The organism is Pontixanthobacter rizhaonensis (assembly GCF_012972675.1).
In the GTDB taxonomy this organism is placed as follows: Bacteria; Pseudomonadota; Alphaproteobacteria; order Sphingomonadales; family Sphingomonadaceae; genus Pontixanthobacter; species Pontixanthobacter rizhaonensis.
Map to the genome: position 1 here is coordinate 1 of NZ_JABCRE010000002.1, position 57,671 is coordinate 57,671.

General features: G+C 54.9%; 40 protein-coding genes (1 of these 40 running past the window's edge). 13 read left to right on the forward strand and 27 right to left on the reverse strand.

Going from position 1 to position 57,671, the window contains the following annotated elements; translation table 11 throughout:
- Nucleotides 1-337: 337 nt before the first annotated feature.
- From HKD42_RS00045 to HKD42_RS13230, 4 genes are all read right to left on the reverse strand, one after another.
- Complete coding sequence (locus HKD42_RS00045; protein WP_170009158.1) at nucleotides 338-466, reverse strand: DUF2474 domain-containing protein; 129 nt, start codon at nucleotides 464-466, stop codon at nucleotides 338-340.
- Nucleotides 466-1,461, reverse strand: a complete 996-nt coding sequence (cydB, locus tag HKD42_RS00050; RefSeq protein ID WP_170009160.1) for a cytochrome d ubiquinol oxidase subunit II — start codon at nucleotides 1,459-1,461, stop codon at nucleotides 466-468. The genes HKD42_RS00045 and cydB overlap by 1 nt, the downstream gene beginning before the upstream one ends.
- The gene (locus tag HKD42_RS00055; RefSeq protein ID WP_170009162.1) at nucleotides 1,461-2,903 is read right to left on the reverse strand and encodes a cytochrome ubiquinol oxidase subunit I; all 1,443 of its coding nucleotides are present in this window, start codon (nucleotides 2,901-2,903) and stop codon (nucleotides 1,461-1,463) included. The genes cydB and HKD42_RS00055 overlap by 1 nt, the downstream gene beginning before the upstream one ends.
- A gap of 107 nt (nucleotides 2,904-3,010) precedes the next feature.
- Nucleotides 3,011-3,166 (reverse strand): thioredoxin domain-containing protein, encoded by a 156-nt coding sequence (locus HKD42_RS13230; RefSeq protein ID WP_425500355.1) that lies wholly within the window; start codon nucleotides 3,164-3,166, stop codon nucleotides 3,011-3,013.
- A gap of 353 nt (nucleotides 3,167-3,519) precedes the next feature.
- On the opposite strand from HKD42_RS13230, the gene HKD42_RS00065 reads away from it, so the two are divergent.
- From HKD42_RS00065 to HKD42_RS00075, 3 genes are read left to right on the forward strand one after another with little or no spacing between them, the layout of a single operon-like run.
- Nucleotides 3,520-4,920: a sugar porter family MFS transporter gene (locus HKD42_RS00065; protein WP_170009164.1), complete on the forward strand. Its 1,401-nt coding sequence runs from the start codon at nucleotides 3,520-3,522 to the stop codon at nucleotides 4,918-4,920.
- Between the two features lie 57 nt (nucleotides 4,921-4,977).
- Nucleotides 4,978-6,501: a tryptophan halogenase family protein gene (locus HKD42_RS00070; RefSeq protein ID WP_170009166.1), complete on the forward strand. Its 1,524-nt coding sequence runs from the start codon at nucleotides 4,978-4,980 to the stop codon at nucleotides 6,499-6,501.
- On the forward strand, nucleotides 6,498-7,994 hold the full coding sequence (locus tag HKD42_RS00075) for a tryptophan 7-halogenase (RefSeq protein WP_170009168.1): 1,497 nt from the start codon (nucleotides 6,498-6,500) through the stop codon (nucleotides 7,992-7,994). Before HKD42_RS00070 ends, HKD42_RS00075 begins: the two co-directional genes overlap by 4 nt.
- Before the next feature lie 31 nt (nucleotides 7,995-8,025).
- Here HKD42_RS00075 and HKD42_RS00080 read toward each other — a convergent pair whose 3' ends face one another.
- From HKD42_RS00080 to HKD42_RS00090, 3 genes are read right to left on the reverse strand one after another with little or no spacing between them, the layout of a single operon-like run.
- Nucleotides 8,026-9,036 (reverse strand): cupin-like domain-containing protein, encoded by a 1,011-nt coding sequence (locus tag HKD42_RS00080; protein WP_170009170.1) that lies wholly within the window; start codon nucleotides 9,034-9,036, stop codon nucleotides 8,026-8,028.
- Nucleotides 9,037-10,557 (reverse strand): tryptophan halogenase family protein, encoded by a 1,521-nt coding sequence (locus HKD42_RS00085; protein ID WP_170009172.1) that lies wholly within the window; start codon nucleotides 10,555-10,557, stop codon nucleotides 9,037-9,039. It lies immediately after the preceding gene.
- Nucleotides 10,558-10,565: 8 nt separating this feature from the next.
- Nucleotides 10,566-12,128, reverse strand: a complete 1,563-nt coding sequence (locus HKD42_RS00090) for a tryptophan halogenase family protein (protein ID WP_170009174.1) — start codon at nucleotides 12,126-12,128, stop codon at nucleotides 10,566-10,568.
- Nucleotides 12,129-12,291: 163 nt separating this feature from the next.
- On the opposite strand from HKD42_RS00090, the gene HKD42_RS00095 reads away from it, so the two are divergent.
- Nucleotides 12,292-15,633 carry a TonB-dependent receptor gene (locus HKD42_RS00095; RefSeq protein WP_343042089.1) on the forward strand — a complete coding sequence of 1,114 codons (3,342 nt, stop codon included), beginning with the start codon at nucleotides 12,292-12,294 and terminating at the stop codon, nucleotides 15,631-15,633.
- 115 nt (nucleotides 15,634-15,748) lie between these two features.
- Here HKD42_RS00095 and HKD42_RS00100 read toward each other — a convergent pair whose 3' ends face one another.
- Nucleotides 15,749-16,930, reverse strand: a complete 1,182-nt coding sequence (locus HKD42_RS00100) for an endo-1,4-beta-xylanase (protein WP_343042090.1) — start codon at nucleotides 16,928-16,930, stop codon at nucleotides 15,749-15,751.
- Nucleotides 16,931-16,940: 10 nt separating this feature from the next.
- A complete protein-coding gene (locus HKD42_RS00105; protein ID WP_246236568.1) occupies nucleotides 16,941-19,355 on the reverse strand; it encodes a glycoside hydrolase family 3 N-terminal domain-containing protein in 2,415 nt (804 codons plus the stop codon).
- A gap of 187 nt (nucleotides 19,356-19,542) precedes the next feature.
- Between HKD42_RS00105 and HKD42_RS00110 the strand changes: the two genes are divergently transcribed.
- Both HKD42_RS00110 and HKD42_RS00115 read left to right on the forward strand, forming a co-directional pair.
- Complete coding sequence (locus HKD42_RS00110) at nucleotides 19,543-20,649, forward strand: LacI family DNA-binding transcriptional regulator (protein WP_170011949.1); 1,107 nt, start codon at nucleotides 19,543-19,545, stop codon at nucleotides 20,647-20,649.
- Nucleotides 20,646-22,427, forward strand: coding sequence for an IlvD/Edd family dehydratase (locus HKD42_RS00115; RefSeq protein ID WP_170009176.1), 1,782 nt, complete (start codon nucleotides 20,646-20,648; stop codon nucleotides 22,425-22,427). The genes HKD42_RS00110 and HKD42_RS00115 overlap by 4 nt, the downstream gene beginning before the upstream one ends.
- 42 nt (nucleotides 22,428-22,469) lie before the next feature.
- Here HKD42_RS00115 and HKD42_RS00120 read toward each other — a convergent pair whose 3' ends face one another.
- The 7 genes from HKD42_RS00120 to HKD42_RS00150 all read right to left on the reverse strand — a co-directional run bounded on the left by HKD42_RS00120 (nucleotide 22,470) and on the right by HKD42_RS00150 (nucleotide 31,966).
- Complete coding sequence (locus HKD42_RS00120; protein WP_170009177.1) at nucleotides 22,470-23,342, reverse strand: SMP-30/gluconolactonase/LRE family protein; 873 nt, start codon at nucleotides 23,340-23,342, stop codon at nucleotides 22,470-22,472.
- Entirely contained in the window at nucleotides 23,342-24,127 is a 786-nt protein-coding gene (gene xylB / locus HKD42_RS00125) for a D-xylose 1-dehydrogenase (protein ID WP_170009179.1), read from the reverse strand. Before xylB ends, HKD42_RS00120 begins: the two co-directional genes overlap by 1 nt.
- Before the next feature lie 4 nt (nucleotides 24,128-24,131).
- Nucleotides 24,132-25,571, reverse strand: coding sequence for an aldehyde dehydrogenase family protein (locus tag HKD42_RS00130; protein ID WP_170009181.1), 1,440 nt, complete (start codon nucleotides 25,569-25,571; stop codon nucleotides 24,132-24,134).
- Nucleotides 25,572-25,576: 5 nt separating this feature from the next.
- Nucleotides 25,577-26,704 (reverse strand): fumarylacetoacetate hydrolase family protein, encoded by a 1,128-nt coding sequence (locus HKD42_RS00135; RefSeq protein WP_170009183.1) that lies wholly within the window; start codon nucleotides 26,702-26,704, stop codon nucleotides 25,577-25,579.
- Between the two features lie 91 nt (nucleotides 26,705-26,795).
- Complete coding sequence (locus HKD42_RS00140; protein ID WP_246236570.1) at nucleotides 26,796-28,394, reverse strand: glycoside hydrolase family 5 protein; 1,599 nt, start codon at nucleotides 28,392-28,394, stop codon at nucleotides 26,796-26,798.
- A 16-nt stretch (nucleotides 28,395-28,410) separates the two neighbouring features.
- The gene (locus HKD42_RS00145) at nucleotides 28,411-29,421 is read right to left on the reverse strand and encodes a cupin-like domain-containing protein (RefSeq protein ID WP_170009185.1); all 1,011 of its coding nucleotides are present in this window, start codon (nucleotides 29,419-29,421) and stop codon (nucleotides 28,411-28,413) included.
- A 16-nt stretch (nucleotides 29,422-29,437) separates the two neighbouring features.
- Complete coding sequence (locus HKD42_RS00150) at nucleotides 29,438-31,966, reverse strand: glycoside hydrolase family 3 protein (RefSeq protein ID WP_246236571.1); 2,529 nt, start codon at nucleotides 31,964-31,966, stop codon at nucleotides 29,438-29,440.
- Nucleotides 31,967-32,228: 262 nt separating this feature from the next.
- Here HKD42_RS00150 and HKD42_RS00155 point away from each other — a divergent pair, with 262 nt between their 5' ends.
- Nucleotides 32,229-34,037, forward strand: a complete 1,809-nt coding sequence (locus HKD42_RS00155) for a DUF5060 domain-containing protein (RefSeq protein ID WP_170009187.1) — start codon at nucleotides 32,229-32,231, stop codon at nucleotides 34,035-34,037.
- A gap of 110 nt (nucleotides 34,038-34,147) precedes the next feature.
- Here the strand turns inward: HKD42_RS00155 and HKD42_RS00160 are convergent, their stop codons facing one another.
- Together HKD42_RS00160 and HKD42_RS13370 are read right to left on the reverse strand one after the other, a co-directional pair.
- On the reverse strand, nucleotides 34,148-34,573 hold the full coding sequence (locus HKD42_RS00160; protein ID WP_170009189.1) for a MarR family winged helix-turn-helix transcriptional regulator: 426 nt from the start codon (nucleotides 34,571-34,573) through the stop codon (nucleotides 34,148-34,150).
- Between the two features lie 9 nt (nucleotides 34,574-34,582).
- On the reverse strand, nucleotides 34,583-34,708 hold the full coding sequence (locus tag HKD42_RS13370) for a hypothetical protein (RefSeq protein ID WP_281356467.1): 126 nt from the start codon (nucleotides 34,706-34,708) through the stop codon (nucleotides 34,583-34,585).
- A 100-nt stretch (nucleotides 34,709-34,808) separates the two neighbouring features.
- On the opposite strand from HKD42_RS13370, the gene HKD42_RS00165 reads away from it, so the two are divergent.
- The gene (locus HKD42_RS00165; protein ID WP_170009191.1) at nucleotides 34,809-36,071 is read left to right on the forward strand and encodes an acyl-CoA dehydrogenase family protein; all 1,263 of its coding nucleotides are present in this window, start codon (nucleotides 34,809-34,811) and stop codon (nucleotides 36,069-36,071) included.
- 63 nt (nucleotides 36,072-36,134) lie between these two features.
- Here HKD42_RS00165 and HKD42_RS00170 read toward each other — a convergent pair whose 3' ends face one another.
- The 8 genes from HKD42_RS00170 to HKD42_RS00205 all read right to left on the reverse strand — a co-directional run bounded on the left by HKD42_RS00170 (nucleotide 36,135) and on the right by HKD42_RS00205 (nucleotide 51,716).
- Nucleotides 36,135-38,102: a tetratricopeptide repeat-containing sulfotransferase family protein gene (locus HKD42_RS00170; protein ID WP_170009193.1), complete on the reverse strand. Its 1,968-nt coding sequence runs from the start codon at nucleotides 38,100-38,102 to the stop codon at nucleotides 36,135-36,137.
- Between the two features lie 90 nt (nucleotides 38,103-38,192).
- Nucleotides 38,193-40,820, reverse strand: a complete 2,628-nt coding sequence (locus HKD42_RS00175; protein ID WP_170009195.1) for a TonB-dependent receptor — start codon at nucleotides 40,818-40,820, stop codon at nucleotides 38,193-38,195.
- Between the two features lie 414 nt (nucleotides 40,821-41,234).
- Complete coding sequence (locus tag HKD42_RS00180) at nucleotides 41,235-42,938, reverse strand: BCCT family transporter (RefSeq protein WP_170009197.1); 1,704 nt, start codon at nucleotides 42,936-42,938, stop codon at nucleotides 41,235-41,237.
- Between the two features lie 139 nt (nucleotides 42,939-43,077).
- On the reverse strand, nucleotides 43,078-44,355 hold the full coding sequence (locus HKD42_RS00185) for a sugar MFS transporter (RefSeq protein ID WP_170009199.1): 1,278 nt from the start codon (nucleotides 44,353-44,355) through the stop codon (nucleotides 43,078-43,080).
- 66 nt (nucleotides 44,356-44,421) lie between these two features.
- Nucleotides 44,422-46,806: a glycoside hydrolase family 3 protein gene (locus HKD42_RS00190; RefSeq protein WP_246236572.1), complete on the reverse strand. Its 2,385-nt coding sequence runs from the start codon at nucleotides 46,804-46,806 to the stop codon at nucleotides 44,422-44,424.
- 114 nt (nucleotides 46,807-46,920) lie between these two features.
- The gene (locus tag HKD42_RS00195) at nucleotides 46,921-47,973 is read right to left on the reverse strand and encodes a LacI family DNA-binding transcriptional regulator (protein ID WP_170009201.1); all 1,053 of its coding nucleotides are present in this window, start codon (nucleotides 47,971-47,973) and stop codon (nucleotides 46,921-46,923) included.
- Nucleotides 47,974-47,975: 2 nt separating this feature from the next.
- A complete protein-coding gene (locus tag HKD42_RS00200) occupies nucleotides 47,976-48,854 on the reverse strand; it encodes a glycoside hydrolase family 16 protein (protein ID WP_211483464.1) in 879 nt (292 codons plus the stop codon).
- Nucleotides 48,855-48,938: 84 nt separating this feature from the next.
- Nucleotides 48,939-51,716, reverse strand: a complete 2,778-nt coding sequence (locus HKD42_RS00205) for a TonB-dependent receptor (protein ID WP_211483465.1) — start codon at nucleotides 51,714-51,716, stop codon at nucleotides 48,939-48,941.
- Between the two features lie 636 nt (nucleotides 51,717-52,352).
- On the opposite strand from HKD42_RS00205, the gene HKD42_RS00210 reads away from it, so the two are divergent.
- Together HKD42_RS00210 and HKD42_RS00215 are read left to right on the forward strand one after the other, a co-directional pair.
- On the forward strand, nucleotides 52,353-53,432 hold the full coding sequence (locus HKD42_RS00210) for an MFS transporter (RefSeq protein ID WP_281356495.1): 1,080 nt from the start codon (nucleotides 52,353-52,355) through the stop codon (nucleotides 53,430-53,432).
- A 57-nt stretch (nucleotides 53,433-53,489) separates the two neighbouring features.
- Complete coding sequence (locus HKD42_RS00215; protein WP_170009207.1) at nucleotides 53,490-54,515, forward strand: LacI family DNA-binding transcriptional regulator; 1,026 nt, start codon at nucleotides 53,490-53,492, stop codon at nucleotides 54,513-54,515.
- A gap of 1 nt (nucleotide 54,516) precedes the next feature.
- Here HKD42_RS00215 and HKD42_RS00220 read toward each other — a convergent pair whose 3' ends face one another.
- Nucleotides 54,517-55,536: an aldo/keto reductase gene (locus HKD42_RS00220; RefSeq protein WP_170009209.1), complete on the reverse strand. Its 1,020-nt coding sequence runs from the start codon at nucleotides 55,534-55,536 to the stop codon at nucleotides 54,517-54,519.
- Nucleotides 55,537-55,646: 110 nt separating this feature from the next.
- On the opposite strand from HKD42_RS00220, the gene HKD42_RS00225 reads away from it, so the two are divergent.
- The 3 genes in view from HKD42_RS00225 to HKD42_RS00235 are tightly spaced (each overlapping or abutting the next) and all read left to right on the forward strand, a layout consistent with a single transcriptional unit that may run on beyond the window.
- A complete protein-coding gene (locus HKD42_RS00225) occupies nucleotides 55,647-56,645 on the forward strand; it encodes an ArsR/SmtB family transcription factor (RefSeq protein WP_343042093.1) in 999 nt (332 codons plus the stop codon).
- The gene (gene metF, locus HKD42_RS00230) at nucleotides 56,642-57,595 is read left to right on the forward strand and encodes a methylenetetrahydrofolate reductase [NAD(P)H] (RefSeq protein WP_170009213.1); all 954 of its coding nucleotides are present in this window, start codon (nucleotides 56,642-56,644) and stop codon (nucleotides 57,593-57,595) included. Before HKD42_RS00225 ends, metF begins: the two co-directional genes overlap by 4 nt.
- On the forward strand, nucleotides 57,592-57,671 hold the 5' portion of the coding sequence (locus HKD42_RS00235) for a homocysteine S-methyltransferase family protein (RefSeq protein WP_170009215.1). Its footprint extends 985 nt past the window's final position; the window shows 80 of its 1,065 coding nt (coding positions 1-80); its start codon is at nucleotides 57,592-57,594; its stop codon lies off the right edge, out of view. The genes metF and HKD42_RS00235 overlap by 4 nt, the downstream gene beginning before the upstream one ends.

Genomic DNA, 57,671 nt, shown 5'->3' on the forward strand with positions numbered 1-57,671 from the left:
GCTTCAATCAACGCTCCCCACAAGCGAAGCAAGCGTGCCTCAAAGCTCTGTCCCACGGTCACATCATCGAAAACCCAGCAGGGCTCACCACCTTTTCAATCACTTATCGAGACCGAGCCGCGAGTGTCGAACGCGCAGGTAGCAAATAGGTATCGTAGCCTTTTGATTCGGAAAGGTAGCACCTTTCTTGCGCCGGGATTATCTCGATATATCCCGGAATATCTGTAGACAGCCGGGATATTTTTGCGGTTTTTGGTCAAGCCTTGCGATGGCGTTCATTCCGCCGGTGCATTCAGCCTACGTAATTGCATGCTTTCGGTTCATCCGGACATTGCGATCACTCTGTAAGCCATGTTCGGATGACCCAAGCCACTGCGCCAAGCACCGTCACGCTCATCCCCCAAATTGCCGCCATCCATAAGAGGCGTTTCCAGAGCGGAGAGGTCGGTTCGTCAGGCACCGGCATCAATGGTACCCCTCATCACCTACCTTACCGCGAAACACCCAGTAGGCCCACGCCGTGTAAGCCAAGATAAGCGGCAGGGTGATGGCTACGCCTATTAGCATAAATATCTGGCTCTTCTCCGGCGCGGCAGCATCCCAGATGGTTACGCCGGGAGGGACAACATAAGGCCACATCGTTACGCCCAACCCAGCCATACCAAAGAAGAACAGCGCCAATGACAGCCAAAATGGCTTGCTGTGGCGCTCAGCCTTGAGCGAACGGATCAAAGCGACTGCAACGATTGCTGTCAGGATCGGGACGGGGGCTGCGAAGTATATCTCAGGTGCCGTCATCCATCTTTCGGCATATTCCGCGTTGAGCACCAGATTATACAGGCTGACGGCACCCATCAGCAGGATCGTCGCCAGAGCCGATATCTTGCCCAACTGCCTAGCTTTCGCCTGTCCCGTTCCGTCTAGCTTCCAGACCAACCACGTTGCCCCAAGAAGTGCGTAGCCAGCTACCGTGCCTAAGCCGGTGAGCAGAGTGTACGGCGTCAGCCAATCGAACCAGCTGCCCGCATAGGCGCGGTCAACCACTTCGATACCTTGGAGCAGCGCCCCCAAGGTCATGCCTTGTGCCATTGCGGCGACCAAAGAGCCGCCGGTAAATGCCGCATCCCAGAACCGGCGATGGTTTGGATCGCGCCATCTATATTCGAACGCAACGCCGCGAAATACCAGGCCAAGAAGCATGGCAATTATCAGAGGGTAGGTGGCAGGTAGAATTACCGCATATGCTAACGGGAAAGCCGCCATCAGCCCGCCGCCGCCAAGGACAAGCCAAGTTTCGTTTCCATCCCAAACAGGGGCAATGGAATTCATCGCTCGATCTCGTTCCGAACCAACCTGAAAAGCCGGAAACAATATTCCAATGCCAAGATCAAAACCGTCCATAACCACATAGGCAAAAACAGCGAAGGCGATAATAAAGGCCCAGATGACTGTGAGGTCCATTACACATCCTCCTTATCGGTCGGAAGCGCTTCCGCGCGCCCGAGATTTTGTGTCGGGCCGGGGGTGATACCTGCGGTCCTGATCGGACCGGTGTCACCGTGTTGTGCGCCCGGTTCGCCTGTTTGCGGCGACTTGCCCATAAGGCGCAAGATATACAGTATTCCGGCGCCAAAGACGGCGAAGTAGACAAGAACAAAGGCGAGCAGTGATGCTCCGACTGCGGGGGCATCAAGAGGGCTGGCAGCGTCCGCCGTTCGCAAGAGGCCATAAATCACATAGGGCTGTCTTCCGGCCTCTGTTGTGATCCAACCGGCGATCACGGCAACAAAGCCTGAGGGGGCCATGACGAGCGCAGCGCGGTGCAACCCCGGCCATTCATACAACCGCTTGCGGAACCGTGCGAGCAAGCTCCAAAGTCCGACGCCAAGCATTGCAAACCCGATCCCGACCATAATTCGGAAAGACCAGAACACGATGCCGACGGGCGGTTCTTCATCATCCGGAATTGTGTCCAACCCTGCCAGTGGCGCGTTCGGATCATGCTTCAAAATCAGCGACGATGCTTTGGGAATTTCGATAGCATAATCGACCCGCTTTTCCTCACTATTGGGAATGCCAAACAAGATTAGCGGAGCGCCATTCGGATGGCTGTCATAATGCCCTTCCATCGCCATCACTTTTTGTGGCTGATGTTCGAGAGTGTTGAGGCCGTGCATGTCTCCGGCAAAAATTTGCAGGGGAGCAACGATAACCGCCATCCACATCGCCATAGAGAACATCTTGCGTGCATGGGCGTTGCTGCGATCTTTCAGTAGGTGCCATGCGCCAACGCCGCCAACGACGAATGCGGTGGTGAGATAGGTCGCCATGAGAGTGTGTACGAGCCGGTATGGGAAGCTTGGATTGAAGACGATGTCGAACCAGCTATCGCCCGGCAGGAATTGGCCGTTCGCACCCATCACATGGCCCACCGGCGTTTGCATCCAGCTGTTTACCGACAAGATCCAGAAGGCAGAGATAAAAGTGCCCAAGGCCACCATGCAGGTTGCGGCAAAATGCAGCTTTTTGCCAACCTTGTTCATGCCGAACAGCATTACGCCTAGAAAGCCTGCTTCCAAGAAGAAGGCTGTTAGCACTTCATATGCCATCAGCGGCCCGATGACCGGACCAGCCTTGTCCGAAAAGACAGACCAATTCGTGCCGAACTGATAGCTCATCACAATGCCCGAAACGACGCCCATTGCGAATGCAACAGCGAATATCTTGATCCAATATTTGAACAGATCGAGATAGAGTTGTTTGCCCGTTTTCAGCCATAGGCCTTCAAGGACCATCAGATAGCTTGCGAGCCCGATCGAAAACGACGGGAAGATGAAATGGAAGCTGACCGTAAAGGCAAACTGGATACGAGCGAGCAGCAAGGCGTCGAACTGTTCAAACATAATTCTCTTTAACTCTGAAATTTCAGGCTTGCGATGGTGTTTATCGCAACAGTTGGCAGATCACATGCAACCTGCAAAATGATGCCGAGAACCGCCATCCATTTAATTCAATCAACCCGCGTTGTGCGCAGGTACGGGCGTAAGGTAGTCCAACCTTGCGGGAATAGCGGCTTGGCTTCCTCATCCGAAATTGACGGCGGGATGATGACGTCGGAACCGGAGCGCCAATCTGCCGGTGTCGCGATCTGCCTGGCATCGTGCAAACACGCAAAGATGCGAAACTTGTTTTCTATCGCATCGATAAAGAGAGCCTGTCTAGCGTAGCCGCGCTGATCGAGACCCTTGCTAGCAAACAGCCAATTTCTTCACCGGCCTCACGCCAGTCTGTTCGCGGTGTGGCCAACTTTGCGCGAATGTCTTAGCGCCGTAATTCTGGTATTACCAAATGGCCCGTCCGTGTACTTTTGCTCACCTGCTCTCCTGAAAAAGTAGAGTGGGATAATACGCCATTGCCGGATCATTCTCGATATCGCTTGCCAATGCATAAGACTTGCAGATAGGTAGCGCTACCATAAGGGTTGCGTACGACCATTCTCGGCGCATTAGGGAGGGCAAGATGGACCAACAACAAAGTGCAAACATGGCGCTGATCACCGCGATCGTCGCGGTAGCCACGCTGGGCGGGTTTCTGTTCGGATTTGATAGCGGGGTGATCAATGGCACCGTTGATGGTCTTCGCATCGCTTTCGATTCGGATGATGTCGGAACCGGCTTTAACGTGGCCTCAATGTTGCTTGGCTGTGCCGTCGGTGCGTTTGTAGCAGGGCGTTTGGCGGACATACTCGGCCGGAAGCGCACCCTATTATTGGCGGCTTTGTTCTTTATTGTCAGCGCCTATGGTTCTGGCATTGCCGGTTCATCCGCCGAATTTGTCGTTTACCGGATTATTGGCGGTTTGGCAGTCGGTGCGGCCAGTGTTTTGGCCCCTGTGTACATCAGCGAAGTAACGCCCGCCCATTTGCGCGGACGTTTGTCGAGCTTGCAACAGATCATGATTATTATCGGTCTGACCGCTGCGTTCCTTTCCAATTATCTTCTTGCAGAGTTTGCTGGCGCATCCACCAATGCACTGTGGATGGGGTTTGAAGCATGGCGCTGGATGTTCTGGATGGAACTCATCCCTGCTACGATTTTCCTGATCGCTTTGTTTTTTATTCCGGAAAGCCCGCGCTTCCTGGTCGCGAAAGAACGTAACGCGGATGCAGAGAATGTTCTGGGTCGTTTGTTTGGCAGCGGATTTGCCGAGCGCAAAGTTGCCGAAATCAAAACATCTATTGCGGCGGATCATGCGCCGCGCCTGTCGGATTTGCTTGACCGTCACAGTGGGAAAATCCGCCCAATTGTATGGACGGGCATCGGGCTGGCGGTGTTCCAGCAATTGGTCGGCATTAACGTGGTTTTCTATTACGGGGCTGTGCTTTGGCAGGCTGTCGGATTTAGTGAGAGCGACGCGCTTAAAATAAATATTCTGAGCGGTTCAATCTCCATCGCGGCATGTTTGGCGGCAATTGCTTTGATTGACCGGATCGGCCGCAAGCCGCTGTTGCTGGTGGGGTCGATCGGCATGGCCATCACTTTGGCGGCGATGGCATTTGCTTTCCAAAGCGGATCAATCGTTGATGGCTCGTTGGTTCTTTCGGACAGTGCCGGTGTGATCGCGTTGGTAGCCGCGAATGCTTATGTGGCATTCTTTAATTTCAGCTGGGGGCCGGTAATGTGGGTCATGCTGGGTGAAATGTTCCCCAACCAGATCCGCGGTTCGGGTCTTGCGGTCAGCGGGTTCGCGCAATGGACAGCGAATTTCGGGATCACCATGACCTTCCCGATTATGCTCGCATCGATTGGGCTGACCGGCGCATATGGTTTCTATGCAATCAGCGCTGCAATCTCTGTCTTGTTCGTTTGGAAGATCGTTCACGAGACCAAGGGGCTTGAGCTTGAGGATATGAAAGGATGATCCCAAAAGGCATTCTGCCATGGCACCTTTCGCTCAATTGCGGGTAGACTGCGGGCGATGAGTATCGGTCAGCCCAAGCCCTTGCGTGTGGTCGTCCTTGGCGGCGGCACGGCTGGCTGGATGACGGCGGCGGGTGTGGCGAAACTGCTACCGGGCTTGGCTGATGTCCATCTGATCGAGAGCAAAGATATCGGTATCGTCGGTGTGGGTGAGGCGACGCTTCCCCACATTCGCGGCTTTGTGGAGCGGCTGGGTATAGACGAAGCGGCTTTCATGAAGGCCACCCATGCGACGTATAAACTCGGCATTGATTTTCGCGATTTTGGCAGCATCGGAACCTCCTATATTCACCCGTTCGGCAGTTTTGGCGAAGAGGTAAACGGGGTTGGCTTCCATCACTATTGGTTGGAGCTGCAGCGGCAGGGAATGGCCGGTCCGATCGGAGATTATTCGCTGGCTGTGCAGGCCGCGCAGGCAAATCGCTTTGTCCCGCCGGTACAAGATACCAGCCTCGCATCCTCATACGGATATGCCTACCAATTCGATGCCACGTTGTTCGGGCCATTTATGCGCGAATTCGGGGTGACCAATGGTGTCCGCCGCACCGAAGGGCGCGTCACCGGGGTAGAACGGGATGCGGAGACGGGCGATGTGTCTGCACTGACACTGGAATCGGGGGAGCGGATTGAAGGCGATCTATTCGTCGATTGTTCCGGCTTCCGGTCACTATTGCTTGGCGATACGCTGGATGAAGAGTGGGAGGATTGGACTCACTGGCTGCCCTGCGACCGTGCCGCAGCGATGCCATGTGCGCACACATCTGATGAGATTGCGCCGTATACTACGGCGACTGCAATGCCCGCCGGCTGGCGCTGGCGCATTCCGTTGCAACACCGGATTGGCAATGGCTACGTCTTTGCCAGCAGTTTTATTTCGGAAGACGAGGCGTGTGACGCAATTGCGAAAGCGGCTGAGGGAACCCAGCTGGCTGATCCGCGCGTTCTGCGCTTCCGGCCGGGCAGACGCAAAAAAAGTTGGAGCCACAATGTTATCGGCGTTGGCTTAGCCAGCGGATTTCTGGAGCCGCTTGAATCGACCTCCATCTATCTTGCGCAAATGGCGATTACCTATCTGATCGAACTGTTCCCAGATGGACCGCAGATTGACCCGCGCGATCGCGATGAGTTCAACCGGCTGGTCGATATGGAATATGACCGCGTCCGCGATTTCCTGATCCTGCATTATAACGCGACAACGCGCGACGATTCTGAATTCTGGAACCATGTCAGGACGATGGAGCTGCCGGACAGCCTATCGGGCAAAATGGAATTGTGGCGTGATGCCGGACGGATAGAGAAATATTCCGATGGCCTGTTTTACGATGCCAGCTGGATCGCTGTGTATCTTGGGCAGGGCGTTTTACCGCAGCACCATGATCCCCGCGCCGCCTTACCTAAGCCGCAGCAAGTCGCGGGCGCGCTGTCACAGTTGCAAAAGACCATTGGTGACATTGTCACCGGGATGCCAAGCCATACCGAATATTTGCACCGGCAGACGGCCCGGATGGCTGACCCCTTATGAGCAATCCCCGCGCGCCTTTGAGACGGATCGTTGTGGCAGGCGACGGGCAGCTTGGCTCGCTGGCCGCATTGGCGATCAAACAGGCGCTGCCTTTTGCCGAAGTCATCATAATCGGCACGCCGGTTGATAATGGGGCGCTGGCTGATCGTTCGCCCACCGCGCTTCCATTTACCAATCGCTTTCATGACCGGCTGGGATTGCAGGAAGAGCTGCTATTGCTGCGCGCTGGCGGCTGCCATCGTTTGGTGCTGCGCTATATCGGATGGGGCGGCCACGATGGCTCCGGTGCTGTGCAGCATGGTGCGATGCCGTATGGCTTATCGAATGACGCCTCTTTGAAAACGCGCTTTGCGCAGGAATGGGGCGGGGGATCGCGAAGCGGGACCGAGGGGCAATCCGGCTCCCAATTCGCCGGATCAGTGGCCGAAATATTGGCAGGCCGCGGACAGTTCGCAATTCTGCCCAGCGAAACACCGACACCGCTGAGCGACGTTGATTATGCCTTGCGTTGGAACCCTGCTGCCTATCGCGATCTCATTATTGAAAGGGCCGCTGCGGCGGGTGTCCGGCACATCGCGGGAGAAATCTCCGACACAGTGCCAGACGGGCAGGGCGGGCTATCCGCGCTGACAATTGCAGGCGCAGGTACGATAGAGGCTGATTTCTTTGTCGATTGCACTGGCCCGTCCGCCGCGCTCCTGTCTCGCACTGCGCCCGTTAAGCGCGACGATTGGCAGGAATATCTACCCATTCGCCAATTGGCATTTGCGCAACCGGTGAAGCCTGTTCTGTCTTTGGAAGACCGTGTTTCCTTGCCCCAGCATGGCTGGCTGAACGAATTGGCTGGCAGAGACGCATTACAATTGATGCTGGCTTTGCCAGACGGCGTTTCAGATGGGCAGATTATGGACATGTTGGGCCAGCCGCCTGCCGAGAGCATATCGTTAAACCCCGGCGCGGTTTGCGAACCGTGGACCGGCAATGTTGCGGCGCTTGGCGATGCTGCTGCGCAATTTGAGCCGCTGGGCTTCCTCAATCTGGATTTGGCGCATAGGCAATTGGAATTGCTGCTAGAAATGCTGCCCGGCCAAGTGGTCGATCCGCGGGAACGCGACGAGTATAATCGCCGCGCTGGCCTGATGGCTGCCGGTGTGCGCGATGTGTTGGGGCTGCATTATGCGGCACCGGCGGCTGCGGAACGGTTCGGCCCGCTCAAACAATCAGCGCATTTAAAGCGCGTGTTGGATCAGTCATCCCGCCGCGGCCGTATTCCATTTTCGGAAGAATTGCCGCTCGCCAATCAGGAATTGTCAGCATTGCTGGCTGCGCTGGGAATGGGCAGCGGATTGACGCCTCTAGCATTGGCCGAAGGCAACGACGCGGCCGAAAAATCGCGTGCTGCCTTTGAGGCGAAAGCCCAAGCGGCTTTGTCTGCCGCGCCGCCCTATGGCGAATGGCTCGGTCGATTTTTGCAGAGTAATCAGCCGGGTTAGTGCCCCGTCAATAGGGCGCTTCGTGCCCCACCTATTTGACTATTCCGCGCAGCATCTGGCGCATTTGGGCCAACAGTTCCGGACTGGCCGGGGCGAGGATACCCTTGGCATGATCGGGCAAATGCGCCGACGGATCGCCATTATCCTCGAAAACATAGTGGTTCAGCATCATTTGCCAAACATTGCGCTGCTCCGGCGGTAAATGCCGGAAAGCGGCGAGGGCGTGTAGCAGGGCATCATACGGTCCGGCGAGCGCCGGGTGGGCGTCATTCCACCAATAGTTGATCAGGCAACTGACGGGTGAAAGCGATTCGACACCATGCCACCAACAATAAGGGATGTAGATCGCATCACCCGGTTCCAGAGTGACCTGCAAAGCGTGCGGCCATGCTTCCGAGTAGCGCGGATATTTCTCAAGATCGGGATTGTGCGGATCAACCATGCTGACAGGTGTGCCGGCAGGGGTTTTCTCAAACGGGCCCGGATAAAGATTGGGTGTTTGTTCAGGCGGGAATAGAGTGAAACGTCGCTGCCCCGCGACACAGACGGCGACGTTCTCTTTCACGTCATAATGCGGGGCCACACGAATTGCGTTGCCCAGCCAGATGCGCGGTTCCACATGGGTGAGCATGTCCAGCCTGTTGTGCTGGCTGAAGCCAGCAATGATACTGTCGACCGGTGTAGATTGGACAGCCATTGATGGCGGCCGCGGATCGCTGCGAAGGCGCATTAGATCGCCCACAAAGTCCGCCCATGTCCCGCGTCCGCTGACAAAATTAAATTTCGTCAGCGTTTCGTTGTAGAAAAAGCGGCCCTGCTCCTCATGACCGGCAACAATAGCGTTGATGGGCTCCCGGCTCGCACCGTTTGTAACATGGCGGGCAAACGCCTCATCGCCATCAATCGCTGCCTGTACGCTGGGCCAGTTGAGCGCTAGACCGCGGCTCACAACAGGTATGTTGCCCGCCCGTATATCGGCAAATTCGCTCTGCGAGGCGATCGCGTGTTCTACAACGGGCTGGGGCGGGCTGGATGCGTCCATCTATCGCGCTGCTATTGCGCTACCGTTCGCTGCCAGAAATTCTGCTTGAGATGGCATTTGCTGCACTGTGCTGGCAACAACGTGCCGAATATGCGCCAAGCGTTTCAGCGTTTCGGCATCGTCAATCACGCCGTTTGCTGTGTTCCATCCCCCAGGTTTGATCCCTTGGCCTGTCATCACAGCGAGCCAGCTCGCTTCGGTGAACAGCTCGTTATGCTCGCGAATGATGCGGCCGGATGAACGGAACATCTCCAGCTTGTCCGCCAGCCCCGCAGGCGGCTCAAGATTGCGGCAATAGTTCCAGAATTCCGAATCGTCGCGCTCTGTAGCGTTATAATGCAGCACGAGAAAATCGCGTATATCGACGTAGTCTTGCACGTTCTGCTTGTTGAAATGCGCGATTTCCGGTTCGCTGAAATCGGTTGTTGGAAAAAACGTCATGAGACGCGCGATTCCGGTCTGCACCAAATGAATGGTGGTCGATTCGAGCGGCTCGAGAAAGCCCGCCGAAAGACCCAAAGCGACAACGTTCTTATCCCAGGATTTGTGCCTGTAACCCGCTGTGAAACGCAGATGGTTGGGATCAGCCATTGGTTCACCATCCAAAGTGGACACAAGCAAGTCTGTCGCTTCATCTTGGTCCATATGGGCTGAAGAGTAGACGTGACCATTACCCAGCCTGTGCTGCAATGGAATGCGCCATTGCCAGCCCGCAGGCCGGGCGGTGGACCGCGTTAGTGCCTCGTTCTTGCCTGCAAGCGAGCATGGGATGGCAACCGCTCTGTCGCAGGGGAGCCACTTGCTCCAGTCCTCGAAGCCGACTTCCAGCGCTTGCCCGAGAAGTAGCGAGCGGAAACCGGTGCAATCAATGAACAGCTCGCCGCCGACCTCGCTCTCGTCGTCCAGCGTAACGTGCGTAACGAAGCCTGTTTCGCTATCTTGCGCGACTTGAACGACTTTGCCTTCAATACGCTCGACGCCGTTCGCTTCCGCCATCCGGCGCAAATATTTGGCGTATAGCCCGGCGTCGAATTGAAATGCATAACCGAGTTTAGACAAGGCAGATTTCGGATTGTCATGTTGCGGGTGGATGAACTTATCCAATTTCCCCGCCATGCCGGAAATCGAATAATCATTGAGTTCCGAACTATCCCCGGCAGCTAAACCGCGATGCCAATAATGGTGGAACTCAATCCCGTACATATCGAGGCCGAAGGATCCGAACGGGTGAACGTAAGAGTGGCCCAGGCGGGTCCAATCAACGAATTCAATTCCTAATTTGTATGTCGCGTGCGTTTCACGCACGAATTCGTGCTCATCAATACCCAGTAGAGCATTGAAGGAATTGATCTGGGGAATAGTTGCCTCCCCCACGCCGACCGTTCCGATCACTTCGCTTTCGATCAACTTGATGGAAAGCCCCGGCATTCCTGAAAGCAACCGCGACAGGGCTGCTGCTGCCATCCAGCCCGCCGTCCCGCCGCCGACAATTGTGACCGATTGAATGGGCTTGCCAGTCATGGTTCGCGTCATCCCGACATATCCTGCGCTGCTGCCCAAGAATTCGATTGCTTCAGGAAGTCGGTTTGAGACGGCATCTGCAATGCTGTATTATTATACGCTTCCCGCATCTGCTTCAGCGCACCGGCTACTTTCACATCATCAAGCGTGTCAGCCATTGGGTCATATTTTTCGGGCCAGATATTCTGTCCGAGCATCACAGCGATCCAGCTTGGCATCGTGAACAGCTCTGCATTTTCGCGGAACACGCGCCCATGCAGTCTCCATAATTCCATTTTCTTTGCCAGGGTGTCCGGCACATCCATGTCCCGCACATAGCGCCAGAACTCTGTGTCATCGCGCTGGGTTGCCTTATAATGCAGGATCACGAAATCGCGCACATCTTCATAGAGTTCGTGCATTCCGCGGTTATATTCATCCCGCTCGACCGGGCTGATTTTCTTGTCCGGAAACAGGGCAAATAGACGGGCAATACCGTTTTGCACCAAATGAATGCTGGTTGATTCGAGCGGCTCGATAAAGCCCGACGCCAGACCGAGCGCGACCACATTATGGTTCCACGCTTTGCTGCGCATACCGGTGGTAAAGCGCAAATGGCGGGCCTCTGCCAGCGGCTCCCCTTCGATATTGGCACGCAGGATTGTCTCGGCTTCATCTGCCTCCATATGGTTGCTGCAATAGACATGCCCGTTACCGGTGCGATGTTGAAGCGGGATCCGCCATTGCCAACCTGCGCCATGTGCGGTTGAACGTGTGTAAGGATCAAGCGTTTCAGGGTTCGCGCAGGGGAGGGCGATGGCGCGGTCAACCGGCAGCCAATGGCTCCAATTGTCGTAACCTGTCTCTAAAGCGCCTTCGATCAGAAGCCCGCGGAAGCCAGAGCAGTCAATGAAAAGCTCACCGTCGATCTTTTCGCCATTGTCCAATTCAACCGATGTGACATCACCTGTCTCGCCATCGCGATGCACCGCTGAAATCCGTCCTTCGCGGCGGATGGTGCCTTGTTTCTCTGCCAGTTTTCTGAGGAACTTTGCATATAGTCCGGCATCAAAATGATACGCGTATCCGATTTGTGCTGCCAAAGATTTGGAGCCCGGCTTTACCCGGGCGAATTTTTTGTGGCGGGCGGCCATGGAACTCATGGAGTAGCCCGCAATATCGCCCACTGCCTCGCGGCCCGCTATTGCCCCTGATTCTGCCAGGGCTTTCTCTCGCAAATAGAGTTGATGGAACGCAATGCCGTGCAAATCCTGGCCGTAACTGCCAAAGGGATGGAAATACCTGTCGCCCTGCTGGCCCCAATTGACGAACTCGATGCCCAATTTGAAAGTACCATTGGTAGCGCGGAGGAAATCGCTTTCAGAAATATCCAGCATTTTGTTAAAATTCGCGATCGGGGGGATAGTCGCCTCGCCAACCCCCACCGTGCCAATTTGCTCCGATTCGACCAGTGTGATCGTGCGCCTGCCATTATCGAAATATCTTGAAAATGCAGCGGCTGCCATCCAGCCGGCTGTGCCGCCCCCGACAATAACAATCTTCGCGATATCGCTATCATTCTCGGGTTGCATGGCTGTGTACTGCGTCCTTTTGGTTACATAATTGCGTTGTTGTCCTTGTGCCGCGTCCGTCGCCTCTTGCCAAGCGCAAACCGCTTTGATAGTCCAATGCCATACAACAAGGCGCTGCTATTACATTTTTTTGGTAGCGCTACCACAGGGGAGGGAATTTCGAGTGAACACTTCTGATCGATTGACAGGGTCGTCGGCCGAGCGCGCGACACTTGGCAAGAGTGCGCTTCTGCGCTCCGGCGCTTCAATGCTGGCTATGGGCAGCCTGTTGCTGTCTTCTAATGTGCTGGCCCAAGAGGCGGCGCAAGAGCCTGCTGAACCGCAAACCGAAGCCGAGGTGGCAGACGAAGATGTTATCGTCGTCAGTGGTATCCGCGCCTCTTTGATCTCTGCCCAGAACATCAAACGCAATGCGGATACAGTTGTTGATGCGATTACTGCAGATGATATCGGGGCGCTTGCTGACCGGTCGGTCACAGAGGCACTGCAGCGTGTTCCTGGCGTCGCGATCAACCGTTTCGCTGGTTCCAACGATCCCGATCACTTCTCGGTCGAAGGTTCGGGCGTGACCATCCGCGGACTGAACTATGTCCGCTCCGAATTTAACGGTCGCACTGCATTTTCTGCGGGTGTTGGCGGGCAGGCGCTAAACTTTGCCGATGTGCCGCCTGAATTGCTCGGTTCGGTCATCATCAACAAGAACTCTACTGCGGCGATGATCGAAGGCGGCATTTCCGGCACTGTCAATCTGGTGACGCGTAAGCCGCTTGATGAACGCGGTTTCAAAATCGCGTTCAGTGCGGAAGGCAATTATGGCGATTTCGCAAAGAAATGGTCGCCGACAGTTTCTGGTCTCATTAGCAACACGTGGGAAACTGACGCCGGTACCTTTGGCATTCTGGCTAGTGGTACGTTCTCCCGTATCCGTAGCCGCGCTGACGGTATCCAAGTCACAAACTTCCAGGCGCGTGACAACACATTGGTTGCGGCGGCAAACACCGGCGGTGCATTGACATGTCGTAACGCTCTGCCGGTTGATGGTGACAGCAGCACTTTGCCACCAGGCGGTGCACCATGCGGGACATTGGGTGCTGGCGGGCCAGACGGATTCGCCGATCTTGCCGATCTACGCTTCGCTCCACTCGGGCCGCAGTTCCGGTCACAGCAGTTTGATCGCAAGCGGGATGGGTTCTCTGTTGCAGCCCAATTCGAATCAATCGATGAGCGTACTGTTGTAACTGCCGAGTTTATTCGTTCGCACACCACCAACAGCTGGGGTGAGCATACGTTTGAAACCGGCCCCGACTTGGCGGAATATAACACATATCCGATTGGCTGTTTGCAGAACGAGAATGGCCCAGGCGGGACGGCGCGTGCGGAATGCCCTGTCGGTGGGTTTGAAAATTACGTCTACGACGATACTGGCCTGTTCCAATCCGGCTATATCACCAGCCCGAACAATGGCTGGCGCGGAGATCCCGGCGCAGGCGCTGCATTCACATCGATTGGCGGGCTGCAGCAAGTGCTTTCACGCCGTCAAGTTGAAGACGAAACAACCAATGAAGATTATTCGCTTAATTTGCGCACTGAGCTGACTGATCGGCTGACCATCAGGCTTGATGCACAATATGCGACATCCCGCAAAGAGAACCTCGATTTCTCTGTATTTGGTTCGACCTTTGCGGATTCCGAGCTGGATCTGACGGGTGATTTGCCCGTCGGTATTCCTCATATTCCGAATTTCACCAGCTATTCGTGGCAGGGCGGTCCAAATGCAAACCTGGATGGCCTGACCGACGCTGAATATTTCGTCGATCCCCGCGTCCAGTTCTGGCGCGCTGCGATGGATCACATCGAAGACAGCGAAGGGGAGCAGTTCGCCTTCCAAGCTGACATCGATTATGATTTCGGATACGATTCCTTCATCCGCAAAGCCAAAGTCGGTGCACGCTTCTCCGAACGTGACACGACTGTTCGGTACACCACCTACAATTGGGGCGTGCTGAGCGAAGTATGGGGTGCAAATGGTGACGTTGTTCGTTTCGGTGATACCGATCCAAGCAACTACGAAGTCCACGATTTCGACAACTTCTTCCGCGGTGAAACGGCAGCCCCGCCGGCTGCACTGTATTACTCGGGTGACTTGATCGACGGTTATGACGAAGCGACCAATTTCGCATTGGGTGTAAACCAGGAATTCCAAAACCGTGGTGGCCCCGCTGGTTGGGTGCCATTGGCTCAACGTCCGGGTGCACTTAATGGCTCACCGTTCATTCCAAGCGATATTCAACGCCTGAAGCAACGTGATACGGCTGCCTATGCGATGCTGGAGTTTGGTTCCGATGATCTGCTGGGCGACGTACGTTTTGCCGGTAATATCGGCGTTCGCTATGTGAACCTGGATACGCGATCGTTCGGTAATCTTAGTGCGCCAAGCGCCCAACAATTGGGTATTGCAGATCCATTCTCTGTTCGATGCACTGCGCAGGGGCCAACCGGTCCTGTGCCCAGCACCGAGCCGCTGTGTTTGCAAGGCGAAGCAGCCTATAACAATCTTAGAGCGTTCGCGGGCAACGGTACAGGCGGTACCAATAGCGTGCGCGGTGATACGTTTGACTACTTCCTGCCAAGCTTGAATCTCCGATTTGGGCTTACGGAAGATCTGATCCTACGTTTCGCCGCTTCTAAGGTTCTCACCCGGCCAGATAACGCATTGTTGCGGAACTTCCTGGACATCTCCTTGGATCAGTCAGGCAATCTGACTGCGCAAGGCGGCAATGCCGATTTGGCACCGGCTACCGCTTGGACATATGACGCTTCGCTGGAATGGTACTTTGCGCCGGTTGGCTCTTTGACGTTCAACGCGTTCTACAAGGATATCGATAACTTCTTCTTCCAGGACTTGGTCAATCAGGAAGTGACCAATAACGGTATCACCCAAAATGTGCTGGTCCGCGGGCCTGCCAACTTCCAAGGCGGAGGTAAGATCAAAGGTTTCGAGGTTGCATATCAACAGACCTATGACTTCTTGCCTGCTCCGTTCGATGGATTGGGTGTGCAAGCCAACTACACGTATATCGATAGTGATGGCCTGCCGAACACGTTCTTGAACGGGCCTGATTTGGCCAATGAATCGACCGTTGCACCAGCCGGCAATTTGCCGCTCGAGCAGCTATCGAAACATAATATCAACGCTACGGTATTCTATGAGAAGGGGCCGGTAAGTGTCCGTGCGGCTTACAATTGGCGCTCGCGCTTCTTGCTTACCGCGTCCGACGTGATCTTCCCGTTCTACTCGATCTTCAATGAAGAGACCGGACAATTGGATGGTTCGATCTTCTTCAAATTATCTGATGAAGTTCAGGTCGGCGTGCAGGGTGTGAACCTGCTGAATGAAACGACCGAGACGCTGCAGGCCTATACCGGCGATGCGAATGTCTTGGCACCGCGATCATTCTTCACAAATGACCGGAGGTTCTCGTTCATCCTCAGGGGTAAGTTCTAAACCCCCTTAGACCTAGGCAAAAAGAAAGGCCGCCTCGGGAAACCGGGGCGGCCTTTTCTTTGGGGCAAGCAGTGTTAACGTTGTGGGCGTTTCCGCCCCGTCTCAGCCTATACTCTCAGGTGCGTTTCAATGCCTGCGCCAAGGCTTCACGCATCGGCTTTGCTTGATAATCGCTGCTATAGGGTGTGCCGCGCACTTCCAGCCCGTCGGCCCTTTTGGATGGATCAAAATACTGAAGCCAATTATATTGATCGACCATCCCCCACACGAGGATGTCGTCCAGCATTGAATCGTAATCCATCATCACATCGAAATAGCGGCGCGTATATTCAGCCACCAAGCGGTCGCGAGTAGCGATATCGGCGGGCAACGCCTTATCCTTCACGTCGAATTCAGTGATCAGAAGACGATATCCCATGCCAGTTACCTCATCGAGGAACTTGCGCCATTCGCGTTCGCGGTAAGGGCTAACCCCGGTGACCGGATCGACTTCCATAATCTCAATATGGCTCTGGATACCAAGTGCATCGACCGGTGTGCCGCGTTTCTTGAACCCTTCCAGCAGACGCAATACAGCCGTCATGTGGCTGGAATGTGCAGGTTCCCAGCTCATATAATCATTATAGACAAGCTGGGCGTTTGGCAGATTTTCCCGCGCGCTGTGGAAGGCCAGATCCATGACCGCTTCCGGGCTGCCCATCGCGCGGCTAAGGCTGGTTTCTATTGGCCGGTTGGTTCCATGATCGATCGCTTCGTTGACAACATCATGGCTGACAATCGTGTCAGCGTAGCGTTCGGTTACCAACCGGATGTGTTCACTCAGGATATGCCCGGCTTCACTGGCTGGCGAAGTCCCGAAATCATATGTATTGAGCCAATCTGGAAACCATTCTGGCCGGTGCCACAGCAGCACGTGGCCGCGCACATCCATATCGTTGGCTTTCGCCCATCGTACGATTGTGTCCATTTGCGAGAAATCATAGCGATCGGGCGAGGGGCGGATAGCCTGCCACTTCATGGCGTTTTCAGGCACCACCAAACCACATTCAGACTTCACCAATTCGGCGTATTTGGTGTTCGCGACGGAGCCGGAATTTTCGTTGCCAATCCCATGCGCCACTGCGGTCCCGAAGCGCCTTCCGCCGCTCCTTGCTATCGAGTCCAGACTTCCTTTTGCATCTAGCTTCGGTGATGCAGCTGGCGCGACGAGTGTCGGCGCGCAAGCGGCAGCAGGTAATGCGGCCAGACCGCCGAGTGCGGCCCGGCGAGAGCAATGATGCAGAGTTTCGATGGTCACCAAGGTGGTCCTATTCCGTGATCGTAAGCTTAACCGTTTTGAGGTCCTGTGAATTTGGCCCGACCATCAGGTTGAACTCCCCCGGTTCGGTGACGCGTTCCATATCGCGGTTCCAAAACGCAAAACTGTCTGCATCAATCGTGACACTAACAGTTTTGGAGGCACCGGCATCCAAGGTAACGCGCTCGAATCCGACCAGCTCCTTAACCGGACGCGTAACCGAGCTGACTACGTCGCGCAGATACACCTGGACGACTTCATCCCCAGCCATATCACCGGAATTGGTGACGCGAACATTCACTGTCACATCTTCACCCGGCGCAATGCTCGCTGATGACACTGTGGGGGCTGCCATATCGAAGCTGGTGTAAGAAAGGCCGAAACCAAACGGGTATAGCGGCGTAGCATCGTCGAATAGATAACCCCGCCGCGCGCTTGGCTTGTGATTGTAGAAGAACGGCAATTGTCCGGCATTACGCGCGACCGTTACCGGCAACTTACCACCGGGGTTTACTTGCCCGAACAGCGCATCAGCAATGGCATTGCCTTGCTGCTCGCCAGCGTACCATGCTTCCAAAATCGCATCAGATTGTTCGGCTACCTGCAGATAGCTTGGCGGACGGCCATTAATTAGGACCGTTACGATCGGTTTGCCAAGCGCCTTTAGTGCGGCGAAGAGCTCGTTCTGCTCTCCCACCAGATCAAGGCTTGTTCTGTCGCCCAAATGCGCTTCTGCCCAGCCTTCGCGGCTTGTCTGTTCGGTGTCCCCGATAAACAGCAGGATTGTGTCCGCATTTTCAGCTGTTTTGACAGCCTCTGCAATCATCTCACGGTTCTTGGCCGGATCACCAAGAGTGACTTCATCCTCCCACCAATCATCATCTTCGGTGATCACCACGCCTTGTGCGTGCACAATATTTGCGCGGTCACCGACGAGACTACGGATACCCTCTAAAGGCGTTACAGTGTCGCGCGGAATGCCATAATAGCCGCCCAGGCGCGCAACATCGGCATTCGGGCCGATCACCGCGATTGTAGGCGCGTCTGCTGCCGTATCGGGCAAGGTCAAGGGAAGCGCCCCATCATTCTTAAGCAGAATGAGCGACTTTTCAGCCGCGCGACGGGCGAGGGCACGCCCTTCAGCTCCGTTGGAACGCAGCGCGGGCGCAGCATCATCCACGAATGGATTTTCAAACAGTCCTGCATTGAATTTCATCGTCAGGATACGGCGGACAGCAGTATCGATTGCGGCCATCGACACCGAACCGTCTTTCACTTGTTCAGTGAGTGTGGAAAACGATATTCCGCTGGGTAGATCCACATCGACACCGGCTTCCAGAGCGATTTTGGCGGCGGCGGGTACATCGGCCGCGATATTGTGACGGGAAACCATTTCCTCAATGGCGTAGTAATCAGACACTACCGTACCGTCGAATTTCCATTCACCGCGCAGGATGTCCTGCAGCAGCCATGAACTGGAATGGCTTGGGATACCGTCGATCTCGTTATAACTCGCCATAACGGCATCAATTGCGGTACGCTCGACCACTTCTTGGAAAGGCGGGAAGAACATTTCGCGCAAAGTGCGTTCTGAGATTTGAGCAGGGCCAATATTGGTGCCACTTTCCGGCTGACCATGACCGGTCATATGCTTCAGTGTTGGCATGACCTGACCCGGTTTCAGTTTCGGATCCTTCCCGACGCCGCGCAGCCCTTCGACCGCTGCGACACCCATTTCACCCACCAGATACGGATCTTCGCCAAACGTCTCTTCGATACGGCCCCATCGTGGGTCACGCGCGATATCGACTACCGGCGATAGCACCTGATGCACACCGCGTGCGCGCACTTCACTGGCGATATAGTCATTGATGCTGCGCACCAGATCGGGGTCCCAAGTCGAAGCCAGACCGATAGATTGCGGGAAGCTGGTGGCGTCGAGAGCGGCCAGACCATGCAACGATTCTTCATGTGTAAGCACCGGGATGCCCAGGCGCGTCTGTTCGCGCGCCCAGCGTTGCAGAGCGTTGACGTAGCGGATCGATTCTTCGATGCTCCGCGGTGTGTTCACGCGCGGGCTTCCCGGACCTTTGAGATCAGATGGACGGGCGAAAAAGCCGAGTCCGTCGGGATAAAGTTCCGCCGCTTTATCAGCCGCAAAGAAGTTGTTCTTGTCCTGTATTTTCGGTTTGTCGTTCCAGATGGTAACCATCTGCCCGATCTTCTCTTCCAGTGTCATTCTGGCGATCAGATCTTCGACCCGTTTTTCGGTTGGTGCGGAGGCATCCCAATAAAGCGCGGCGGCCTCTGGTCGTTCAACCGTTTCCGTAAGCAATTCCTGCGCGCTGGCCGCGCTGGAATAGCTGGCTGATATCGCCATGACGCTGACACATGCTGCCAGTGCAGCGTTCTTGAGAGTGCCCATTAATTTCCGCTCCTGTGATCAGCGTCGGTGGTACCGCGCTTTACTTATGGTAGCGCTACCACTATCGTCTTGCTGGTTGATGTCAACCGCGATGAATGTGGATGATTTCGCGGGCAGGGCTCATCCTTCGCGTTTTTCGGGCCTGAACTATTGCTGAAAGAGTACGAGTATGGCTATGCAAGCTGTCATGGAGGGACTGAAGCCTCAGGGCTACATAAAGCGCGTGAAACAGCGCGGTGGGAACGCGCCTACGATTGCCGATGTCGCAGCGCAGGCCAACTGTTCTCCCATGACTGTGAGCCGTGTTATCAACGGCGGCAGCCGAGTGAAGGCGGAAACGCACGAAGCGGTCATGAAGGCCGTTCGCAAGCTCAATTACAAACCCAACCGGGCTGCACGCAGCCTGGCCGGAGGAGAACAGCTTCGTATCGCGTTGATGTTCGACAATCCGTCAGCATCATATTTGGCCGAGTTTCTGATGGGTGCGCTGGACGAGGCATCCAGCAATGATATTCACTTGGAAGTCCAGAGCTGTGATAATGCCAGTGAAGCGTTGCCCATCATGCGCAAATTGCACGATGGCGGGATCAAGGGTTTCATCTTACCGCCACCCCTGTGTGACAATCAGGCCGTCATGGATTTGGCCAACGAATTGGATGCAGTGGCGATCGCTGTCGGTCCGGGTAAGGCGACCGATGCGCATGGATCAGTCATCATCGACGATTTTCAAGCTGCTTACGATATGACCAAACATATTATCGGCCTTGGTCATAGCCGTATCGGCTTTATAATCGGTAACCCCGAACAGGTGGCCAGCGGACGCAGGCTCAGCGGGTATCTGGCGGCGATGAATGATGCCAAACTCGATGTGATTGATGAATTGATAGTCCAAGGGCGTTTCACATATCGTTCGGGCATGGCGGCGACAGAATCGCTGTTGAAGGTTGATCCCCGGCCCACGGCGATCTTTGCTTCGAATGATGATATGGCGGCGGCCGCTGTTGCTGTGGCGCACCGCCAGCATCTTGACGTGCCGACTGATCTGACTGTCTGCGGATTTGACGATACGGAAATGGCCAGCACTATTTGGCCAGAGCTGACCACCATTCGCCAACCTATCCGGCAAATGACGGCAAGTGCAGTGTCGACAATCGCCCGTATCGTGAGCGCAAGACGTACCAGTAGCAATTGGCCGACCGAATTCACGACATTGCCCTATGAATTGATCCGCCGAGATTCCGACGCTGCGCCGAGTTTAGCAAAACGTACAAGCAGCGGTTCTGGCCAGTCGTGACCCAAAATGGCCCCAAAACGCTCCGGTCGCGGGATTGGTTTAACAATCTCGAACGGATGGATATGACAGCGCTCTATCTTGAGCGATTTATGAATTATGGTGTCACGCCTGAGGAATTGCGCAGTGGCAAACCAATCATCGGCATTGCGCAATCAGGTAGTGATCTAAGTCCTTGCAACCGCATCCATATCGATCTGGCAAAACGGACAAGGGATGGCATTCGTGATGCGGGCGGAATACCTATCGAGTTTCCCGTGCATCCCATTTTCGAGAATTGCCGCAGACCGACTGCTGCGCTTGATCGCAATCTGCTCTATCTGGGGTTGGTTGAATTGCTCAACGGCTATCCAATTGATGGGGTGGTTCTGACAACAGGGTGCGACAAAACTACGCCTGCCCAAATTATGGCCGCAAGCACGGTCGATATCCCCGCGATTGTTTTGTCAGGCGGTCCGATGCTGGATGGCTGGCATGATGGGGAACTGGTCGGCTCTGGAACCGTCATTTGGCGAAGCCGCCGTAAGCTATCCGCCGGTGAAATAGACGAAGAGGAATTCCTCGATCGTGCGACCAGCAGCGCACCATCTGCGGGGCATTGCAACTCCATGGGCACTGCCAGCACAATGAATGCAGTGGCCGAGGCGATTGGTCTTTCGCTAACCGGGTGTGCTGCAATACCAGCTCCATACCGTGAACGTGGCCAAATGGCCTACCGTACCGGCAAACGTATTGTTGACATGGTGGGCGAGGATCTGCGGCCGTCGCGAATTTTGAACCGCGATGCCTTTTTGAACGCGATCGCGACGGTCAGCGTATGTGGTGGTTCATCAAACGCCCAGCCGCATATCATCGCTATGGCGCGCCATGCCGGTGTCGAGCTGGAGCCTCAGGTCTGGCAAGAACATGGCTATGACTTGCCGCTATTGGTCAATATGCAACCAGCCGGCGCCTATTTGGGCGAGCGGTTTCACCGTGCCGGCGGTGTGCCCGCCGCCATGTGGGAACTGATGAACGCGGGCAAACTCAAAGGCGATGCGTTGACCTGCACAGGCCAGAGCATCGCCGATAATCTCTGTGGTAGCGAAAGCAATGATCGCGAGATGATCCGGACGTTTGACGAACCGCTGATGGAAAAGGCAGGTTTCTTGGTTCTGTCAGGGAATTTGTTCGACTTCGGCATACTGAAGACGTCCGTCATTTCTGAAGACTTCAGGCAACGATATCTTTCGCGTGATGGGAAAGAGGGTGTGTTTGAAGCACGGGCGATCGTGTTTGACGGGTCTGACGATTATCATCACCGGATAAATGATCCCGATTTGAATATTGATGCTGACTGCATTCTGGTGATCAGGGGGTCAGGCGTGATTGGCTGGCCGGGGAGCGCAGAAGTGGTCAATATGCAGCCGCCTGACGCGCTAATCCGCGATGGTATTGCTTGGCTGCCAACGCTGGGCGATGGCCGCCAATCGGGAACTTCGGATAGTCCGTCGATCCTCAATATCTCGCCTGAAAGCGCGGCGGGTGGAGGATTGTCTTGGCTGAGAACAGGCGACACAATCCGCGTCGATCTGAACTCACAATCGTGCGATGCTCTGGTTGATAAGGAAGAAATTGCCCGGCGCATTGCGGATGATCCGCAGCCGACAATTCCCGCCTCCCAGACTCCTTGGGAAGAACTATTCCGGGAAAAAAGCAGTCAATTGAGCGAAGGCGGGGTGATGGAATTCGCGCTGAAATATCGCAAGACATCCGCGAAGTTGCCCCGTCACAATCATTAATTGCGGTTCATCGCACGATAAACAGGTTAGGTTTTTATACCCTCACAATGCGGCTTCGGCTGGCGTGAAGCCGGGCACCTTAACCCGAAAGGTCAAAAGGCTGCCTGAGAGCGGGCTGTCGGCAAGCGCTTGTTCCGACATTCCCTGGCGGGCCGTTGTGACAAATGCGGTCCGCAAGTCCTGTCCCCCAAGACACAGCTTGGTGATATTCTTGGCGGGAAGTGCGGTGGTTTCGATCAATTCGCCGGCAGGACTGAAACGCGCCGCAGCCGAACCGTTATAAAGCCCGGTCCAGAGACAGCCTTCGCTGTCTACTGTGGGGCCGTCTGGGAATGCTTCGGGGAAATGTGCTGTGATGTCGACGAACATACGCGCTTCACTTACCTTTTCCTTGTCGAGGTCGGCCACCATGATTTTCTGATTGACGCTGTCGGTGAAGTATATCCGTGAGCTATCCGCATTGACAGCGGGGCCGTTGGTGATTGCGATACCGCTTGGCCCGGCAGGGGCTATTGTGCCGCGATCAAAAACATAGAAACGGCCATTTTTGTCGCTCTCGCCATCATCCATTGATCCGAACCAAACCCGCCCCCAACGATCAGTGCAGGCATCATTCAACCGGTTGGTTGGCAATTCGCCCGGCACATCCATCAGCTTTTCGAATTGCGCTGCTTCGGGTGAAAATGTGTAGAGCCCATCCTTTAGGCCGCAGAGTAATTGTCCATTACTGGCCGGCAAAACCCAGCCGATTTGATCTGGCGCATCGCTGATTGCATTGCTGCCGTTTGCTGGATCGAAATGCCACAGCCGGTGGCGTTTGATATCGACAAACCACACGACTTTGCGCCGGGCATCCCAGATGGGTCCTTCGCCAAGTGCACAGTCGGCCTGGAGTACTTCGGTTATGCCCGTCATTATCGCCACCCCGCATCAACCCAGTAATTGTGGCCGGTGCAGAAGCGCGCTTGCTGCGATGCAAGAAACAGCGCCATGGCGGCGATATCGCTCGGCTGTATCCGCCCATTAAGGCATTGCGCGGCGACGATTTCTGCTTCGCCTTCGGGTGTGTACCACTGCTTTTGCCGAGGTGTTTCGACATTGCCGGGCAGGATTGCATTCACCCGAATGTTGTCGCGGCCCAGTTCGCGGGCGAGACTGCGGGTCAAACCTTCAATAGCAGCCTTGGCGGTCTGGTAGACGACAAGATCCTGTATGCCCAGATGCCAGCTGATTGAACCAAGGTTGATGATACTGCCACCACCATTTTGGCGCATTGTGTCGACCAGCGACTGAGCAGCAAAAAACTGATGTTTCAAATTGATCGCGATACTGTCATCCCAGCTTGCGTCGGTGACGCTTTCGACCGTGTGACGATGATCATTACCGGCATTGTTGATGAGCACATCGCAACCGCCCAACGTGTCGGCCATGTTGGCAAGCGTGGCGGTGTAAGCTGGGGTGTCGGTGACATCACAGGTCTCAAAAACGGGTTGATGGGCGGCGTAATCCAATGAGCGGCACAGGGAGTGTCCTGCGTCGCCGGATATGTCGATGAATCCAACAGCACTGCCTTGCTCTACAAAGCCCTCAACAATGCCTGCGCCGATACCAGACGCGCCACCGCTTATGATTACGCGCTTTCCTTCGAGATCGGGATAGATCGCGCCCCTACTATCCTGTGTAATCACCCCCTCCTTCATGATCTTAGTCCCCGGTATAGACCGTTTTGATTTGTGTATAAAATTCGACCGCGGCAAAGCCCTGTTCTCTGGGGCCATAACTGGAACCCCGCGTGCCGCCAAACGGTACGTGGTAATCCACTCCGGCAGTCGGGAGATTGACCATCACCATGCCCGCGCGAACGTTCTTGCGGAAGTCACGAATACGGGCGGCATCGTTTGATACAATTCCAGCAGAAAGGCCAAAATCACCGGCGTTTGCGACAGCTAGGGCTTCGTCATAATCACCGACTTTGACGGTGCTCACCACCGGGCCAAACACCTCTTCTTGGTTGATCCGCATGTCATTCGCGGTGTCTGCGACAACGGTTGGCGCCATGTAGTAGCCGGGCGTTTCGCAATCGATCCGCTCCCCGCCCGTCGCGATCGTGCCGCCTTCGTCTTTTGCAACACCGACATAGCGCAGATTCTGTTCTAGCTGCGTCTCGCTGGCAGCGGGGCCAACTTGAGTGCCCTCGGCCAGCGCCGGGCCAACTTTGATTGCCTCGGCACGTTTGACAAGAGCTTCAATAAACTGGTCGTGTATAGCGGCTTCCACAATCACCCTACTGGATGCGGTGCAGCGCTGCCCCGTCTGGAAAAAGCCCCCATCAGCAGCAATTCCGACTGCTTTGTCGATATCGGCATCGGCCAACACGACCAGCGGGTTTTTGCCGCCCATTTCCATTTGCACACGCTTTTGTCCGGCCATTGCAGCCGCACCGACTTTGGCGCCGGTGCCGCGTGACCCGGTAAAACTGATGGCATCTATCCCCTCATGCGATGCCAGCGCGGCGCCTGCATCGCCTGTTCCAAGCACCAGGTTGAAGATGCCAGCCGGAGCTCCGCATTCTTCAAAGATACGCGCCAAAGCGACTGCCATGGCTGGCGTCCCCTCAGCGGGTTTCATAACCACCGTATTGCCAAAGGCGAGGGCAGGGGCGGCCTTCCAAGCAGGAATGGCGATAGGAAAATTCCAAGGCGTGATCATGCCCACCACACCGAGCGCTTCGCGGTATGTCGCAACATCAAGACCAGGGCGCGAGGATTCGAGTGTAAGGCCGTGACGGCGCAATGCTTCACCAGCAAAATAACGGAAAACGCGCGCGGCTCTCAGCGTTTCGCCCATGCCTTCGGCGCGGGTTTTTCCTTCCTCGCGCGCCAACAATTCACCCAGCTCGCTGGCGTTCGTGAACAGGGCCTCCCCCACTTTGTGTAGCAGGTCCGCCCGCATTTCTGGCGAGCCTGCCGACCAAGCCGGAAATGCACTATGCGCTGCATCAACGGCGCGGTCGATTGTGCCGCTATCGCCTACCGGAAAGCGGGCAACAATGTCATCCGTGTTCGACGGATTGATGCTGTCCATTGCGGCTGGCTCGGAAAGCCACTCGCCGCCAACAAAATGATTGAGAGTTTGTGTGTTCATGTGGATCAGATCCTGTCGATTAGGCCGCGCGCGGATAAGCCACGCATGAATTCCGCGATGCCGGTTTCCCAAGGGGGGGCATCGCGTGATGTTGTTACGGTATTTTCCAGACAGCCAAGGCGGTCGGATGATATAGCCACGCGGTCACCGATCTTGTGTGTAAAGCCGCTTCCGGGAACATCGCGATCTTGTGTCGGTGCAAACAAAGTGCCGCAGAAAAGCACGAAGCCGTCCGGATAGTGATGCTCGCTCAAATTCTGCGCCACCAGATCCATCGGATCACGGCTGATCTGGCCCATGTCGTTGCTACCAGTTAGAACATATCCGTCAGGGCCCTGAATAGTCAGATCAACATTGGCATTGCGCACATCATCCATCGTGTAATTATCGTCAAACAGCCGGATGAAGGGGCCGATTGCGCAGGAAGCGGTGTTGTCTTTAGCCTTGGACAAAAGCAGGGCAGAGCGCCCCTCAAAATCGCGCAGATTGACATCATTGCCCAGCGTCGCACCCAGTACATTGCCGCGGCTGTCGACGATCAGTACAATTTCAGGCTCCGGGTTGTTCCAGGCACTGTCAGAACGAATGCCGATTTCAGCGCCGTGACCAACCGTGGAAAGAACAGGCGATTTGGAGAAAACCTCCGCATCAGGGCCGATCGCTACTTCCAGATATTGCGACCACATTCCCTCTTCAATGAGAGCTTCCTTGAGCTCGGCGGCTGGCGCGCTTCCCGGCACCACAGAGCGAATACCAGATCCGACGCGCTGCTCCAGCTGTTCGCGAATTTCCACGGCTTTTGTGGCATCCCCGCGCGCGCGTTCTTCAATGACACGCTCAATCGCCGAGAGAGCGAAGGTAACACCGCAGGCTTTGATGCATTGCAAGTCAACCGGGCTCAGCAAGTGCCAATCAGCCGGCAGGCCCTGTTGCACGGAGCCGAGATCCCTGCCGCCATCGAATATACGGCGCTCAATCGCGCCAGACATAGTCGAGACGATCTGGGTAAGATCGTAAATTCGGCCTTCGAAAACGGAAATGATGCACGGCCCCTCAGGCGACATTGCCCGCCCGAGGAAGTGACCGGTCAGATGATCTTCCGGTAAACTGTCTAGCAGGCCGGTGCCGTTCATAATTATCCTAGCAAGGTAGCATTCTGATAGCGCTACCATAGCCGCCTAATATCAAAGCGCAAGGCAAGTTGCCCGTTGCTCACAACTTGGGTCAATCCACGATTGAAGAGACCCCTTTCACAACAATGGTTTGCCCAACTTCTACGGTTTGTTTGGCTTCGCCGAATTGCAGAGTGACAATGGCTAACTGCTTGGAGATATCCCGGTTGGCTCTGCCTGTAACCTCATACCAGCCCCATTCCGAGTCCGGAGAGATCGTAGTGTCACCAAAACCCGGATATGGCGCCGAGTTTTGCTGGAAGCGGACGCCAATGCGCCCTTTGCCATCAGCCGTATCCGCTTTGATGGTACGGGCAAAAAAGCCGACCGTCATCGTGTCACCTTGCTTGATCTCACCAAGAAGAGGGATCGTCGTGCCAACTGAAAAGTTTTCGCGTGCCTTCTTAACCGTGAACGCTAGCGCCGCCTGACCTCCGGGTATGCTTGCATCGGCGTAGCCGCGTGCTTTGAATTGATCGCCATACGTGTCCCAATCAAGACGGCTTGGGTCATTCATCAATGCGCCTGCCAATTGGCCGTCAATTGCGCGCAATGCTTCAGGCAGATCAGGGTTTAGGAGCGGCCCCTGACTATTCTGAGCGGCAGGCTGAGCCGCTGGCTGCGGAGCCACGCTGTCATCCGGCAATCCGATTGCGCCACGCAAGCCGGGTAACCATTTGCGCGTTTCCTGGTCCCAGAAAGGATAGGTATTCGTGTAAGCCCATACGCAGATGCCAATCCCTGTTGGTGCAAAGGCTTCTGTGACTGCGGCGTGATATTGTACCCGCTGGGCCAGCGGGATATGCGCCTCATACGCGCCGGTTTCGCCCATAAAGGGGGTGTGGCCGGTGCGCTCTATATAGGCGCGTAACTTTGCCACATCCTGTTCCAGCAACTTCGCATCACCGGATCCACCATATTGCCTGCCCACTGGCGGCATAGCATCACCAGTCCAGCTGGCCCCCTGATGCGTGAAATCAAACGGTGAATAATAGTGGAATGTCGGGTGGATGTTGATGTCATCGGGCAATTCCAATGTCGCCAGGGAATCGATGCCGCTCCATTCTTCACCGCCAATAATTACCGCGCGTGTCGGGTTGGTTGCACGGACGGCCGCGAGCGCTGGCGCAAGTGTTTCCAGCAGGTTGGAATCGTCCAAATTCTTATGCGGCTCATTCTCCAGCTCAAACCACAAACGGTCTTCGGGGCGGTCTGCAAATGTCGCTGCGATCTGTTTCCAGACGCCGCCATGCCAGTCTGCCGTGCCTTTGGGATCTTCATAAATCGGATCGAAGTGGTGGCTGTTCAAAATCACATTCAGATCTGCCGCAAGCGCCCAGTCAACCACTTGCTCAACCCGCTTCATATACGATGGGCTAACGGTGTAGGGGGCTTCGTTCTTGCTTTTCGTATGCCACCGCACCGGCAGTCTGATCGTGTCAAACCCAGCGGCTCTGATGCGCTTGAAATCGGCAGCACTGATCCGTTTGCCGCCCCAGGCATTTTCGGTCTCTGGCTCCAGACTGTTGCCCATATTGATGCATGTGCCAACTGGCAGCGGCTCTGGGGCTTTGGCCTGTACTGCAGGGACGGCCAATGACGAGGCTACGAGTGCCGAAGCCATCAGTGTGGCGGTTAAGGACTTAATCATGGAGCGCTCCCGTATTTTATTGTGATTGTGTTAAAACTTGTGCGATGAATTGGCGCATCATGGCACTGCGTTGTTCAGACGCCGGACCGTTTATGCCCTGGCCAGCGGGCGGTAGATGGGCTGCGGATTGCGGGGCATCATCACCAAAAACAAAATGATCGAACCATGCCTGCCAGGCGTCGCGCTGCGGTTTGGGCAAATCTCTGATCGACAACATCCCATGCACCAGCGCCAGAAACCCGCCGCCATGTGCAGCATCATTGTGCCAATAATTGAACAATATATTCATCGGCGTTGAAGCCGCGACATGGTGCCACCACAGCGTGGGAATATATATCGCATCGCCCGGTTCAAGATCGGCATATTGTGCCTTGGCCAATGCATTTGCAAATCTTGGATACCGTTCAAAATCGGGATTGAGTGGATCCACCATGCTGACCGGCTGCCCCGCCAATGTGAAGTTGAGCGGGCCGACATACAGATCACCGGTGACCTCTGGCGGGAACAGGGTGAAACGGCGTTTGCCCATAGCAACCACAGCAAAATTATCCGACATGTCGAAATGTGTGGCGACTTGCGATGCATTGCCGAGCCATAGGCGCGGGGTAGCGTCCGGCAGCCTATCCGCCAGCGGGAAGGGATGCTTTTCACGCAGGCCCGGCTGGTGGCTGGCAAGCGCGGTTGCCCCGGCATACATGCCGGGCGGTTCATCCGTTGCGGACAATTGCTCAATCTGGTCTGCGAGCTGGGTTAGGCTTGCTTTCTTCTGTGTGAAATTCAGGCCCCGCATATCAGGGCGATAAAAGAACCGCCCCTTTTCCGATGGCGGCGCGACCATAATATCGGTTGGCGCGCCGCTATCATGCTGACGAAGCATAGAAAGCGCCTCGCCGTGGGATCGCTGCGCCGCTTGCACTATCGGCCATTCATTGGCGATATTGCGCATAACCACCGGCTGGAATTGCGGACGAATACGGTCCTCAAATTCCAGCGGCGTTGGTGCCTCGATTTCCTGTATTGGTGTCATAGGCGCAGTGGCGATTTCACTGGCAGGGCAGAATTTGTTCTGCATCCGAACCCAAACGGATTTCTGTCAGTCCGAAATCAGCCGGGCCGTTGGTTTCTAACACGAAGGGTTTGGTCAGAGCGGTCATATCAGCGCCATTGGTGCGGAAGCATTTGAGCGGAATGCCATACCGGACATAATCGTCGGTTTTTGGCAATGACAGGTCGACAATTCCTTCGCTGGCGTTCCCCGATGCGCCGATCTTGGCGTTCTTCAATGGGGTCCAGGTTTTTGCTGTAAACAACAGCAGTACATCCGCATTAGTTTCCCGGTCGAGATCGATCGGTTCAAAGTTGCGAAGGGTCACTGCAGATTGTCCGGAAGAGATTGTGAAGCGTCGCGCTCCCTCTTGGACGATATAGTCGCTTGCAGTTACCCGGACACGGCCACTAAGAGCATTGACCGGCAAGGTTGTTATGCGCGTTTCTTCGCCGGAACCATCACCTTCGACCAATAGTGACCAGCTTGACGCCGGGACACCGGCCTTCAGCCAATTCCGGCTGTCACCTGCATTGGCCGTATCAACCTCGGCCAACGGTTGCCAGGCCGATGCCGGCGCTGTGTAGTTGAGCCCGTATCCGAACGGGAACAGCACGCCATCACCCATTTCAGGGGTATTTGGCCATGCAGCCGGCAATTGGCCTGTGAAATCGTAGCGCGCTTTGCCCGCCTGATCTCCGATCAACACGTCAGCCAATCCGCCGCCTTCCGAGCCGGGAAGCCACGTCACAACAAATGCATCTGCGATATTAAGCGCTGGGTTCACGTAAAGCGGCCGTCCAGTGATCATCACGGCGACAACAGGGATACCTTGTGCTTTCAGTTTGCGCATTGTTTCATAGGGAGCTGTCAGCTCTGTATCGAGCGCCAAAGTCGCGCGATCTCCCTGGAACTCGGCGTAAGGCGTTTCACCGAACACGACGATGGCTGCGTCAGGTTTTTTGGTGAAGCTGCCATCCGGCGACAGTTGGGCGGTGCCGCCTGCTTGGGCGACAGCGCTTTCAATGCCAGCATAGAGAGACGTCGCACCGGGGAACGAATCATTTTCGATACCCGTGCCTTGCCATGAAATGGTCCACCCACCGGATTGGCGCGCAATATCGTTCGCGCCATCACCAGCAACCAGCAGATTGGCATCGGCTTTCAGAGGCAGAACACCGGAATTTTTCAGCAACACGAGGGATTTGCGCACGGATTCCCGGGCAACTGCGCGATGTTCGGGAGCACCCAGCAGGTCGTAGTCACCCGACAAAAGCCGCTCTGAAGGGCGGCCCGCCTCAAACAACCCAAGGCGCATTTTTACGCGCAGCACAGCCGCATTGGCTTCATCGATCCGTGCCATCGGGATTGTGCCGTCTTTGGCTTTGGCCAGCGTGTCTGCATAGATCGCTTTCCACGTATCAGGCGCCATGAACATATCGATGCCGGCGGTGATAGCTTGGGGACAGCTTTCGTTTGTACAGCCTTTGACCTGCCCGTGTGCATTCCAGTCAGAAACCACGAAGCCTTTGAAATCCATTCGATCTTTCAAAACGTCGGTCAACAGGCTGCGGTTGCCGGTCATCTTCTTGCCTTGCCAACTGGAGAAGCTGGCCATGACGGTAGCAACACCGTTTTCGATCGCGGGGCCGTAAGGTGCGCCATGAATGTCGCGCAATTCCTCTTCGCTAATGTCCGCATCACCCTGATCAATGCCGTCTTTCGTACCGCCATCAGCCAGATAATGCTTGGTGGAAGCGATCACATATGGACCAGCGAGCAGGTTTTGAGAATTCGGCGCGCCTTGCAGTCCGCGGACCATCGCGCCGACATAGGATGCAACCAATTCAGGGTCGGAGGAGTATCCTTCATAAGCGCGGCCCCAACGGAAATCCTGCGGAACCGCTACGGTCGGCGCGAAGGTCCATTCTTGCCCGGTCACGCGGATTTCTTTCGCCGTGACTTGCGCAATACGTTCCACCAATTCGGCATCGCGCATCGCGCCCAGCCCGATATTATGCGGGAAAATTGTGGCACCGATGATGTTGGAATGTCCGTGAACAGCGTCCGTGCCCCACACAATCGGGATGCCTACGCCGCCATCACTGATGTCAACAGATGCGTCGTAAAATTCGTCTGCCGCCTTCAACCATTGCGGTGCAGGCGCGGTATCATTGCCGTAAGGGCCGCTATTGCCGCCGTTCAGTACGGAGCCGAGATTGTATTCTTTCACATCCTGCGCTGTCACACAGCACAGGTCGGCCTGGACAAGTTGCCCGATCTTTTCTTCCAACGTCATACGGGCGATGATTTGCGCAATGCGCGCTTCGGTTTCGTCTGATGTAACGACCGGATATGTGTAAGAAGGCCAGATTGACGGGTTTGCGACACCTGCCTGGGTGTGTTCACCGGCCGCGTCTGCAACAACCGGCGCTGCGCTATTCGTTGGCTCTGCGCCCATCGAATAGGCTGAGCAGCCTGAAAGCAGCATAGCTGCCGCCGCGATTGTCAGTGAATAAAAACGCATTATCAAGTACCCTCAACCCAAAATGTGAGCGCTATCATTAAGCGAATTTCTCTCTCTGTCTAGGGCCGAGATGAAACTTCTCTTAATCTCAAAAGGCGGGTCTGTTTATCACTTCGCAACCGCGGGGCCAACCGTGTGAATTTTGCCATCGGGCGATCTTTTTGGTAGCGCTCTCAATTGCTGAAGCCGGACAATTCAATTGGTTGTTTGCAATCTTCGCATGAGATGGGGACCGATGATTAGAAAAATCTTATCTGCCGCAATGATAATCGTCCTCTCGGCAGTAGGCGGTATCGCCAATGCGCAGCAAGACGATTCTTCGGCCTTGGAAGAGCATTCTGGCTTGAATATTCATCCGCCACGCGCCGGTACCTTGTTCCACCTCTCGGCATTTGAATTTACCGGTCCTGATACGAGCGAGCGTGCCGTTACCAACCCGTTCACAGATTACCGGTTGGTTGTGTCTTTCTATGCTCCGGGTTCGGACGTCCCGGTTCATATTCGCGGGTTCTATGCCGCTGATGGCAAAGCCGCCGACACCAGCGCCATGTCCGGCCCAGTTTGGCGAGCGATGTTCACTCCCAATCTTACGGGCACATGGCGCTGGACCGCCCGTCTTTCTAAGGGAGCCGACATTGCAATTGATCAAAACATTACGTCGGGAAAGACAATTGCCTTGTCGCCATCAAGCGGTTCGTTCCATGTCGGCCCGTCTCTTGCAAAAGGAAAGGACTGGCGGGCGCCTGCGAATGGACGATTGGTTGCCAAAAACGGGGAACTGGTGGCCACTGGTTCTGGCAATGTGTGGCTTAAAACCGGTGCCAATAGTCCGGAAAATTTGCTCGGCTATGTCGGCTTCGACGGGACTTGGCGGATCGACAGCAATGCCCGTGATGGGGAATCGGATAGCGGCAAACAGCTTCACCGGTTCGAGGCCCATCAGCGGGACTGGCGCCCAGGCGATCCGCTGTGGGGTGATGAACGCGGGCACTCGCTGATCGGGGCAGTCAATTATTTGGCGGATAGCGGGGTCAACGCCGCCTATTTTCTGGTTTGGAATGTTGAAGGTGACGGGAAAGATGTCTGGCCTTTTGCGGGCCCCGATACCCAAACCCGTTTTGACACGAGCAAGCTCGATCAGTGGGAACGGGTATTTGCCCATATGCAGAAGCGGGGCATTGCGCTGCATATAGTGTTGCAGGAAACCGAGAATGAGTTGCTGATGGATGGCGGCGATACCGGCCGCATCCGCAAGTTGTTCATCGCTGAACTCGTCGCCCGCTTCGGCCATCACAATGCGCTGATCTGGAATTTGGGAGAAGAGAACGGCCCTGTCCATTGGCGGCCGGAGGGGCAGAACGATGCACAGCGCCGGGCGATGATTGAATGGCTGACGCGGGTTGATCCTTATGGCCACCCTATATTGCTCCACACGCATGCCGAACCGGATGACAAAGTTGCGATAGCCGGGCCGCTTTTGGGTTTGCGCGATTTGGACGGGCTGTCTTTGCAAATTTCCGATCCCACGCTGGTGCATGAAGAAACAGCGAAGTGGTTCAAACGCTCGAGCGATGCGGGCCATCGCTGGGTGCTCACCATGGATGAAATCGGGCCATGGCAGAACGGTGCTATACCTGATGCCGATGCAGAAGATGACCATCTGGCATTGATCCGTGAAGCTTTGTGGGGGCATCTTCTGGCAGGTGGTTCAGGTGTTGAATGGTATTTTGGAGCGAAATTCGACCACAATGATCTGAGCGCCGAAGATTTCAGATCTCGGCAGAAATTATGGGCCTCCAGCTTCGCTGCGCGGCAGTTTCTTGAACAAACAATAGACGTCAGTTCGCGTGCAATATGCCCTTCTGAGTATGCTTCCGGACCGTGCCTGCTCGGAACGGCTCCGGGGACGAAAAAACGGGTTGCGATACTGTATTTGCCAGCAGGCGAGGTGCTTAAGTCCAGTCAGGCGAAACAAAGCGAGAGGATTGAATTTCGCAATCCGCTTAACGCCCGCGAGCTCATTGCAGCTGACCAAATGCAGGATCGGATTGCCGTTATCTACAGACCGTAATCCGCCTTCGACGAAAGGGTTTGGCTCTGATCGCAATGGTGCGAATATGAAGGTGTGCGAGCTCTGGTGATAATGCCAAAGTCATGTGATTGCAGTCTTGAGACTGATCATCAATCCGCTTCGTTAATGATCAATTCCATCGCCGCTACCACCGTCGCGATTGTTTTTTCGCCCAGCAGCTCATCTATTTTAGCGCTGGTGTCATTCGTTGTTGCGTTGGCTTTTTCTACTGTATCGGAACCGAGTTCTGTCAGTTTCAACAACCAAGCCCGGCCGTCGCTATCGTCGCGCAGCCTTTCGATCATTTTGAGATCGATAAATCTGCGAACCATGGCCGTGATTGCGGAATCATTGAGGCCAAGCTCTGTCGCCAATTTTGATTGTGTGGTGGTTTCTTCTGATGCGATGATCGCAAGGGCAGAGATTTGGGCGGTTGTGACTCCAGCCACCTCAAGCAGTCGTCGATCCGATTGTTTTTTCAGGACATGCGCAGCGATCTGCAAGCGGGAATAGAATCTGAGTTTTTTTGCGGGCATGTGTCAAAGTTAGCGCGCTTCTGGATATTTGTGAACCATCGATAGGTTCACCGGTGAACTATCGGCATATACGATTTTGAAGTTAGGAATATGCAAACTTTCGTCACGCTCTAAGTAGATGTTTCCTGTTGCCATTCACGACGATCTTAATATACTTCAGTGATGAAGTATATTGCAATCCGTGTTTCGTCCGTGCCCGACGTAACTACCAAGGCAGCCCAACAAAGGAACAGCAATGACATATGACCCCAATGATTCTGAACTGAATGATCTGAGAATGTCTGATAGCGGCCGCGCCCTTTATGACCGCGTGAAGCGGTTTGTCGCTGAGGAGGTAGATCCGATCACAGAGCAATTTTTCACCATGGGTGAAGGTCGCGAGGATCGGTGGAGCTATGTTCCGGGGCAATTGGAATTACTCGAAGGAGTGAAGGATAAGGCTCGCGCGCAGGGTTTGTGGAATTTCTTCCTACCAGATGCGGAATCGGGCGAAGGACTTAAAAACCTCGACTATGCGTTCATCGCTGGCGTGTTGGGTAAAAACCCTTTGGCCTCGGAGTGTATGAATTGCAGTGCGCCCGATACTGGCAACATGGAAGTCCTTGAGCGTGTTGGGACACCTGCACAGAAGCAGGAATGGCTTGTTCCCTTACTCGAAGGAAAGATCCGTTCGGCATTTGCGATGACAGAGCCTGGGCATGCATCATCGGATGCACGGAACATTCGGACGGAGGCTGTCCTTGAAAAAGGCGAATGGGTGATCAACGGAGAAAAGTTCTACATCTCTGGTGCGGGCGACCCGCGCTGCAAGATCTTGATCACGATGGTTCAGACCAACCCGGATGGCCCAAGGCACTCACAGCAATCTCAGATTCTGGTGCCCATTGATACGCCAGGTGTTGAAATCGTGGGGCCGATGCACGTCTTTGGTGACGACGACGCGCCGCATGGTCATATGCATATCAAGTTCAATAATGTCCGGGTACCTGAAGACAACATCCTGCTGGGTGAAGGGCGTGGTTTTGAAATATCCCAACTCCGCCTTGGACCTGGACGTATTCACCACTGCATGCGTTCGATTGGTGTCGCAGAAAGAGCGTTGGATTTGATGATCCGTAGGGGTGGAAGCCGTGAAGCGTTTGGTCAACCCTTGGCATTGTTAGGTAAGAACCTGGAGGTCATTTCACGCGCACGGATTGATATTGAGGCCATGCGCTTGATGGTTCTTAAAGCGGCTAAAGCAATGGATGTTATGGGTAACAAACAGGCACGTGTGTGGGTTTCGATGGCCAAGGCGTATGTGCCTGAGATTGTGTGCCGTATCATCGACGAAGCGATCCAAATTCATGGCGCAGCTGGTGTGTCGCAATGGACCCCGCTTTCGCGCATGTACGCTAACCAAAGAACGCTACGTTTGGCCGATGGGCCTGACGAAGTGCATCATATGGTGGTTGGCCGTAATGAGATGGGCAATGCTGGCTACAAACCTCAGCGATAGGATGGGCATTTGGCAATTGAAGAAGGGCCGGATGTAATGTCCGGCGCTTCTTCTATAGAGCCATCATGCCAGCGCTTGCTTCAAAGGGTCAAGCCACGGTTCAAACGGTTTCCACGCTGCCACTCCGGATCGGTTGATGGGTTGCCGGACCTGCTCTGAACTGGCGGTACGGACGGCGCGTTTGTTTTTGTGGAAATTGACGCAGGCTTCCTCAAACGGGAGGCCGAGATAGTCGAGCATACGGCGGACTTGGCCATCTAGATCGTCCAACACATCCTCATGCTGCACCCGCAGGATCTGTCCGGGTAACACCGCGTCCCAGTGTTCCATCAGGGCGGTATAGTCACTGTAATACCGGCCAATTTCTTCTAGGCCGTAGGTGAATTCCTGGCCCTCTGCGAAGAGTTGTTTGAAGCCGGAAAAGCAGCAATCCATAGGATCGCGGCGGGCATCAATGATCTTGGCGTTGGGCAGGATAAGTTTGATCAAGCCGATATGCCGGAAATTGTTAGGCATCTTGTCGATGAAGAATGGCGCGCCTTGGCGGTGGATGCGTGTATTGTCGATAAAATCCTGCCCCATCTTCGCCAGGCGATCTGCGGTTAGATCGTGCAGAATGCCGGGATATAGTGCCTCGCCTGCTTTCCGGCCGCGGAGGCGGTGAGCAAGCGCGAGGATGTTGGGCAGTTCCAGGGTGCCATCCACTTGACTGTGGGAGGCCAGAATTTGTTCCAGCAATGTCGATCCTGCCCGGGGCAGGCCGAGAATGAAAATGGGGTCTGGGGCGGGGCATCCCGCGCCTTGGTGCTTCGCAAACAAGCCTGATGTGCAAAATTCTGCTTGGCGTTGCAGCTCACTTTGCATCGCATCGGCATCATATCGCGTTTGGCGCCGCTTAAGGGTGTTCCCTTCATCATAAAATTGGAACGACTGTTCATAATCGCCCGCATCTTCGTAGGCTTTGCCTAACGCAAATGAAAAGTGAACCCGGTCCATAAATGCCAAGTCGGTACGGGCAACTTGCGTGCGCATCGCCGCTATCTGTGTCTTGTCAAACTGATAGGTTTTGAGGTTGGCCAGCGCGTAATAGGCATCACCGTGATCGGGCTTCGCCGTAAAGGCTGCTTGATAAGAAGCGATAGCTTTGCCGGTGTCGCCGGTTGTCTTGAGCGCATGACCGCGCGAGGTCAGCGTGGCGGGATCATTCGGTATGGCTGTCAGAACCTGATCGAATAGCTCGAAGGCGCGCTCAAATTCGCCGGTTTGCATAGATTCTATCGCAAGATGCGATTGGAATAGCGGGTTTTGCGGATCCCGGGCATAGAGTGCCTCTGCCTCGCTCTTGGATTCAGCAAACTTCTGACGGCGGCGCAGGGCATCGATGTAATCCAGCCTGATCTGAATGTTGTCAGGATCAAACTCTTTGGCGCTATCCAGCAGGAACTCTGCATCATCCAAGATGCCAAGCTTGATACCGATTTGCGCCAGCAAGCGCATAGCTTCGACGTGTTTCGGGTTCTGCCGCAGAAAGTGGCGGCAGAATTCTTCTGCACGGAGTAGGCGGCCCTCGTGCAAATGGTTGGTCGCTGCGAGCAATTCGCGCGGCATGCTTTTCAGGCGATCTGCCTGCGTGAGGGCAGCGTCCCGATTCGCACTTTGCCCGGTACCATCCAACAGTTCCGCCTGAGCCCGCCAGCTGGCCTCTAATGCAGGGTTGAAGCGTGTGGCGCGCCGGTAGGCCTCCAAGGCCATCGCAGGTTGATTTTTGGCCCGTGCGAGATGCCCCGCTTCCTGCCATGCCCGCCCATATTCAGGGGATGCCTGATGGAGCAGGGCCAGATAGCGGTCTGCGGTATCGTAGTCTTTAAGATACCGGGCAGCGACGGTCGCCAGATACAGCGCATCAGTATCGTCTGCGACATCTGCAAGCAGTGCCTGCGCCACTTTGAGGCCAATCGCAAACTCGCCTGCCTGCAAGTGCTTTTGCGCGCGTTGCAGCTGGTCTGCACGATTTGGTGTATCTGTTGTCATTCAGAAGCCTTTGACAGAAACTGCGGCGGAATGAAAACGGCGGATGAAGCAATCTGCCTCACCCGCCGCATTTCACATTAGATAGTAAGCTTAGTAGTTGAAGCTTACCCGTGCGCCAACTGTCAGTGGACGGTTGGTGGTGATGCGTTCGACATCATTGATGAAGTTACCTGCGATTTCCGCGCGCGTATCAAACAGGTTTTCACCATAGAGTTCAAAGCTCCAATTATCGGCTTTGACACCGGCGCTTAGAGCGACTGTGGTGTAGCTATCGAGTTCGAACTTGTTGATCTCGATGATGTCAGTGAATTTTGACCCAGAATAGACCAGCTGCGGCATAATATGCGCACGCAAAGCATCGCTGACATCCCATTCATAGCGAACCCGCATATTACCCTGGAATTCAGGGGCGTATGCCAGCGGCTCACCCGCCACCACATCATCAGTCGGTGTGAGAACGTCGGTAATTTCGCTATCCAAAATCGAAAACGCGCCAGTCACTGTCAAGCCAGGGACACTATATGGTGCGATCGTCAGTTCACCTTCGACACCGAAGATTTCCGCATTCGCAGCGTTATCGGAGAAGAACAGGTTGGTGATTGATGGATCGAAAATGGTCGTTTGAAGGCGGCTAATGTCGACATAGAACGCACTACCGTTCAGACGTACCTGACCGTCAGCCAAATCCATTTTCCAACCGAATTCGTAGTTTTTCACTTCGTCGGTTTCGAGTTCAAATGGCACTGTGAAGCCGTTTGCACCTGCTGCGCCGCCTGGACGGTTCAGCAAGCCAGGACGGAAACCTTCTGAATAGGTCACATAGAACAGCAGATCTTCGGTTGGGGTGACTGTTGCAGTACCCTTGAAGATTACACCTTCTGCTTTCGCAACATCGGGTGCGCCCACTGTATTGTTAGGGCCGAACTGGGCGCTGATATTGGTACCACCACGCTGCTGATCGACGCGGTCCGCGAGCGGTACGCCAGTGTTCGCGCCAAAGACCGGTGAACGCAGGTTGAAGAAGGATGAGTTCGCGCTGCCTTCCAAGTCTACTTCGACGTTGTAGTAACGAAGACCGGCAGTGATCGTCAGCAAGTCTGGGACGATGTCCAAGCTTGCTTCACCAAACAGACCAAATTGTTGGTCGGTTCTGCGAATGTCATTCCGGAAAATCGTGGTCGCGGGGAACGGTCCTGCTTCAGTGAAGAATCCTTCAGAAGCGGAATTAATCGCACCGGGAGGCGCGTTGACATTGGTCAGCGGGAAGTTTGGCAAGAAGCCCGTTGTGACACCATCTGAGCCGCGAACCAAAGTATTCGCCGGATAGGAGAAGTCGTTCAGCTCTTTCAGTTCCAGATCGCTGTAGAAGGCACCCGCTGTCACGCGGAAAGGCGCATCCTGATCTGTGCTGACCCGGAATTCCTGAGTGAACACGGTTGTATCCGTGTTAGATGCGACGAAAGTGTTCGGCGCATAACACGTTGGATCGGCAGGGGCGTTTGCCACATAGCCTGGATAAACAACGGCAGTATCACAGATGTAATAGGGAAGATATTGGCCAACAAACAGATAGTCCGTGTAATCGACACGCTGCTGTGTTTCACGGTCGGTGTAGGCACCCGTATAAACGATATCGAGAGCGCCGAGGCGGCCTTCAATTGTCCAGCTGGTGTTCGAGAAATCGTCTTGCAGGCTATCGGGCTCGTAACGCTGAACGTTCAGGCCATCAATGCCAAGGTCTGGATCAGCGAAAAACACACCGTCTGATTCCACACTTTGGCGTGCGTGTGTAACTGTCAGGCGCCAGTCAGGCGAGAATTCATAGAGAGCCGATACCCGGAAACCGGAATATTGTGTGTCGTTGAAGTTTTCTTCAACCAGACCAGCATTGTCGGCGGCGATAAAGGTTGTGCCAGCAGCGGGTCCGCCCGCTTGGAAACCTTGGCGAATGGTGCCCACAGGCACGCCATTCGAACGAACATCCGTAGCTTCACGGAAACGTCCGCTTTGGCTGGCATCAATTGTACCAGCAACGTTATCAATATAGCCGCCTTGGTCGTCCAGGTAGAAGACGCCTCGCACTGCGAGGCTATCTGTCACAGGCACGTTGATCATGGCTTCTGCGTTGTAGCTCGCTTCACCGCCTTTGGTGAAGGCAACGCCGGCTTTGCCTGACGCGTCGAAACCGGACAGGCTTGGCTTGTTTGTGATCAAACGTACAACACCAGCTTGAGAGCTAGCGCCGAACAAGGTGCCTTGCGGGCCAGCGAGAACTTCGATCCGCTCTAAATCGGCTGCGTAGACATCGAGGTTACGGCCAGGCTGACCAAGAGGCTGCTCGTCAAGATACAGGGCAACGTTTGGCGCAAGTCCAGCAACACCGGCAGTGGTCAGGTTAGGCGTAGTGGACGCCAAGCCGCGAATGTAGATGGTGCTTTGACCGGGGCCGCTACCGCCAGCAGTAACGCTAGGGAGTTGCTCAAGATAATCGCCGAATGTGTCAATCGCCAGCTCTTCCAACGCTTCTGCGCCAATTGCGCTGACAGAAATTGGAACGTCCTGGAGGTTTTCGCTCTGCTTCGTCGCGGTCACCACAATTTCGGTTACGCCGCCGACGCGTTCTTCGCCGGCTTGATCACCAGCGTCCTGCGCGAACGCAGGCGTTGCAGAAAGGGTAGCGATCGCCACGAGGGACGCGCCACTGTGTAATTTCATCATTGAGATTTTTCCCTATCGAATTCTAAGCTGGGTCTCTGCTAGGAAAACGGCAGAATTGCCTGACTTTCCGAAAAACCCTGCTTGTCGCGCGAAAACCGACCGACTTTCACGCGTCGGGATGGGCGCTAACAAACAACGAATGAGCAATCCACCTGAGTGGCAATAATGAAGCCAAAGAAGGATGCGGTGTTGCGGAATGACAACACTATATAGAAAAAACTAAATAATGATACGTCTGTTCGAACGACTTATTTTTCTAGCAAGTTTAGCCTAATTCTATTCATTCTTAGATGTTCATCAATTTATAGTATACCTAAGTAATTCTTATTCTATAAATGATATGGTCATATGTGTTGGGCTTGCTATAGGCGCTTTATGCTTGGCCCTGAAGGAATGGACCATGAATAGATTGCCTCAGGCGGGTTGATTTTCCGCAATCGCTTCAATGGCTTCTGCAGTTGTCGGCACGTCCTGACTTTTCCTAATCAGGTCGAACAGTACCGCTTTGCCGATCGAGATGGCCATCAAGGCGACCACAAAGCTGAACGGCAGCGCCCCGATTATCATGGTAACCCGGATCGCATCGATGCCGCCAAGGATGAGCATACTACCGACCACAAGCGCGATTGCCGCGCCCCAGAAGACAATATGATGCCGCCGTTCGGATGCCTGATCCGCTGCGTCCTCACCGGCGCCGTTGATCGTATTGACGATCAGAATGGCACTATCGGCTGAAGTAATTAGGTAGGTCATCAGCAGAATAACCACGAGGCCGGACAGGATCATGGCGATATCAGGACTGAACAGAACGGACAGGGTCGCATAGAGCTGGTCAGAAATGCCAGCCGCCAAAATCGTGCCCTCTGCTGCGCCGGATAATTCCAGATCGATCGCAGTACCGCCGACAATCGCCATCCAGATAAAACACATGACTGAGGGCACGAGCACCACGCCAAACATGTATTCACGAATAGTCCGGCCGCGCGAAACGCGCGCGATAAACATCCCGACAAACGGTGCAAAGGCGATCCACCAGGCCCAATAGAATACCGACCAATCCAATTGCCATTGGGCAAGAGCGTCTCCTGCGGCTGTGCCATCGGCGCTCCACAGCGTCAGTACCAGCTGGGGCAGCGTGCGAATGTAATCATACATGCCAGTAAACAGCAGTTCGATGCCAAGCAGGCCCGATCCAAATATCAGGAAGATCGCCAAAAGCAGAAATGACAAACCCATATTCAGGTTTGACAGCCATTTAATGCCTTTACCAACGCCTGACAGGGCGGACAGGGTGGATGCACCGACCAGCAGTATAAGAGCGATGACAATGGCAGGATTGGATGCGCTGCCTTCTGCCTTCAACAACCAATCGCCCATGCCGATCCTGTGGAGCCCGGCGACAAATTGTTCGACACCAAGGCTCATGGTAACCGCAACGCCCAATATGGTGGCTACGACGGCGACAATGTCGACGATGTGGCCAGCAGTACCTGACATCGCTTTGCCAAATAGCGGAGCGAGGCTTGAACGGATGGTTAGCGGTAGGCCGCGCCGATAGGAGACATAGCCGACTGCGAGGCCGACCAGTGCGTAGGTTGCCCAAGCATTGAAACCCCAATGCAGGAATGTGTAGACGTAGGCGGGCCTGACTGCTTCTTGTGAAACAGGTTCGATCATTCCGCGAATGATGTCGGGATTATTCTGGAAATGCGACATTGGCTCACCAGTCGCATAGGTTAGCATCCCGATACCGATGCCCGCGCCGAATAGCATAGAGAACCAAGAGAAACGCGAAAATTCGGGCTTTTCACCGGCGGAGCCCAATCGCAAAGAGCCGGTTTGCGGTATGATTGCCAAAATCAACGCGACCAACATCAGGAATGCCACGAGATAAACATACCAGCCGGAAAATTCCCGGATGATATTTTCATTGGCTATTTTGAGTGTGTCATTGGCGTGGGTCGGAAAGACGATGGCCCAAACAATCAGTGCCGCAACGATGATCTTGGACGGGACCGTGACCATTTTGCTGAAGCCGCTGTAAAAACCGCTATCGGCGGTTTCGATGGGCAAATCTATAAGAGGCGGGTCAATCGAATTGCTGGAAGTTTCACTCATGCGGTGATGGGGCTTTCGGTTCAGCTGTGCCGCGTCAATGTGCCATGCGGAACGCACAGCAAGATTTCAGACTGACGGGCTAATATGGGGACAGGCATAGAGCCTGCCCCCAATATTGCAAATGCGGTCTGCTGCTGAACTAGGCAGGTCTTCGAGCAAAGATGCCGAAACACACAATAACACCGTAGCAAATTGCCGGGATGACAAGGGCCGTTGTGAGCGTGGTCGCATCCGCAACGACGCCAAACAACAATGGTACAACCGCACCACCACAAATGGCGACATTGATGATACCAGAACCGTCAGCTGCCCGTGATCCCAGTTTCTCGCAAGCCAGCGAGAAGATTGTCGGGAACATGATCGAATTCATCAAGCCAATCGCCAGGAGCGAATACCCAGAAACGGCACCTGTCGTGTTGGCCGATATTAGCAGTAGGGCGATCGCCCCGGTCGCAACCGTTGCGAGCAGCAGACCCGGGCTAACCATCCGGAGAAGGCCAGAACCGATAAAGCGGCCAACCATGGCTCCGCCCCAGTAAAGCGCAATTAGCTTACCGGCCGCCTGTTCGCCCAATCCCATGACGCTGTCTTGCTGTAGGTAATCCACAATGATGGATCCGATTGCCACTTCGCCGCCAACGTACAAAAAGATGCACAAGGCACCGAAGCCAAAACGTGACCGCTTAAGCAGGTCGAACCCGGCAAAACCCTCGCTCGCTTGGTGCTGCTCGCCTTTCAGACGGTTGCGGAACATCCAAACTACCGCAGCAACAATAGCGAGTGCGAAAGCAATCCCGAGGTAGCCGTTTACGATCGCTTGGCTCTCTGCTGTGCGGTAAGCTTCGAGTTCAACACCTGATAGCTGGTCAGCGGTAACTGTCGCCAAGCTACCCAAGATAAGTATGGCCCCGACATAGGGGAATATCGTGGTGCCAAGCGAGTTAAATGCTTGCGCGAAGGTCAACCGGCTGTGGGTGGTTTTCACAGGCCCTAGAAGGCTGATCAGCGGGTTCGCCACCACTTGGACAACCACGACCCCGCTTGCGAGGATGAAAAAGGCAAACAGAAACAAAGCGTAGGTTGCAGTTTGAGACGCTGGAATAAACAGCAAGCAACCGGCCATCATGATCAGCAGGCCGGCAACGGCGCCGCGCATATATCCGATCCGTTTAACGAGTTTCGCAGCTGGAATTCCAATGGCAAAATAGGCAAAAAAGAAACAAAACTGGACCAGCATCGCTTCGGTCCAGCTAAGTGTGAACAGTTCTTTGAGCTTGGGAATGATCACGTCGTTTAGTGACGTGATCCCGCCAAAGATGAAGAACAATCCAAACACGAAGCCTTGAAGGCCGGGTGCATCAATATTGTTTCCATCGCTTCCAGCAGCGCCGGAAGCTGCGTCTGGGGCAAGTGCCATTAGTGTATCCCTCCTATTTCCGGCCTGTGGATAGGCCGGTATGATATTCCAGTGCGGTCATTCCTGTTAGAACGAGCAACTTGTCCCTTGCGCTATGTCTTGGCGCGCAATTGACGACACTTTTATCGTGAAGTCACCATCCGAGCGGATCGTCAAATCATTGCTGAGGCCCGGCAAACATTCGTCGGTGATGATCATTTCCCGCCAGCCCTTGCCTTCTGCGACCGCCATGGGATGCGTAATGTCAAATGTGGAACCACCGCTGGATAAAGCGACCGGTTGCCCGGCGCGCTGATCGACCGAATAGGTAATTCGGAACCCGCTACTGCTTTTTGGGCCTGTCAGGACCAAAGATGATCCTGCCGTGAAAATGATTTCGCGGGCATCCTCTTGCGCGTTGCGGTCAATACCGCGCGCAGTCACCCCTCCGTTTACCCCTCTTAGATCGGGCAGAACTAACCCGTCTGCTGTGGCGGTAATATCCGATGCAAGACGGCCCGAGATAAACCAGTCAGCCTGCCCATTATCGGTCAACGCGCTGCATTCCTCGTTGAGCGTGGCTAACGGTGCGTGATCCCCTGTCGCACGGCCATAGCCCAGAGCGAATAGCGCCCCGTCAGCGCTGTTCAGTGGCGCCCCTGCACAATCGGCTGGCCAGCTAAAAGACAGTCGGCCACTCGCCGGTGCTTGGCCGAACAGCACATCGGCAACGCCCGCGCCTTCGCTGCCGGGCAGCCACGCCGCGACAAAGGCGTCGGCTGCGTTCAATTCGCGGTTTACCCAAAGCGGTCGACCAGACAGAAATACGGCAACAGTGCGGATACCTTCTGATTTGAACTGCCGGAGCAACCTCAGACCCTCTTCATCGCGGAACGCAAGGTCTTTGCGATCCCCGACGAATTCCGCATAGGGCTGTTCACCAAACACCACGATAGCGACGTCAGGTTTGTCAGCATAACTGCCGTCGTCCGACAAAACGGCGGTGCCGCCGGCTTGTTGTGCAGCAGCAGAAAGTCCATCATAAATTGATGTGGCGCCTGGGAAGTCTGCATTGGTCAGCTCACCGCCGCCTTGCCATGTAAGCGTCCAGCCGCCCGCTTGTTGAGCTATGCTGTTGGCCGCCTTGCCCGCGACCAAAATGTTGGCCTTTGATTGGAGCGGTAGCACGCCATCATTTTTCAACAGCACGAGCGACTTCGCGACTGCCTCGCGGGCAATGGCCCGGTGTTCCGGGCTGCCGAGTTTGTCCCATTGTCCTGCATTGGCCCGTTCTGAAGGGCGCGGGGCGCCAGCCAAAAGACCTGATTTTTCTTTGAGGCGCAGAACACGCAATACCGCTTCATCCAACCGAGCCATTGGAACGGTACCGTCCTGCACTTGCGCGAGAAGCGTTTCGTACAGGCCTTTCCAATCTTCGGGGACCATATACACATCAAGCCCAGCCATCAGGGCCTGCGGGCAATCAGTATTGGTACAACCCTTGATCTGGCCATGACCATTCCAGTCGCCCACGACCAGTCCGTCAAAGCCTAAGTCGCCGCGCAAAACCCCGGTTAGAAGTTCGGTATTGCCGTGCATCTTACGGCCATTGATCGAATTGAAGCTGGCCATAACGGTTTCCACGCCAGCCTCGATCGCGGCGGGATAGGGCGCAACATGAATATCCATCAGCGCGTCTAAGTCGCCGTTCACATCGCCCTGATCGACGCCTTGCTCTGTTCCGCCGTCACCGAAAAAGTGTTTGGCTGTTGCGATGACACGTCCGTTGCCCAGGTAATCATCGGCGGATCGATAGCCTTGCAGGCCTTCGACCATTGCCTTGCCCAGCACTGATACGCGGGCAGGGTCTTCCGAATAGCTTTCATAGGTGCGGCCCCACCGGTCATCGCGGGCAACCGCAACAGTGGGTGCAAACGTCCATTCAATACCGGTTACTTCAATTTCAATCGCGGTTGCCTGGCCGATCTTGCGGATCAAATCAGGATCGCCAGTAGCGCCCAACCCAATATTGTGCGGAAACATGGTTGCACCTTTGACATTGGTGTGACCATGCACCGCGTCAGTGCCCCACAGCACTGGCACAACTGGCTCGCCAGAGGCCAGCGGGACAAGCGAAGCATCCCAATGTTCGTCTGACAATTTCAGCCATTCGGGCGCTGGGGCAAGATCATCGCCATAGGGCCCGGAATTACCGCCATTTAGAATCGTGCCGAAGCGGTACTTTTCTGTGTCAGCAGGTGTGATGGCGGAAATGTCCGGCATTATCAGCTGGGCGACTTTACGTTCCAGTGTCATTGCCGCCAGTATCTGCTCGGCGGTTTGGGCAGTTGCCCGAACCGGCTCCGCCTCGGTCAATGAAGTCGGGGATGCAGGAATGGATTCCGCTGCTTGATAGTTTCCGCATGCGGCGAGCAGCATTGTGCTGGCCAAGATAGTCGATTTGATGTGCATTCTACCCTCAAGACTTCACGTTTGTGAACGTTATCATTCTGAGTTGTACACGCTGTTCGACCAAAAGCAACCGGTTAGAAAGTGGGGGCCGTCCGCCTCTGTCAGAACGCGCTTTTATAGCGGAGCAGGGCCTGTGGAATCGCGAAGGACGAGATCCGCCGGTATGATGGTAGGGCCGAGAACTGGCGTATCGCCGTTCTTCGCTGAAATGAGCAATTCGATTGCGCGCGCAGTCGTATCGGCAATTGGTTGGTCTACTGCAGTAAGCGAAGGCCTTGCAAAGATAGCCATCGGTGTATTGTCAAAACTGATGACCGATAAATCTGTGGGGACCGACAGGCCAAGCTCGCTTGCTACCTCCATGGTGGCAACAGCCATATGATCATTGCTGGCCAAAATGGCCGTTGGCCGATCGGACTGGCATAACAATATCTTTGCAGCAGCCGCTCCGGAAGCGAAGCTGAAATCGCCTTCCTGTGATTTTCCGGATGTCGCGCAGCCAGCGCTTTCCATTGCGCCTTTCCAACCGGCTAAGCGCCAGCCGCTCAGCAGATAATCGCTTGGGCCAGCGATGAAGCCAATATTGGTATGACCAAGCCCAAGAAGGTGCTCGGTTGCCTTCCGCGCGGCATCTTGATCTCCCATGATCAACGGAATGCCGCCGCCTTGTCCTTCAGACCCGATCTGGGCAAAGGGAATTTTGTGCGCTGTCAGGAGATTGGTGATCAGCGGATTGTCGGAATGCGGCGGTGTGAGAATGACGCCGTCCGGCTGAAGGGCGGCAATAGCAGCGCCCAATTCTCGTTCCACATGGTCATTATGCGTGTCGACCAGCTCGAATATCATCCGGTAGCCAAGCTCGGCACATTTGAGCATGCCACCAAGCAGCATTTGGTCGATCCAGTCAGACCCCTGACGCGCCCGCCAGTCAGCGATGGTTCGCTCACGATCATTGAGCGCAAGGATTAGGTAGGACCGCGACCCACTCATTCGCTGTGCTGCGATGGAGGGAATATAGCCCAAGCGGTCAATCGATGCTTGCACCTTCTCTTGCATGGAAGGACGCACGTTGGGCTCTTTATTGATGACACGGCTAACCGTCTGCAGGGATACGCCTGCATCCGCTGCAACATGTTTGATCGTTACGGCTTGGCGCCGGCGAGCCATGACTAATCCTTTGAAGCTGGCAGTTGGTAGACCCTGACGTGGTCTATTTCCATCCGTGCGGGCAGGGCGTCAACATCAATTCCCTTGCGTCCGCCCCAGTCACCTCCGATGGCGATGTTGAGCAATAGATGCTGCGGTTTGTCGAACGGCCAACGCGATACGCTCGTCTTCTTTTTCTTGAACAGAAACTTCGGAGCGTCATCTACACCAAACAGCAGGAATTCCGGCGTCCATAGCAATTGATATCGATGGAAATTGGTACAGGCCGTTTCCAACGTATGGCTAGTTGTTTGCTGTGTACCGCGCCCGAAATTGAACGCTTTGGTATGAATGGAATGGTGAATAACGCCGGGTTCAAACCCGACATGTTCCATAATATCGATTTCACCGCCGTTGGGCCAAACCACATCAGGATCTTCTGGCAGAGTCCAGATCGCCGGCCAGGTGCCGCGCTGGCAGGGCAGCTTCGCACGAACTTCATAAAAACCATAGGTCCAGGCAGCTTTGCCTTGGGTGAACAGTCGCGCCGAAGTATATTTTTGCTTTCCCCAATCTGGGAATTGGGCTGGATCGAGTGTCTCTTTGCGAGCCTCGATGATTAAAATCCCGCCTTCGACCCGTGCGTTCTCTTTTCGCTCGCTGGCGTAATATTGCAGCTCGTTATTGTACCAGCCTTCTTTATTGCGGTGCGTGTCGTATGCCCACTTCTTAGGGTCTGGTAGCCCGTCAGTATTGAACTCATCCGAGAAAACGAGCTCGTACCCATTTGGTGGCCGGTGAGGTTCTTGCTTGGGCAAGGAAGCACTGGTCTTGGCGGGGCTCTGCGTCGCTGGATCGTTTGTTGTTGCCGGTTGTACAGAAACTACGGCTGCCGCGATCAAAGCAAATACTGTCATTTCACAACTCTATGGCTCGATATTCCAAAAGTGAAGAGCGGCAGATTCCTCCGCCGCTCTTCCTTTCCCTTAAAAGCGAGCACGCACTCGAACACCGTAAGTGCGCGGGCGAGTGAAGAAGCGGGTATTATCAAATTGGGTGATGATAATGGCTGCTTCGTTCACAGAATTGGTGACATTGTTGGCGTACGCTTCAATCCGGTATTTCCCGGCATCGTCGATGGTATAACCAGCGCCAATATCCATCGTGAAATAGCCATCAATTTTGTCGAGCAAGCGACCATCGGTAACGGTCGATGCATTGCCATTGGCGTCAAATTCCAGGCTGTTGAAGATCGTGTGGAACTGCGAAGAGCGATACCCTGCAGAAATCACGTAATCGAGCTGACCAGTGGGAAGTTCGAACACTTGCGACAATTTCGCGTTCAGTTGCCATTTCGGAGTCCGCGGCAAGCGGCGGCCTTCGATCGAACGGAACACAGCGTTTGCGGCATCGACGTCAGCTTGGAAACGGAAGTCCTGAATGTCTTCAGCTTTCTTGATCTGGGCTTCCAAATACAATGCACTGAAATCGAGCGAAATGTTCGCAGGCAGATCGAAGCCACCATCAATTTGAGCACCATAGATTTCGGAGTCCGCCGCGTTGAAGCTGAACGACACAATCAAAGCCTGGCTGGTGTTGTCAGGCAATGTAATCGTCTGACCACCAAAAGTGTTCGTGAACTGAACGGCCTGAGCGACTGACAGCAGGGAGGTGAACACTTGGTCCGAATAGTCGTTATAGAAAATGGAGCCGTTCAATCGTGCGCGGACATCACCGATGTAGAATTCGTTCTTCGAACCCAATTCATACAGGACAACCGACTCTGTTTCGTAGGTCGGCGCCACACCCAAATCACCAAGGTTATCATTGAATCCGCCGGATTTATGGCCGTTTGATACCAGAGCATAGACCAAGTGATCGTCAGTGATGTCATATTCACCGCGCAAGCGCCAATCGAAGAACTCGTCTTCGTAATTACCATCTTGCTGAAATATCTGACCTTGGAATGGGACACCAAAAGTAAACTGACCGCTTGGTTCGAAACCATTACACGTCAATCCATCGCCGAAATTCGTATCTAGACAGTCTGGCCGGCCAGGAACCGTTCCAAAGAACCCAGGGAATGGGCCGAAGTTCAGGATTTCGTCCAAATTGTCACGATCACCGAATTGGGCAATGCCATTAGCGTAAAAGTCGAAGACTTCTTGATCGCTAATTGTGCCATCAGCATCGGTATCTGGGTTGATGATTGTACGATCGCGAGCAGCGAACTCGAACCCTTCGGTACCAACACGAACGCCGAGACAACAGTTAAAGTTACCGTCCCCCAGCGCGATCGCATAGCGTGCCGCAACACCGTTCCGTTCCTTCTTGTCCTTGGTTACCCGGGCGCCACCAGTTAGGCGGAAACGGTCGGTCACGGAATAGGTCATGTCGCCGTAAACGGCCCAAGCCTCCGAATCTGTATTCGTGTTGAATTCGATGCCTGAGAAAAATGGTGTCCGATCGCCAGTAGAACCGAGGAAAGAGAATTGTTTCTCGTTGATATACTGCGCGCCAACGCTCCAAATCCACGGACCTTCAGTGTTGAATAGACGTAGTTCGTGGAACTGCGAACGCGAGTCGGAGATAATCCGGAAGCGCGAGAAGTTGTCGAGAGATTCTTGGAGAATGATATCAGCATTCGGGTTTCCAGCGCCGCCAGACAGAGCGTCTATAACACCTGGAAAATTAGGGGAGAGTGGCGTTGTAGCTTCATAATCGTAGACGGCGTCCCGATAACTACCGATATATTCGATTGTCATATCATCGGTTTCGTAAGTAATCGTCGACCGGATACCCCAGTGATCAGTATTCAGATCTGGCGTTATTCCGCGTGCGATAACGTCCCTTGGGTCGTTGATCTGATCGAGGCTTTGCAAGTTGCCATCTGCGATTTCTCCGAGAGGCAGCGCATAGTTCGTTCCGGTGTAGCCCGTTCCGCCTTCGCTAATATAGTCACCAGCCACAACAACTGTGAGGCGGTCAGTTGGCTTGAACAGGATTTGCGCACGACCAGAGAAGTTCTCGACTTCTTCGGCAACGCCAATTCCCTGAACCGGGCCGACATTATTGTAGTAGCTGTCATGCGCCAGATAGAGACCAGCGAAACGGACGGCGACGTTTTCGCCGATTGGAATATTCAAAGCGCCCCTCAAAGAGCGTTGATTGTAGTTGCCATACTCTGCCTCAAGCCCAGCATCCCAAATGCCGAGGCCGGGTTTGAAGCTGATCGCGTTGACCGAACCGGCTGTCGCGTTGCGTCCGCGCAATGTGCCCTGTGGGCCCACATTCACTTCAACCCGTTCGATGTCATAGAACGCGCTACCGATCCCGGAAGGGCGGGGGATGTTGACCCCGTCAAAGTGGAACGATGCTGCCGGATCACCCAGCTCGGTGTTGTTAGAACTACCAATGCCGCGGATGAAGACTTCAACATTACCGCCATTATTGGCTACAGATAGGCCAGGGATCTCATCTTGCAGATCGGTGAAATCTTGGACGCCGCGCTGCAAAAGCTCTTCGCCGGTAACGACAAACGCCGTACCCGCAAAATCCTGCAGCGATTGCTCGCGCCGATCGGCGGTAACGATAATAGTGTTATCGTCCAAAGCCTCCGGCTGGCTGGCTTCTGGCTGTGCATCCGAGGCGGCGTCTTGCGCGATTGCGCTGGTGCTGAATGCTAACGCAGTGGCAGATACTGTGCCCAATGCTGCGAGACGCTTTGACAGAAGATTCGTATCAAGCAGAGTTTTCCGAACCAATTTTCCCTCCCTAGGATTTTAAAATGCGCGACGAACACGCTTACTATGAAGGCTAAACTACCAAAATTGTGAGCGTTCACAACTAAAAATGAACGTTCACAATTTTGGTAGTTTTGGACGGCGATCCATCCTGTCTCTGGCAGGCCCTTTCGGTTTGACAATATCTGTACCTTAAGCTGCTATCGTCGATTAAGATACTGAAAAATATAATCAAAAGTCCTGCGGCGAGATATTGATTCGCGTGGCGCGCGGTGCGCAGGGGTGGGCCGTTAATCGACATTTTTGGAGTGGCCATAATGTCATGCCATCGTTTCGGCTCGGTGAAATGTGATAGTTTTGTCACATCGACCGCGATCAATGTGTGATCGATTCTTCCATAGCATTTGCCTATGAGCGGACCAGCGTCCAAAGCTATCAGATTAGTTTCTGACAGCAGTCTGGAATGTAATAATGTGTCGCTGCCGCGGCATTTAATGGGCCGGGGGTGTTTGTATTCAAACCGCTGAAACTGACAGTCAACCAGCTCACTTCGGGTGGACGTATCCGCTGGCCTTTATTGGTGCCCACATCGCCTTCATTCCCTTCTTTGCATTATTACTGCCGCGCAAAATTGAGCGTTTCTCGTCGGGAGATAGCCTGACAGATTTGAGCTGGGTGCTTCTTCTGGGTGCTGTTACCGCCAGTATTGCGCATATCTTTGCCGGCTATTGGGGGGATCGTTGGCTTGCCCGGTTTGGCAGTCGTAGAGGTCTGATCGGGGTCGGCCTGTTCGCACTATGTGGCAGTTATCTATGGTTGGCGGCGGCGGCGGATGTGACGACGATAGTAGTGGCGGTGGTGGTCTATCAAATCGCGTTGAACCTCTTCTTTGCTCCCTTGGGCGCGCTGTTGGTCGACTACGTACCGGACGAACGCAAGGGTACAGTAGCGGGCTGGCTTAATGCTGCGTTGCCACTGGCGAGCATTTTTACGGCCATCATCGCGAGACTATATCCGGTCGACGATTTCGCTGGTTTTTTGGTTGTTGCGGCGGCTGTAATAGCGTGCGCGGCGCCTCTTTTGATTTTGTGGCCGAACCATCTTCAGCCTTTAGCCGTCACTGACCGAAGCGAGGCACCCCCGTCCCGGCAAGTATGGAGCGATTTTCTGATCGCTTGGTGCGCCCGTTTCCTGATCCAGTTCGGTGCAGCAATCGTACTGGGCTATTTGTTCGCTTATCTATCGCTAAGCATGGATATCCCAGACTTCCCGGTCAACGCGTCTGCCGGGGTCGCAACGCTCGCACTTGTCGCGGCGGCAGCAGGTTTTGCTTCTGCTGTGGGGGCGGGGCGCTTGTCGGACGGAACATTTGGCCGCCTGGCCCCAATGACCACCGGAGCATTATGTGTGGCAATTTCCTTTGCCACGCTTGCTTTGACGGAAAGCTGGCTGATCTTCGTGGCGGCATATGCGGTATGCCAAATTGGCCTTGCCTGTTTCGTGACAGTCGATTCCGCTTTGGTCGCGCAATTGCTGCACGGGCATGGGCGCCGGGGGATGTGGCTGGGGGTTATGAATTTGACCAACACCCTGCCCGGCGTTTTCGGTCCGGTATTAACGCTCACAGTGGTTTCTGCGCTATCGGATCGCGGCACCATCAGCGCGTTGTTCCTGTTGTCAGCGGTGGCCGCCCTTTTTGCGAGCGTAATAATACAGCGAATTCGATCTGTCCGTTGACATCTTGTACGTAGCTATCGAAAACGCCTCTTCATCTAGGCCATTGGGAGAGCCACGATGGCCGAACGGCCAACCCTTCAAAGAGTAACCTCTTTTGATGTCGCAGAAAAAGCAGGCGTAAGCCAGTCCACCGTCTCGCGGGCATTGGCAGGCTCTACTGCGATTACTGAACCTACCCGTGCCAAGGTCATGAAAGCGGCGGAAGAACTGGGTTACGTAGTTGACGAGCGCGCTGCGCGGCTACGGCGCGGCAAGACGGGCACTTTGGCAGTGGTCGTGATTGGGCGTCCTGAAGAAGCAGCAAGCGATGTTAACCCCTTCTACTTCTCGCTACTGGGAAGCATCTGTGCGGCAGCGGCTGCACAAGGGTACGAAACGCTGGTTTCGTTCCAATCGGAAGAAGGTAAGTTCTTCGGGAAATACGCAGAGCGCGGCCAAGCCGATGGCGTGATTGTCATTGGTACCACGGCGAATGAAGCAGCTTGGGAATATTTCCGGGATCTAAGTTCAGATGGGCGCGCCGTCGCCTTCTGGGGTTCGCCCTACGAAGATCTTGAATGGGTTCGCTCCGACAATTACGAAGGCGGTATGCTGGCGACGCGGGATTTGATCGCTGCCGGATGCCGGTCCATCGTTCACGTCGGTTCAGTGGATTCCCCCCAGCAGCAATTCCGTGAACGATACGAAGGATATGCTTCGGAAATAGAAAAAGCGGGGCAGAAGCCCTGTTTGCAAGCTGTCGATGTGGCGCTCGACCGGGAAGGGCAGGGCCGCGATGCAGTCGCACGGCTGGTCGACAGCGGCACTGCATTTGATAGCCTGTTTCTTGCTTGCGATGCGATGGCTTTGGGTGCTTTGGAAGAGCTCAACGCACGGGGCATCAAGGTGCCGCGCGACTGTTCAGTTATTGGCTTTGATGGGATCAGGGCAGGTCAGCACAGCAACCCGCCCCTGACCAGTATTGAGCCGGATTTCGATGTTGCCGGCGTCATGCTTGTTCGCACAGTGTTAGGGGAAGATCAGGCGTCCGAACGGCGCGTCCCTGTAAGAGTGCTTCATCGCGGAAGTGTCAAACGCGGGTAGTTTACCCCTTCACTGTCACTTTCAGTTCCGCATCCGGCATACCGAACAATCCCATGACGGGATGTGGTGCATAGGGCGCTTCGATTGCGGCGATGTCTTCTGCGGACAAGGTAACATCCAACGCCGCAACAGCATCTTCGATATGTTTGGGCTTTGTAGCACCAATAATCGGGCTGGTGACTTCAGGCTTCTGGAGGACCCAGGCCAAGGCAATTTGTGCCATAGGAATGCCGCGTTGTTGCGAAAGAGCTTCAACCGCGTTCACAACTTCACGGTCATTCTCTTGAGTGCGGGCATATAGCATTTTGCCCACGACATCGCTTTCGGATCGATCGGTTGTACTGTCCCAAGGCCGCGTCAGTTTGCCGCGTGCCATCGGGCTCCAGGGCATGACCGCAACACCTTGATCGGCACACAAAGGCAGCATTTCGCGTTCCTCTTCACGGTAAAGAAGGTTCACGTAATTTTGCATGGAAATAAACTGCTTCAGGCCGTTTGTCTCCGCGATATGGCGCATCTGTTGAAATTGCCATGCGTACATTGATGAAGCACCAACATAGCGGACTTTGCCGGACCGAACGATGGCATCGAGTGTCTCCACGATCTCTTCCATTGGCGTGTTCGGATCGAGCCGGTGAATTTGGTACAAATCGATGTAGTCTGTGCCCAAGCGGCGCAGACTATCGTCGACTGCATGGATGAGAGATTTCGCGGATAGCCCGCCTGTGTTTGGTGCTTGCCGCCACCGGAAAAAGCCTTTGGTTGCGATCACAATCTCATCGCGATTAGCCATTTCTTTCAGAAGGGTGCCAATATATTCCTCGGATGTTCCGCCGGAATAGGCATTGGCAGTATCGAAGAAATTGATCCCGGCTTCCAGAGCCTGACGGATCATCGGGCGTGACGCATCCAAATCCATCGCCCAATCGTGCCCTTCGGCAGCGGCATCGCCAAAACTCATACAGCCCAGACATAAACGCGAGACGGTAAGGCCAGTGTTGCCGAATTGGGTGTATTGCATGGAAAGTCGCCTTCTTGAGTAGTTTGGCTTGCGCCTATCATAGGCTTCGTTCGCGCCCAAGTGTGCAAACGCGCTTGCGGATATAACGATATCTTTATATGTGCTTTTTCGTGCAAATAGAAATCACCATGCGGGCCTTGGCTGACCCAACCCGGCTGCGCATCATGCGTTTGCTGTCCGCTATGGAGCTTGCGGTTGGCGAGTTGGCGCAAGTTTTGGGTCAAAGTCAACCGCGCGTGTCGCGCCATGTCGCCATCCTGTGCGATGCCGGATTGGCCGAACGGCACCGCGAGGGCAGCTGGGTATTTCTGCGCGCCGCGATCGGGAGCGAGCATAGCAACCCGGTAGGCGATGCTCTTAGCCGGTTGTTGGCAACGGCGGAAACAGAGGATCAGACTTTCGCGAGCATATGTGCAGAGGACCGGCATCAGCTGGCAACGATACGCGGCGCAAGGGAGCACAGCGCAGCAGCCTATTTTGCAAAACATGCGGATGAATGGGACCAATTGCGTCAGCTGCACAGCGCCGATCAGGTGGTTGAAGAACAGCTGGTTGCCGCGCTGACTAGCACGGCGGATCAAGGTACGATCGGTGAATTGCTCGATATCGGCACCGGCACCGGGCGGATGGCAGAATTGTTTGCGCCGACGGCTGATCACGTGACCGCTTTAGATAAAAGCCCCGACATGTTGCGGGTTGCCCGTGCGAAATTGCAGAATTTACCCGGTAACGCAGTAGATTTGGTGCAGGGCGATTTTCTGGCATTGCCCTTTGAAGCACACCGGTTTGATACCGTGCTGCTTCATCAGGTGCTTCATTTTGCCCAAGACCCTGCGGCAGCTTTGGCAGAAGCAGCGCGGGTCACGCGCCCCGGTGGGCGGATCGCGATTGTTGATTTTGCCGCGCATAACCGTGAAGAATTACGTGATCGCTACGCCCATGCCCGCCTTGGTTTTACCGACAAGGCTATCCGGTCGTTGATGAAGGAGGCGGGCTATGAACCTGCAGTGCCTGTCGCGATGGATGAAGGCGAACTAACCGTAAAAATATGGCTTGGAACACGGTTGGGAAATCCCGCCGTTGCAGGCCAGAGGAAGGCAGCACAATGAGTAACCGTTCATTCCCACGGCTTGATGAGATGCGGGAGGCGCAAACGGCGCTCGATACGCCGTTATTCTCGGGGCTGCCCGGCGATATCACTGCATCATTTGAATTTTTTCCGCCCAAATCGGAAAAGATGGAGGCGCAATTATGGGCGTCGGTGCAAGAGCTTGCGCCTTTGAATCCAAGTTTCGTTTCGGTCACATATGGTGCTGGCGGTTCGACCCGTGAGCGCACGCATAACACCGTTGCCCGCATCATTCGCGAAGCCGGATTGCCAGCTGCGGCGCATCTGACCTGCGTTGACGCGAGCAAGGCAGAAATTCAGGAGGTGGCTGAGCAATATTGGGAAGCGGGCGTTCGGCATATTGTTGCGTTGCGCGGCGATGCTGGCGAACCGGGCGCTCCATTTGTGCCGCACCCGGACGGTTACAAAAGCGCGGCCGACCTCGTGGCCGGTTTGAAAAACATTGCTGATTTTGAGATTTCGGTTGCTGCCTATCCCGAAACCCATCCGGACGCAGATTGCCCGCAAAGCGACCTCGATAATCTGAAGCGGAAACTTGATGCTGGTGCCACGCGGGCGATCAGCCAGTTTTTCTTTTCTGCTGATACGTTTTTCAGATTTCGTGATGATGCTGCGGCGGCTGGTATTACACAACCGATTTTGCCGGGAATTTTGCCGGTGACCAATGTCGCCCAGGCGCGGAAATTCGCCGGTGCGTGCGGTGCAAAAATCCCAGATTGGATGGATGGTTTGTTTGAAGGCTTGGACGAACGCCCAGCCTCGCGCCAGTTGGTTGCAGCCACCGTCGCGGCAGAGCTTTGCCGGCGGCTTTATGCTGGCGGCGTGCGTGACTTCCATTTCTACACACTCAACCGTGCGGATCTGGCCTATGCAATTTGCCATATGCTGGGAATGAGGCCGCAGGCGAGCAATGCCGGAGATGCTGCATGACTACTGTACGTGAGCGGCTGAACGCAGCCGCAGCCAAGCGTGTTCTTATTTCTGACGGTGCCTTCGGGACACAAAT

What these genes read in the sequence shown, in the direction of transcription:
- HKD42_RS00045 (WP_170009158.1), bottom strand. Translation starts at nt 466, where the DNA reads ATGCCGGTGCCTGACGAACCGACCTCTCCGCTCTGGAAACGCCTCTTA.
- cydB (WP_170009160.1), bottom strand. Translation starts at nt 1,461, where the DNA reads ATGGACCTCACAGTCATCTGGGCCTTTATTATCGCCTTCGCTGTTTTT.
- HKD42_RS00055 (WP_170009162.1), bottom strand. Translation starts at nt 2,903, where the DNA reads ATGTTTGAACAGTTCGACGCCTTGCTGCTCGCTCGTATCCAGTTTGCC.
- HKD42_RS00065 (WP_170009164.1), top strand. Translation starts at nt 3,520, where the DNA reads ATGGACCAACAACAAAGTGCAAACATGGCGCTGATCACCGCGATCGTC.
- HKD42_RS00070 (WP_170009166.1), top strand. Translation starts at nt 4,978, where the DNA reads ATGAGTATCGGTCAGCCCAAGCCCTTGCGTGTGGTCGTCCTTGGCGGC.
- HKD42_RS00075 (WP_170009168.1), top strand. Translation starts at nt 6,498, where the DNA reads ATGAGCAATCCCCGCGCGCCTTTGAGACGGATCGTTGTGGCAGGCGAC.
- HKD42_RS00080 (WP_170009170.1), bottom strand. Translation starts at nt 9,036, where the DNA reads ATGGACGCATCCAGCCCGCCCCAGCCCGTTGTAGAACACGCGATCGCC.
- HKD42_RS00085 (WP_170009172.1), bottom strand. Translation starts at nt 10,557, where the DNA reads ATGACTGGCAAGCCCATTCAATCGGTCACAATTGTCGGCGGCGGGACG.
- HKD42_RS00090 (WP_170009174.1), bottom strand. Translation starts at nt 12,128, where the DNA reads ATGCAACCCGAGAATGATAGCGATATCGCGAAGATTGTTATTGTCGGG.
- HKD42_RS00105 (WP_246236568.1), bottom strand. Translation starts at nt 19,355, where the DNA reads ATGGGCACTCTCAAGAACGCTGCACTGGCAGCATGTGTCAGCGTCATG.
- HKD42_RS00110 (WP_170011949.1), top strand. Translation starts at nt 19,543, where the DNA reads ATGGAGGGACTGAAGCCTCAGGGCTACATAAAGCGCGTGAAACAGCGC.
- HKD42_RS00120 (WP_170009177.1), bottom strand. Translation starts at nt 23,342, where the DNA reads ATGACGGGCATAACCGAAGTACTCCAGGCCGACTGTGCACTTGGCGAA.
- xylB (WP_170009179.1), bottom strand. Translation starts at nt 24,127, where the DNA reads ATGAAGGAGGGGGTGATTACACAGGATAGTAGGGGCGCGATCTATCCC.
- HKD42_RS00130 (WP_170009181.1), bottom strand. Translation starts at nt 25,571, where the DNA reads ATGAACACACAAACTCTCAATCATTTTGTTGGCGGCGAGTGGCTTTCC.
- HKD42_RS00135 (WP_170009183.1), bottom strand. Translation starts at nt 26,704, where the DNA reads ATGAACGGCACCGGCCTGCTAGACAGTTTACCGGAAGATCATCTGACC.
- HKD42_RS00140 (WP_246236570.1), bottom strand. Translation starts at nt 28,394, where the DNA reads ATGATTAAGTCCTTAACCGCCACACTGATGGCTTCGGCACTCGTAGCC.
- HKD42_RS00145 (WP_170009185.1), bottom strand. Translation starts at nt 29,421, where the DNA reads ATGACACCAATACAGGAAATCGAGGCACCAACGCCGCTGGAATTTGAG.
- HKD42_RS00150 (WP_246236571.1), bottom strand. Translation starts at nt 31,966, where the DNA reads ATGCGTTTTTATTCACTGACAATCGCGGCGGCAGCTATGCTGCTTTCA.
- HKD42_RS00155 (WP_170009187.1), top strand. Translation starts at nt 32,229, where the DNA reads ATGATAATCGTCCTCTCGGCAGTAGGCGGTATCGCCAATGCGCAGCAA.
- HKD42_RS00160 (WP_170009189.1), bottom strand. Translation starts at nt 34,573, where the DNA reads ATGCCCGCAAAAAAACTCAGATTCTATTCCCGCTTGCAGATCGCTGCG.
- HKD42_RS13370 (WP_281356467.1), bottom strand. Translation starts at nt 34,708, where the DNA reads ATGGCAACAGGAAACATCTACTTAGAGCGTGACGAAAGTTTGCATATT.
- HKD42_RS00165 (WP_170009191.1), top strand. Translation starts at nt 34,809, where the DNA reads ATGACATATGACCCCAATGATTCTGAACTGAATGATCTGAGAATGTCT.
- HKD42_RS00170 (WP_170009193.1), bottom strand. Translation starts at nt 38,102, where the DNA reads ATGACAACAGATACACCAAATCGTGCAGACCAGCTGCAACGCGCGCAA.
- HKD42_RS00175 (WP_170009195.1), bottom strand. Translation starts at nt 40,820, where the DNA reads ATGATGAAATTACACAGTGGCGCGTCCCTCGTGGCGATCGCTACCCTT.
- HKD42_RS00180 (WP_170009197.1), bottom strand. Translation starts at nt 42,938, where the DNA reads ATGAGTGAAACTTCCAGCAATTCGATTGACCCGCCTCTTATAGATTTG.
- HKD42_RS00185 (WP_170009199.1), bottom strand. Translation starts at nt 44,355, where the DNA reads ATGGCACTTGCCCCAGACGCAGCTTCCGGCGCTGCTGGAAGCGATGGA.
- HKD42_RS00190 (WP_246236572.1), bottom strand. Translation starts at nt 46,806, where the DNA reads ATGCACATCAAATCGACTATCTTGGCCAGCACAATGCTGCTCGCCGCA.
- HKD42_RS00195 (WP_170009201.1), bottom strand. Translation starts at nt 47,973, where the DNA reads ATGGCTCGCCGGCGCCAAGCCGTAACGATCAAACATGTTGCAGCGGAT.
- HKD42_RS00215 (WP_170009207.1), top strand. Translation starts at nt 53,490, where the DNA reads ATGGCCGAACGGCCAACCCTTCAAAGAGTAACCTCTTTTGATGTCGCA.
- HKD42_RS00220 (WP_170009209.1), bottom strand. Translation starts at nt 55,536, where the DNA reads ATGCAATACACCCAATTCGGCAACACTGGCCTTACCGTCTCGCGTTTA.
- metF (WP_170009213.1), top strand. Translation starts at nt 56,642, where the DNA reads ATGAGTAACCGTTCATTCCCACGGCTTGATGAGATGCGGGAGGCGCAA.